Raw genomic sequence first — 48920 nt, forward strand, 5'->3', positions numbered from 1 at the left:
AGAATGCCGCCAAGAACATCTTGCTCCTGACAAACGAATAGAAGCTTCCAGGTAAACAAGAACTGCGGGAACCGCAGGGATCGCTTGCTCAACTTCACTTCGGATGAGGTGATTACGCAAGAATCTCCCACTTCAACGCAAATGCGTAAGTGGGGGAGTGTTCAAAGCATAAACCTTCTACTTCCTTAAGGAGCCTGTATCCGTATGATCCCTAACGCGCAGTTGTCCCGCATCCGCCTGTCGTTCCCCTGCTTCTCTTCCGTTCCCGACGACAAATGGCAGCGCTCGGAGCTCGTCTCGATCACGCCCGCAACGCCGCACTCCGTTCGGGAAGGCAGACTGCTGGAGCATGCCCTGTTTATCGTCAGCGGCGGGGTTCGCATCTATAAGCTGTGCCCTTCTACGGGGCGGGAGGTGACGCTTTACCGCGTGTTCGGCGGCGAGTGCTGCCCACTGATGATGGCCAGCGTGGTCGGGGAGACGGAATACGAAGCTTCCGCGTCGATCGAAGTGCCGACGGAGGTCGTCGCCGTGCCGGCCAAGGAGTTCGTCTCCTGGATCGACGAATGGAAGCCGGTTCGGCAGTTCGTCTACAAGCAGCTTGTCGGCCGGATTACCGACGTCGCCTCGCTGCTCGGCAGAATCGCGTTCCACCCGATCCCGGTCCGGCTGGCCGATTTTCTGCTCGCGCAATCGCTTGTCCAGCATGCCGACGCTCCTTTGCGCCTGACGCACGATCGCATCGCGGCCGAGCTCGGCACCGCCCGGGAAGTCGTCTCCCGCACGCTAAAAGCGTTCCAAAGCCAAGGAGCGATCCATCTGGGCCGAGGACAGATTGTCCTGCTCGATCCCGCAAGACTGCAGCGGATCGCCGAGTCGCGGGCGTGACTTAGTCACGGTAATCCGCGCTTCCCATGCGTTACGATCAGTGCGAGCTCGTTAAGCCAAGGGAGGATTCATCCATGGACGCTTATTACAAACCATCTAATCTGGGACGCATTCCGGAGCTAATCGGGCTTGTCCCGCAGGCCGCGGGTTCGTTCCTGAAATTCGAGCACGACGTCTACCGCGCTTCGGACGCCGTACCGTTAAAAACGAAGGAGTTGATCGCCGTCGCCGTTGCCCATGTGACCGGATGTCCGTACTGTATCGACAACCACGTCAAAAAATACCGAAGCCTGGGCGGCACGCGCGAAGAGATCGTCGAAGCCGTGCTCGTCGCCGCTTCCACGCGTGCCGGCGCGGTGCTTAGCCACGCCACGCAGGCTTTAATCGCCTTCGAACGGAATGACCCGATGCCCGATAACGCGCCCGCTTCCCCGAAGGACGGAACTTCGGCGGCGCAATCGGACGGACCCGAATGTCTCTGCTAGGGCGTGTATGCATACACGCCCCAGGGCCGGTCAATCTCCGGAGTTTATTTCAGCATCTCCTTAATCCATCTTAAGGGAAGCCCCGTATGCTTTACGACATCCATGAGCGTTACGCCAGGGTTGTTCTTGACATAATCTTTGACGAGATGAGACTCCGCGATATAGACTTGCTGGCATTCCTTGCAGAGCGTGTCCGGCTTCTGCACCTGCAGCTTGCCGCATCTGCCGCAATTGATTAGTTCCATCGTAGCCCACCCTGATGTTAATCGAAACCAAACCGTGACTTTCAGTTCATGGCTTACTAGTATCATCGGTTGAAGAAAGGCACATCATTAGGCGAAAAGAACGGAAGCCGCCCCCGGGTCTCAAGACCCAGATAGGACGGCTTCCTTCTTCATATCGCGTATTTCCTTCAGTCGATTAGACCGGAACGCTGCAGCAGCCGGCTGACGATAACCGCCGTTTCCGCCCGTGTGATGGCGTTCTTAGGCAGCAGCGCGGCTTGATTGCCTTGCAGCAGGCGCTCGCTGACTCCGATCGCCAGCGCCTGGCGGGCCCATGCGCTGACGTCCCCCGCATCCCGGAATCCGTTCAGCTTCTCGGACACGAACGTTTCGGACGCCATGGCCCCGTCGTTCAGCCCCGTCAGCTTCATGGCCCGGGCCAGCATGACGGCCGCTTCCTCCCGCGTAATCGCCGCCGAAGGCCGGAATCGGCCCTGTCCGTCTCCTTCGACGAGACCGTATTTCCGGGCTTGCGCCGCAGCCCCGGCATACCAAGCGTTCGGCGCTACGTCCGCGTAGCCGGACTCCCCGCCTCGCTCGGGCAGCCCGAGCGCTCTCGTCAAGATCGCCGCGAACTCCGCTCTCGTCACCGACGCCCCCGGAAGGAACGCGCCGTTATCGTTGCCGCGTACAACCAAACGCGACGCGAGACCGTTGATCTCGCTTTTTGCCCAATGGTTCTCAACGTCCGGGAAAGCCGCCGGATGCGCGACAAGCGCATAGACGCTGTTCGTCAAGCTGCTCGCCACCGCCGAGCGCTGGCCCCCGATCGTCTCTATGCGGGTCGGCACGTGCCGGACCGATCCGTCCGGCTCCAGTACGACGACGGTCGTTACTCCGCTCGTTCCCGCCGGAATCGGCAGTACCCGCTCCACGAATCCCGCGAACTCATCTATCTCCGCATGAGCTTCCTTGTAATCCGCGGAAACGGAAAATTCGATCGGATGGCCGACAAGATTCGGAATGCCGGTGTTCGCCGCATCCGCCCGAGCAATCGAAATCCTCACAAGCACTTCGCTCAAGGCGGAACTCCCCCCGACTTTCCCGGCCAACGTCCCGATATCCAGAAGAGCCGCCGGAAGACGATAGCTTCCGTACGACGTCCGCACTTCCAGCATCGCGGAACGGTTCTCCATCGCTTGAACGACGCTGCCCGTCAGCTCCAGCAGCACGTTCGTATCCGCCCGAACGGCCTCGATCGCCACCGTAGGCTTGTCTCCTCCCGCGGCCAGCCGCTCAAGGAAAGCTTCGGCGCGCAAGGAAACCGTTAAGCCGTTCGGCGTTTCCCGTTCCGAAGCAATCTCCGCCAGCGTTTGTCCGTTCATAGTCGCTTTGACCCCAGCCGCGGGCGGCGTTGGCGCATCGCCTGCTCCGCCACCCCCGGAGCCTCCGCCTCCACCTCCGCCGTTTCCACCGTCCCCACCGGAGCCTCCTGATGAAGGGGCCGGGCGGAACACGACGATGTCGTAGCCGAGCGAAGATCCGTCTTCTGCCGTTACGTTCAGTCCGATCCGGTTAATTCCCGTCCGCAGCGGGAGCTGCTGGCTGGGAACGCCGCTCGTCAGCAAGATCGGCCCCACGGTCGCAAGTCCGTCGCTGCGGTATACGCTTGCGGTCACGCTGGACCTCGAATCGTAAGTCGCCGCCGTAACCGATACCGACGACACGGCGTCAGCCACGCTGGCCGAATACAGCCTATTCGATCGGGCGAACGCCGGACTGAGCGGAACTGCGGCTCCTCCGAGCCCGGTCAAGCTCAGCGATGCCAACGTGGCATCGTCGCTCTGCGGCGCCGTCGGCTCGCCCTCGGTCGTAAACTTCCACGTCGCGTCGTCCGCGATGCCCGCGTAAGGGTTGCCCGCGGCATCCGCGAAAGCGCCCGGATCGATCCGCACGGCGTATTCCGCCGAACGTTCCAGTTCGACGGAAGGGCGGATCGTCACTCTGGCGCCAGCCACCGTCACCTTGGCGGTATCCGTCACCGCGTAAGTTTCCTCCCAGCTGCCGTCGGTTCTCGACAACGTAATCGTTTTGCCCGCAACCGCCGTGACAAGCTCGTTAAAGCTGATCGCCAAGGGGTTGCTTACAGATGCGCCAACGGCATTCGGAGCCGGGTCGTAAGCCGCTGCCAGAGGAGGCGTCGTATCAGGGCCCGCAATCCAGCGCGCGAACAGCGTCACATTGGCGGCGGGCATCACGAGTATATCCCCGGGAGCGTAAGCGACTCCGTTGCCGTTCGGCAGCGTATTCCAGCCTCCGAAGGTGAACTCCGTCTTCTCCAAGTTGCCCAGATTGTCCAGCACTTCGGCATACTCGTCCACCCAGTACTCGAACGGATCGAGAGGCGGCTCGCCTCCCGTATTGCCGTTGCCCTCGTATGTCACGATGTAGGTCGGCTCGGGCAGCGTCTTGACGGCCTTTTTGGCGTAGACGCTCTTTTTGCCGGCTTTATCTTTGACCACAACCGCATAATGATAGGTCTGGCCTCCGTACATGCCGCTAATCTGCTTAGACGAAATATCCGCTTCGTAAGAACCCAGCGGCGTTCCCAACTCAACGGCGGCGACCGTGTCCGCGCTATTTCCCCCTATTCTGTAAACCCGGTACTCCAGTTCGGAGGACGGGGTCATATTGTCCGACGCTTTCGTCCAAGCGAGCGTCACGTCGGAGTGGGTGATGCCGCTTGCCGTAATCTCCCGGTCGGCAATCGCCGGCGGGGTGGCATCCGTGACCGCTCTAGTGACGACTGGGCTGCGACGCTCCAAAGTCGTGCCGTCTCCCAGCTCCCCGCTCGAATTGAGCCCCCAGCCCAACATCGATCCGTCCGACCTCATCGCCGAACCGGAGAACCCCCCGGCCGTGACCGCCACAACGTCCGACACCCCGATCTCTACCGGGATATAACGCCACTCCCACGTCCCGTCCCCGATTTGCCCCTGATAGTTAAGGCCCCAGGACCATACTCTGCCGTCATTCGTTACGGCATGACTATGATGACCGCCTCCTACGACGGCCTTGACGTTGTCGACCAGGCTGACCTGAACCGGTTCGTGGCGATCGTAGCCCGAGCTGTCTCCGAGCATTCCCCACGTATTTCTTCCCCAGCTCCATACCGTTCCGTCTCTCTTGAGCGCCAGGGTATGGAAATTCCCAGCGGAGATCGCCATCACATCGCTGATATTAACCTGAACCGGATCGGCGCGATTCGACGTCGTTCCGTCACCGAGCTGTCCGTAGTCGTTGCTTCCCCAAGTCCAGACAGTCCCGTCGGCTTTGAGCGCGATGCTGTGCCAGCCTCCCGCGGCAACGGCGACGACATTGTCCAGCCCCGGCACCGCCTGCACGGGAGAAGTCCGATCCTCCGTCGTTCCGTCTCCGAGCTCGCCGGCGTCGTTGTTTCCCCATGCCCATACTTTGCCATCGTCCGTTAACGCGAGCATGTGGTAGCTAATACCGGACGACAGAGCGGTAATATTGCCGTCGATGCCCATGATCCGCACCGGCAGCGTACGGTTGATCTTCGTGCCGTCGCCCAATTGGCCGTCTTCATTTTGTCCCCAAGCCCACAGCGTCCCGTCTTCCGTAACGGCATAACTGCTTCGAATACTGGTTGCGATCAATTTTACCCGCTCCAGATCGGCAACTTTGACGGGAACCATTCTTCCAGTCGTCGACCCGATCCCCAGCTGCCCGTGCGTGTTCTGGCCCCAGCCCCATACCGTCCCGTCCGAAACGAGCGCCAAGCCATGATAATACCCCTGAGCGATTTGCGGGGCAACGACATAACGCTCCGCTGCCTGGGCGTCCTTGCCGGGCAGGAACGGAATGACCCCCAGCAGAACCAACAGACTCATTCCTATTTTAGCGATTCGCGACAATTTCCTCTTCATCCTTCCTCTTCGTTTCTTGGGTCGACCCATACCTCCATTTATTTTACGAAGAGAAAAAACATAATTCGATTGACGAAAGTTAACTCCGCTAACAAAAAAGGACGTCCTCTCGACAGAGAAAAGACGCCCGCCGATCGTCCGGCAAGCGTCCTTCTTATCCGTCTACCTATGCAGTTCCATAATCCGGTGCCCGTACAGCATGAACACGGACAGCACCCCGGCCAGCGCCAGATAGGCGGCCAGCACCTTCCACTTCACGGATGCCGGAGCCTCGTAGTATGTCCGGTAGCGATGCAGCTCCTCGTCGATTCCCGCGATCGCCTCGTCCGCTCTCCGCACGTCTTCCGTGAGCAGATGGGACGGAATCGGCTTGTCGGGATCGCCGTCCTCGTACTGAACCGGCTCGTACTCCCACTCCTGGAGCCGCGTGAGCATCCGCTCGGCGTACTCCCGATCCAATCGCACCTGCTCCCGGGCCAGCTTCTCTTCGTCCTGAAGGAACGGAATCAGCCTTCTGCCGCCGCCTTCCTCCTGCGCCCGTTTGGCCGTCTCAATCTGGGCCATTAAAGCTTGCTTAAGCTCCCAAGTGCTCAATAGATTCGGCCAACGCAGCAGCTCTTTGCGGAATTCGGTCAGCTTCCCTTTCTCGTAAGCGAGCAAGCCTCCCCGGTAGCCTTCCCTCGCCCGGTTCCACCATGTGACGACGCCGAATATCAAAATAATAACCATGAGCGGGCTGCCCGCCATGAAGGCATAGATACCCAGCAGAATCAAGCCGATCAGCCAGATTTTCGTCGACAGCACGGAAACGATGCGGCCTCCGTCGAGCGGAGACACCGGAATCAAGTTAAACAGATTGATCAACGCTCCCAGGAAAACGACCAGCGCCCAGAACGGATCGCCTGTCCACTCGTACAGCGCGACGGCGGGAAGAAACGAGATCAGTCCCGCCAGCGGCCCGCCATAAGCCAAATACGCTTCGGTAGCCGCATCCCGGGGCATCTGCTTCATGGAGATGAAAGCTCCCATGAACGGAATGAAGAACGCCGGAGATGTCGCAATCCCCTTGCGCTTCGCCGCGACGACATGTCCCATCTCGTGAACGAAAATGAGATAGATGACCGCCACTCCGAATTTCCATCCGTATATGGCGGCGTATGCTCCCAGGCTCACCATCATCGTGATTAGCGTGCCGCCGAATTTGGTCCACTTGAGCATGGCCAGCACCCATTTGAACTTCGCCAACAAGAATACGCCGACTCCCATCAGCAACGATCTGGTTTTGGTTTTATCCACGTCGGACTCCCTTCGTTACGCTCGATAACTATATAGCTGCTTTTATTATCACCTATAATACGTCCTGGGACAAAAGCAAGTTTCGTCCCGGACATTTTCTTCCCTTTACTTGCCTTCGTTATCTATGCTACACTTACTCGTACTTACAGGAAATGGAGGGGTTACGTGTGAACGACTACATCCGAGTTAGATCCTTGCGTCGCTAATTGAATAGCGCTTAAGGCTCTGCCTGCGTGCAGAGGACTCGGAGTAAGTCTGTCCTATAACCCCTTTATATCGGCGAACGAACGGATATGCGCGGAACGGATGATGGGTGGCGAGATGCGAATCGCCATCCGTTTTTCGGGCATGTTCTTTTCGTTTAGCCGCAGGTGTAGGCTCGGCTATTCGGAACCCTCTATCGTCATACGACCGCACAGGCAGAGAGATGTCTGTGTTTTTTATTGCCTTTTTTACGAATGGAGGAATTTCAATATGGAACGAATTAGAGATAAAGCAATAACGGTCGGCGTGCAGTTGAACCAGAGGCCGGGTTTCCCCGCCTCGATGGAGGAGCTGCGCAACCTGGCCGACGCATGCGAACTGGAAGTCGTCGGAGAAGTGACGCAGAAGGCGGAGAAAATCATTACCGGAACCTATATGGGCAGCGGCAAAATCAAGGAACTGAAGGAAGCGATGGCGGCAAGCGAAGCCGGCGTCGCCATCTTCAACGACGAGCTGTCCCCATCGCAGATTCGCAATCTCGAGGCCGAGCTGGATTGCCGGGTCATCGACCGTACGCTGCTTATCCTTGATATTTTCGCAAGTCGGGCGCAGACCAGGGAAGCCAAGCTTCAAGTCGAAGTCGCACGGCTTCAGTATATGCTGCCGCGCCTGATCGGGCTTCGCGAATCGCTCGGTCGTCAGGGCGGCGGCGCGGGCTTGAAGAACCGGGGCTCGGGCGAAACGAAGCTGGAGCTCGACCGCAGACGGATCGAAGACCGAATCGCGGCGCTGCAGGACGATCTGGAGAAGCTCGTAGCGAGACGTCAAGTGCAGAGAAACCAGCGGCGCAAAAACGAAATCCCCCTCGTTTGCCTGGTCGGCTACACGAACGCGGGCAAGTCCAGCCTGATGAACGCCGTCATCCGCAAAGTCGATCCCGACTCGGACAAGGAAGTGCTGGAGAAGGATATGCTGTTCGCCACGCTGGAGACGTCGGTCCGCAGCATCGCGCTGCCGAACCGCCGCTCGTTCCTGCTCGCGGACACGGTCGGCTTTGTCAGCCAGCTGCCCCATCATCTGGTCAAAGCGTTCCGTTCGACGCTCGAGGAAGTGACGGACGCCGACCTGCTGCTCCACGTCGTCGACTGCTCCGACCCGGAGAGCGCCAAGCGGATCGAAGTGACGAACGAGACGCTGCGCGAGCTCGGAGCCGGCAACATTCCGTCCTTGTACGTCTACAACAAGGCGGACTTGGCGGAAGGTCGGAGCTATCCCGAGGAAGCCGACGGCGGCATCTACTTGTCCGCGCGGAAGGGCGCCGGAATCGACGAGCTGGTCGGGCTGATCGGGGAACGGATTTTCACGGACGACAAAACCTGCGAGGTGCTGATCCCGTACGATCAGGGAAGACTCGTCTCTTATTTCAAAGAGAATGCCGTCATCCATGCGATGAGTCACGAGGAGAACGGCACCAAGCTGTCTATGACTTGCCGGGAAGCGGATTACAAGAAATACCGGGATCTGTTCTCTCCCGCGAACGAAGATTAACCGGGTGGACGCTTTCCGGCGCGGCGAGCGGCAAGCCGGCTTCGGTTCAGCAGAAGAACCTCTGCGGGATTTCCAATTTGCGACCTGATTTTGGACAAATATGTGAACGTTTCCCCAACCGAACATATGTGCGAAAACGAAGCGCACAACACCTCCGAACGTGTTATACTTAAGAGATAGCTTACTGATTTCGACGATTCGGGAGACTTTAAAAGATGATACCGACCTACGAATTGGACGACGATCAATGGGATCGGCTCGTCCGCGACGTCGCCAAGCACTTCGGCGAAGTGACGATCAACAGAGGCTTCAATTATTTCAAGCGGGGCAAAGTGGTAAAGCTCACCCTCCCCTCCGAACGCATCGTGAAAGCCGTCGTGGAAGGCGGGGATCTGTACCACGTCTCGGTGAACCTGGACTCCTTCTCGTCAAGCCGCTGCGACTGCCCCGTCGGCTATTACTGCAAGCATATGTTCGCTTCGATTCTCCGGTATGCCGACATGCACAATCGCTCGGTCCATACGCTGATTAACGCCAAGTCCGTCACGGGGTCTGCGGCGCCCAAAGCCCGAGCCGCCTCCTACAACGAAGCGCGGCAGCTTGCGGCGAAGAAAGCGGCGGAAGATCTTGCCTTCCTGCAGCAACAAGCGAAGCGGATCGCGGAGCTGAGCGTGAAGGAATGGCACGAATGGTTTGCGCTGGCGACCGCTTCGCTCATGCAGAGCTCGAGAAACACGCAGTTCGTTAACGACGCGCTTGCCGCGATCTATCGCCATAAACCCTCTCTTCCCGCGGACGTCGACGCTTTTTTCCTCCTGCACGCGCATCTCTTCGTGCTCGGGAAGCTGACCAAGCAGCCGCAGGATTTGTCCGGCTATATGTATTCTTATTTAGCTTTTCACACGCATCACGCGGCATCCGATCTGCAGGGCAAAGTCGCCCAGCGCATCGCCCAGATGGCCGGCGCGGCCATTCGGCCGGATAACGAGGCGAGAACGCGGCAGACGTTGTTCTACTTGCGAAGCGAAATGCTGGCCGAGACGAACGAGAATCACTACTATCTGCGTCACTACCTGCAAGCTTGGAAGGAATGGTTGATCGGCCAAGCGGACGGCTCCTTCGCAAGCGAGGAGGAATTCGTCCGCTTAACCGAGACCGAAACCGCCAATTCGCCCTCTTCCCTTGCCCTTAACGTGGCCCGGGCCGCCCTGCGCACGTTTCAAGGAAACGACGAAGAAGCTTGGAAGCAGCTGCGGGCGATCGACGAACGGACGAACATCCCCGAGGAGTTTTTACTCGGCTTCCTCGACTATCTCGCTCAAGTCGAAAGCTGGCCCAGGCTCGCCGACTGGCTGGTGGAAGTCACCCCGCTGCTCAATCTCCGCAAGGCAAGCGGCGTGCGCGCCTATTCCGAATACTGGGATCTGGCCGTTCGCCGTCTTCCGGAAGCCGGGCCGCGAATGTGGGACAGTCTCGTCTCTCTGCTGCCCCATACCCGAGAGCTGTACGAGGAGAAGCTGCTCGAAACCGGTCAATGGCGGCGATGGATGGACTTCCAGCTCAGCATGAACAGCGATCCGCTGGAGTTCCGGGTGACCGACCTCGCGCCGATCGAGAAGAACGATCCGGAAGCGCTGCTGCCTTTTTACCACCAAGCGGTCGAACGCTACGTCCTGCTCAAAAACAGGGACGGCTACAAAACGGCCGTCAAGCTGCTCAAAAGATTGGCGAAGCTGTATAAGCGGCTGAAACGGGAATCGCTCTGGGAGGCCTTTATCGATGCGTTCGCCGACAGGCACAGCCGCCTGCGCGCGCTTCAGGAGGAGCTTAGGAAAGGAAAGCTGCTGACATGATGCAAAATCGGATCGAGAGAAAAATAAACGTTCGCGCGCTGCTCGGAGGTTACGGGGACGCTCTGCTCCACGGCTACTACGAAGGCGGCTACGGCTCCGTTTCCGGTCTCAACCTGAAGCATGCCTTGTTCGCCTGGCACGAGCCTTCTTTTTACGGAACGGAGCTGTTCGTCCATCGGCTCGAGGACATCGAAGCCGTCGTGCTGCCGTCCGAGATGGTTCTTCCTTTCTTCGCCGAGCTGAATCTGCTTCGCCATATCGAGTGGGCCTGGGACGACCTTGCCTCGCGACTGCTCGAACTCGCCCCTCTGATGGTCAAGCGGATCGAGGAGAAAAAATATCACCCGAGCTACGAAGCCTTTTTGGCGGACAAGCTGGAGTGGACATGGGACGAAGATTCGCTGGCTTCGGAAGAGCTGGCGTTGTTGGAGGAGGCCGCATCGGACGAGGATTTCATGACAGGGCTTCGGGCGGCGTTCTCCGCGGCGGTCTACACCATTCAGTACGGCTTGCCGACATCGGCGGGCGATCTGCGCAGAGAATACCCGCTGCTCTTCTCGTCCAAAGACAAGCTCGTTCAAGCCGGGTTGACGGAGAACGACTGGCTCGTCTCGATCGGGTGGAGAGCCGACAACGCTCCTTTCCGTCCCGCGCTGCAATTGCTGGAGCCGGGCGAGCAGGAGGACGATTGGCGCCTGCGGCTCGTTCTTCAAGACAAGAAGGACGAGTCGGCCGTCTTCCCCGCGCGGCTCGCCGCGACCGGAGAGCTGCTCGGCACATGGCCCCGCGAGTGGTCTCCCTATGTCGCGCAGCGATCGCCGCAATGGTTGGAGCGATTGCTTGCCTTGCTGCCGGACGACCGGTTCAACGGCTCTCCCCGCGACGTATTCGCGGAGCCTCTGGACGACGAAGCCGCCTGGCGCTTCCTGACGGCGGACAGCCAGCGGCTGCTGGCTGCCGGCTGGCAGGTGCTGCTGCCCGCCTGGTGGGAGACGGCCAGCCGGAAGAAGCCGAGGCTCCGGGCCAAAGTCGGCTCCGGCGAAGGAGGCCGCGCCGGAGGGTCGCTGTTCGGACTCGACTCGCTGGTCGACTTCGACTGGAGGATCGCCATCGGCGACGTCGATCTGTCGGAGGCGGAGTTCGCCGAACTCGTCGCCCGGGGCGCCAGACTCGTCCGTTTCCGCGGCCAATGGATTCAACTCGACCCTGCGCTGCTGGCGCAAATCCGCAAGGCGATGTCCTCCGTGGACAGACGGCAAGGTCTGTCCTTCCAGCAGGTGCTTCAACTGCATCTGCTCGGAGGAGAAGGCGATTGGAACGCCGAGCGGGAAGAAAACGAACAGTCGGATGCCGACCGGGAGCATCGCCTCCGGCTGGAGATCGAGCTGAACGAGCATCTGACGAGGCTGATCGGTCAACTGACGCAGCAGTCGGAGCAGCCGAAGCTCCCCGTGCCCGCCGGACTGCGCGCCGAGCTCCGCTCCTATCAGCAGGAAGGCTACGCATGGCTGAGCTTCCTGCGCAGATTCGGGCTCGGCGCATGCCTTGCGGACGATATGGGCCTCGGCAAGACAGTGCAGCTTATCGCTTATCTGCTGCACATTCAAGAGAGCGCGGCCGGAGGCGAACGGCCGATGCCGTCGCTGATCGTCTGCCCGACGTCCGTACTCGGCAACTGGCAGAAGGAGATCAGCCGCTTCGCCCCTTCGCTGAAGGTGATGCTGCATTACGGAAGCAAGCGGCTGAGCGGGGAAGACTTCGTCGAGGAAGCCAAGCAGGCCGACGTCGTGCTGACATCGTACGCGACCTGCTCCCTCGATCAGGAAACGCTCCAGGGACTGACCTGGACCTCGATCAGCCTGGACGAAGCGCAAAACATCAAAAACGCGCAAACCAAGCAATCGGCCGTCGTGCGCAGCCTGCCGGCCAGGCATCGCATCGCGCTGACCGGAACGCCGATCGAGAATCGGCTGTCCGAGCTGTGGTCGCTGTACGATTTTATCAATCCCGGCTATCTGGGAAGCTCGCGGGAATTCAACAACCGGTTCGCCGCGGCGATCGAGCGGGAGAGGAACGAGCAGAGCACGGCCGAGCTGCAGAAGCTGATCAAGCCGTTCATGCTGCGGCGCAAGAAGAAGGACCCGGCCATCCAGCTCGACCTGCCGGACAAGAACGAAATGAAAACGTACGTCCATCTGACCGCCGAGCAAGGCGCGCTGTACGAGCAGACGGTGAACGAGCTAATGGAGAAAATGCAGAAGCTGGAGGGTATCGAGCGCAAAGGGGCGATTCTGGCCGCGTTAACCCGGCTCAAACAGCTGTGCGACCATCCGCTGCTGCTGACCAAGGAAGCCGTGCCCGAAGCCGTGTCGGAGGAAAATCCGATCGTGGACGTCGAAGCGCTCGCCGGCCGCTCTTCCAAGCTGGAACGTCTGCTGGCGATGGTCAAGGAGCTTCGCGAGGAAGGCGATCGCTGCTTGATCTTCACGCAATACGTCGACATGGGAAACATGCTGAAAAGGATTCTCGGGCAGGAATTGCAGGAGCCCGTCTTCTACCTCAACGGAAGCACGCCGAAAGCGACAAGAGACCGCATGATCGAACAGTTCCAATCGGCCGCGGAGCCTGCAGATGGGGAGGATGGGCGTCCCGGCGTGTTCGTCCTTTCGCTGAAGGCCGGGGGCGTAGGGCTGAATCTGACCGCGGCGAACCACGTCTTCCACTTCGACCGGTGGTGGAATCCGGCTGTCGAGAACCAGGCGACGGACCGGGCCTACCGGATGGGACAGACGCGGGACGTGCAGGTGCACAAGTTTATCGCGCTCGGCACGCTGGAGGAGAAGATCGACGAGATGCTGGAGAGCAAACAGCAGCTCAGCGACAACGTCGTCTCCTCCTCCGAAGGGTGGATCACCGAGCTGTCGACGGAAGAATTGAAGGATCTGTTTACGTTGCGGCGCGATCTCGTCGGATAACGGGAGGGCGCTGATGGGAACCCGCCGGGGACTGAACCTGAACCGGCGGGTTCTTTGCTTCGCGCGCTTCCTCTTCCTTAAAGTAATCGGCAAGGAAGTCGCGGAACCGGACGGCCGCCTTGGACAGGTACTTGTTCTCGTTCCAGACGACCTGGAAATCTCGCCGGCAAACCGGATGCTCGATCGGAATTCGGCGATAATCGGCGGACTGAGGCCCGCAGCTGCCCACCATCGCCACGCCTAACCCGGTTTTCACCAGGCTGACGATGGACGAAGGCTCGTCGGCTCTGCAAATGAAGTTCGGAGCTATGCCGGCTTCGCGAAGAAAGCGCTCGTTCATCCGCTGGAACGGAAACCCTTCCTTGTAACCGATGAACGGCTCGCCCGCCGCCTCCTCCAGACGGATGCTCTTCCGGGAAGCGAGGCGGTGCCCGTTAGCAACGCCCAAATAAAGGCTTTCCCTTAGCACGGTCATTCCGTTAATGCCCGCGCGCCCCTCCAGCGGCATCGGCGTGAAGCCGATGTCCGCCGCTCCGGCCTCGACCATCTGCTCGATTTCGTCCGCGGCCTGCGTAATCCGGAAGCGGACTTCGGGATATTGCGCGACGAACTTGCCGATCGGCTCCGACAGACGCTCCAGCGTCCAGGTAGCGAGATGGATGCTGCCCTGCTCCATTCCCGCCAGCTCGGCCACCTCCTGCTTCCCCTCCTCCAACAGCGCCAGCGCCATATCGACTTTCTTCAGAAACGCCCTGCCGAACTCGTTCAGTCGAATCTGCTTGCCGTGGCGGTCGAACAGCGGCACTCCGAGGTCCGCCTCAAGCCGTGAGATCGTCTTGCTCAGCGCGGGCTGGGCGACAAGCAGCTCCGCTGCCGCCTTCGTCATATGCTCCATTCGGGCCACCGTACGAAAATACCGCAATTGCAGAAGCTCCATCACGCCACCTCCTTATAACCTCAAGTATATAAGCATTATGGTTTAAGAAGTATTTTTGTTATTTTCATGCTCAGTATAAAATACTTCTTGCAGGAGAACAACAGGCAACTGGCTCCGCAGAAAGAAGGTTATCGCATGGACGCTGAATTTCAATCCCGCGCCGGACAGAAGCTGATCCGCATTCTCGCATTCACCCTCGTCATCACGGTCATGAGCGCGACCATGTTCAACATCGTGCTGCCCCGGATCGCCGACGACTTCGGTTTGACGATCTCGCAAGTCAGCTGGGTGTCGTCGTCTTTCCTGCTCGTCTACGCGATCGGAACGATGCTCTACGGCAAACTCGCGGACAGCTACAAGCTGAAAAGCCTGCTCACCTTCGGTCTCGTCTTTTTCGCCTTCGGCTCCTTGATCGGGCTCGCTGCCCAGAACTACTGGATGGTGCTGCTCGGCCGGGTGCTGCAGGGAATCGGGGCGGCCGTCGTTCCCGCCACCGCCGGCATTATCCCCGCCCGCTTCTTCCCGCCGGAAACCCGTGGCCGCGCGCTCGGCATCGCCATGACGGGGCTGGCTATCGGCAGCGCGATCGGACCGGCCATAGCCGCGCTCGTCGTAAGCGCCGTACATTGGCGCTGGCTGTTCTGCATGCCGCTGTTCGGGCTGCTGGCTCTGCCGTTTTATCGCAAATATTTGAACGAGGAGCCTGCCAAAGAGGGTTCCTCGATCGATTGGCTCGGCGGCGGATTGCTGGCCGGCGCGATCGCGGCGCTGCTGCTGGCGATCACGAACGCCGCCTGGCCGTACGCGGCGGGATGCGCTGTACTGCTGATCGTCTTCTACGCCAGAATCCGCTCGGCAAAGTCGCCGTTCATTCGCCTGGAGCTGCTGCGCAACAAAAGCTACTCCGTCGGCATCGCGACCGCGTTCGCCGCGACCGGCGTCGCCTACTCGCTGCCGTTTCTCAGCCCGCAATTGCTGACTCACGTCAACGGTCTCTCGCCCGCCTGGGTCGGTCTGACGATGGTTCCGGCCGCTGCCGTAACGGCCTTGCTCGGACGCTCGGCGGGAAAACTCGCCGATGCCCGCGGCAACCCGTTCCTGTTCTACGCGTCGACGGGATTGCTCGGCTTTTGCCTGTTGCTGTTATCGGTTTTCGCGGGCATAGCGCCGGCGTGGATCGCCGTGTTTCTCATTTTCGGAACTGTGGGCCATTCGTTCATGTACATCGCCTTGTCCAACGGAATTTCCCGCACGCTGCCGCAAGATCAGGTCGGAATCGGAATGGGGTTGTTATCGATGCTTAACTTCATCGCGGGCGCCGTGTCGGCCAGTCTGTTCGGCGGGGTGGTCGATCGGGGAGCAAGCAGCGGCTGGAATCCGCTTAATGCTCATCCAAGCGCGTTCGCGTACAGCAACCTCTACCTGGTATTAGCGGGATTGCTGGCCGTGTTTATCGCCGTCTATTTCTTGCAGTTCGGAGGATCTCTGCGTTCCGGCGCGGACACGCGGAAGACGACTTCTATTACCTGAAAGGATGATTAAGATGTTGAACTCTCGGAAAACGATGAAAGCCGCAGCCTTCTCCGCCTTCGGTCCTCCCGAAGTTTTGCGGACCGTCACGACCGCAATGCCCGAAGCCGGCCCCGGAGAAGTTCGCGTGCGCGTCAAAGCGGCGGGCGTTCAGCCCGCCGATCTGTCCGTTCGCATGGGGTGGACTCCGCCCGGAGCGGAAGTCCGGCTGCCGCAAATTCCCGGCAACGAGTTCTCCGGCATCGTCGACCAAGTCGGGGAAGGCGTCGCGAAATGGGCCGAAGGCGACGATGTGCTCGGCTACCGGCTGCTGAACTGCTACGCCGAATACGTCGTCGTACCGGCCGAACAGATTGCCGCCAAGCCTGCCGACATGTCGTGGGAGGCGGCGGGTTCCTTATCCGCCTCCGGACAGACGGCGCATACCGCGCTGCGCGAGCTGAAGGTCGGCGCCGGCGATACGCTGCTCGTCCATGCGGCCGCGGGAGGCGTCGGCACGATTGCCGTGCAGCTTGCCCGCGCTTGGGGCGCCACGGTCATCGGCACTGGGAGCGAGCGCAATCACGATTATTTGCGCACATTGGGCGCCATTCCCGTGACCTACGGAGACGGCTTGGCCGATCGAATCCGCACCCTTGCCCCGCAAGGCGTCGATGCCGCCCTGGACGCCGCCGGCGAAGAAGCGCTGCGCGCATCCGCCGAGCTGGTCGCCGACAAAGCCCGCATCGGCACGATCGTCTCCTTCTCGCTTGGCGCGTCGCTGGGCGTGCGAGTCATTCGCAGCCAGCGTTCCGCCGAGCGGCTGGAAGAGCTCGTCGAGCTCTACCGCCAAGGGTTGCTGAGCCTTCATGTGCGGCGAACCTTCCCGCTGGAACAAGCCGCGGACGCCCACCGCGAGATCGAGCGGGGACACGGCCGCGGCAAAGTCGTCTTGACGATCGATTAGAAACCGTCGGCGACGCTTCGCCTTCGTCGGCAGGCCGTTTCTATTCTACAGATGGCGCTGGAGATCCGCTTTCCGGAGAAGTCTGCGCGCGGCGACGCTGCCCGCGATCATGACCAAGGAGCAGCCGAGAAGGCCGACGGCTACCACCGTCCCTTCGTCCGCTCCGAGGCTCGCCGTCACGGACCCGGCGGTTACGCCGAGCGCGATTCCAAGCGCGACGGACAGTATCCCCAGCGCCTTGCCCTCCGGAGAGCGGGAGCCGATTCCGAACACCATCAGGCAAGCGATGGAAACCAATCCGGCAGCGAATAACAGCAAGATCATGCGATCACCCCGTCTAGTATATGAATTCATTACTAGAATGGTCATGAATCGCGCTTGCTAACCCTCCCCGGCCGCTCTACGGCCGGTTATTCATCGTCCATTTGGACTCCTCGCAACGTTTTCAGGTAAGTCATGATTTGCTTCTGGGCTTTGCCCGACACGGGAGCGATCACCTCTCCGTTCCTCGTGCGCAGCTTGACGATATTCAGAATCCCGTCGAACGTCTCCACGCGCTTCGGGTGAATGAGCGTTCCCCGGTCGGTCCGAACGAATCCCGATTCCTGCAGCAGATCGGACAAATCTTTGACCGTGGATATCATTTTGTACTCGTCGTCGTAAGAATAGATCGTCATCCTCCCGGCGCCGTCCGTTTGAAGGTACACGATTTCTTTCACGTCGAGCAATCGATGCTCTCCTCTTGAGTTCAGCAGCGGCAGCAGCATCCGTCTCCCCCTCCTTGATGGTCAATAGCGCATAAGTTATTTCGGCTCGGAGATGATACATATAGATCGCAGTTACAGCAGTAACAGGAACTCAATGTCTTGATTATAGCTTTAAATGCGATTTATGGATACTATTTCTGAATTAGACTGTATCTTTCTACCGCTTCTTTCCCTCTCGCTACTTTTCTACACTGAGAAGGAACGAATGAGAGGTGTGAACGATTGGCGAACGATATTCTGAAGCTCGTCGGCCAACGCATACGAAGCTTGCGCAAGGAACGGGGACTGTCGCAGGAGCAGCTCGGGGAGAAAGGCGGCTTCCACTACTCCTACATCGGACAAGTGGAACGCGGCGAGAAGAACGTATCCCTGCTGAACTTGGCGAAAATCTCCGAGGCGCTGGAAGTCAGCTTGTCGCAGTTGTTCGCCTACGTAGACGGAGAAGAGAGGCGCACCGATTCGGAAAACGATCTTCGCGAAATCTTGGCGGCGCTGCGCGATCAGAAACCCGACCAGGTTCGAATGGTTCGCAATGTCGTGCGGGAAATTCTGGGCGACGGCGATCAATACTCGACGAACAAGCGGAGTTGAACCGCATCCCTATAAGCGCGCAAAAAAAAGACCTCGCCCTCCGCCTTCGCGGTGGGATTCGAGGCCCTTGCTTTTGTCTTACTTGTCCCGCAGCAGCCGGATTTGCTCCTCGCTCATCCCGCTGATTTCGGCGATCAATTCGATCTCCATTCCTTTGGCCAGCATCTTTAGCGCCATTTCGATTTTGCCTTCTGTTATTCCTTCGGATTTTCCTTCAGCCCTGCCTTCAGCTTTTCCTTCAGCTTTTCCTGCAGCTTTTCCTGCGGCTATGCCCTCTGCTCGGCCATCGACAAGAGCTTTTTTACGGGCCTCTTCCGCAGCCTTTTCCACAGCCTTTTCCACAGCCTTTTCCACAGCCTTTTCCACAAGTTTTTCAGCAGCTTTTTTCGCAGTTACGTCCACCGAATATACCCAATCCCGCAAATACCTCTCCTTGTCATCGAGAAACTCCTTAAAGCGTTCGTCCAAGCTCAGCTCTTCCAGCTTCTCTTCCGTTTTGGCAATGATCGGATCCATGTCCATCAGCTCCTTCAATTGTTCTTCAGGCAGCTTCTCGTCCATGAACATCAGCCACCTGTGCAAGGCGATGCTTGTATCTTTCTCCATTCGCTCGAACTTGGGAAACTCGATGAAGTGAACTTCGAGCGCGTCGGTCAGCAGCGCGCGTTCCTCGTGGTCCTCGTAGAAGTGGTACGTACTATGAAATCTATCGTATGGGAAAAGGTTGAAGTTAAGGAGGTTAATCGTGATCGTCTTCCTCAGACTTTCGTAAGGATTGCCTGCAGTGAGCGCGGAGGCGAACAGCTTCGACAAGTAAAACAAGGTGCGCTTCACCATATTGCCGCGATCAATCATTTGCATTTCGATGTTGATCAATTCTCCGCCGGACAGCTCGGCCAGAATATCGAGGCGACCGTTTTTGCCTGCCAGCGTATCGCTGCCCAGCTCCAGGTTCCCCGCGATTTTGAGCGACGCGATCGGATCCGTCCCGTCCGGCCGAAGAATCGCGTTAAGCAGCGCCTTCAAGCTTTCCTCAGACGCTTGCTTTCCGAACAGATGGCGGAATATAAAATCGTTTTTCGGTTTCAAACGAACGACAGCCAATACATCCACTCTCCCGTATGGTTAGTCGGCACAAAATGCCACGCTCCATCGGTGCTTCCGCATCGGCGTATAAGGATATTATATCATGTTCCAAGCGTTCCATCATCCCGCTCCACGTTTCACTTCGCGTAACGCAAAATCGCGGCAGCGGCGCGCTCCCGCCTGTCCGGGTCGTCGCTGCGAAGCGCCAGCTTCAGCACCGCCAGCGCCTCGGCGATCGTCTCGTCGTCGACCTTTGACCGATCGGCGGCAGACGGCTGAACGCCCTGCGGAGAGAGCCAGCGGTCCAATTGCGCCAGTTGAAAAGGGTAAGGAAAAGATTGGATCGCGCCCGGAGCGTCCAGCATGTCCTGCACGAGACCGTTCAGCTCCGAACGCGCGATCCGGTGCAGCCAAGTGACGCCGCGGCGGTGACAAGCTCCGTCCTCTGGAACGTCCGACGACTCCACGTAAAAATAATCCCCGACATCGCCCAGCATGACCGTATCCCCGTCCGCGAACAGAATGAAATCGCCGTCCTGCACTCCGTTCGCGAACAGATGGACTTCCTCGGAAGCCGTCCGAAGCCCGTGCCCGACATACCTGCCCAGACCGATCAATCTATCCTCGATCTCGTCCTTGCCCGCTCCCTCCAAGTCCCCGAGACCCGTGTAACCGATACTGATGTAGTTGTCTTCCAGAAATCGCTCGAAGCGGCCCTCGAACGCGGGATTCAGCCGCATGCCGTACAGCTTCATTTTCGCCGACGCGCCTCCTTTATCCGAACCATTGGCTAATATAAAGCATGATCAACAATCCCAGGATAAAAGAATAAGTAGAGGACCGTTCGTATCCGTGCCCGTGGCTTTCCGGTATGAGCTCCTTATAGGAGATGAACAGCATCGCCCCCGCGGCGAAAGCCAGTCCGTAGCCGATCATGCCGGCGATTCCGCTTGCCGTGAAGTAGCCGACGACCGCCGAGGCGGCTTCCATTAGCCCGGTCAAGAAAACGATGGCGAACGACCGCAGCCTGCTCACCTTCGAGTTGATCAGGAAAACGGCGAGAATAAGCCCTTCCGGCATATTCTGGGCCCCGATCGAGATCGCCACCATCGGTCCCAGCCCTTGATTCTGGCTCGCATAGCTGAAGCCGGTGCTCAGACCCTCGGGAATATTGTGAATGAACAGCGCGATAATGACGAGCAGCGACTTCGAATCGAACGAACTGACCCGGCTGTCATTCTCCACGTCGATATGAGGAATGTTCTTCTCGATCAGATCGAGCGCGACGACTCCGACCAGCAGACCGAGCGTCAAGCCCAGTATCCCCGATTCCTTGATCGCCTGCGGCATCAGGCCGAACGTCGAGGCCGACACCATGATGCCCGCCGTGAAGGCGACCAGCACGTCCTTCCACTTTTCGGACAGCCTGCGGATAAAAAAGATGGGCGCGGCTCCGAGCACGGTGGCCATAGCCGAAATAAAACTTCCGAGTAAAGCGGACTCCAAATCCGAGTGCTCCCTTCGTGCCGATAACGTGAGTGTCTGAGTTGATTCTAAATTGAATCGCCCGCCATTGCAATCGCGAACAATGCAGCTCTCTCGCCTCCTCCCCCCTTTCACACTTTCCCTTTCCGTCAGTCCGTCTGCTTCTTCCCGCTCCACTTTCCACGCCTTATGTCGCTATCCCCTTCCGTCAGTCCCCCCAACATCCCCCCATCTTTCATCCTTTTTACCGATATCCCCTTCATTCCATTTCTCGCTCTCTTACCGCCTTTTCGCACCTTTTTGCCGCTATCCCTTCCGGTCAGTTCAGGCCGCACCTGTCCTTTCGCTTTTCGCCCCTTTTGCCGCTATCCCTTTGAGTCAGTTGGGATCACGTCCAGTTGCTCGCGGATTGCATCCATTCTTCCACAACCACCTTTCCAGAACTCACGAAGTCTAGCATTCGTTCCCGGTCTGGCAGGCTAACTCGAGCCTCATCACGACCGCAAGCCCTTAAACTTGGATGATCTGCTCCTTTCCGAACAGAACCGATTTCTGAGCTGTCGGGATAAAAACAAATGGAGGATAGGCCATTGCCAATCTCGCAGGAGGTGTACGACCAACCTGATTGGACGGGATACCGGCAAAAGAGGCTGAGAACGAAAGAAATTTTCTGAAAGGGGGAGTGATTATAATCGGCGCGCGCAGGAAAGGGCCGCCCCTCCGAAGACCGGAAGGGACAGCCCTTGCTGTTGATGCGACCTATTCGGTTACGGCTACGCCCAGCGTGTAAATCTCGCACTTGCCGAGGCGGACCTTCAGCGGTTCGTCGCGATCGGAAGGCGTGACGTCTTCGCCGGCGCGTTCGAGCACATCGCTCTTGTAGAGGCGGGTGAAGTCGCTCGTCGCGTAAACGCTCAGCTCGCCTTCCGCCGGCTGCAGGTTGTACCAGCGCAGCATCAGATCGCCGCTGTCCTCCGCGAGCTTCATCGAGGAGAAGGCGATGCCTTCGCCCTCCCAGTGCAGCGGCGCGTCGATCGCGGCCAGCTTGCCGTCGTGCACGCCGGTCTGGGCGACCGTCCACGGTACCGGGAACTGGTACGCCAGCGCGAACGCTCCGGAAGCCGCTCCGTCTCCGGCATGCGGAATGATCATCAGCTCCACGCTATGCTCTCCCAGGCACTGCGCCTCCGGTGTCGGGAAAACGCCCCAGTCGCCGAGCTCGGACACCGAGCGCAGCAGCGTCACGGCGATCGTATTGCGGCCGTCGCGCAGCACCTCGTATTCGTTCAATCCGCGATTGGCGACCGTAAGCCCCCGAGAGCCGTCGCCGACATCGATGAACGCTTGCTGATGCTGGGCGTTGCTCGGATTTTCCCATTCGGCGGACGGCTCGTTGGCGCGCACCGCCGCTTCGAAGATCGCGTCCGCGCGGTGAGAGTCCGCGATCAGATCGGTCGGGAACAGCGCGCGAACGCGGTGGTCCTTGGCCTGATTATCGAACGTAGCGCGAATGCCGACGCCTCTGCCGTCCCGCTCCAGGCTAACCATGGTGCGGATCGTGAGGGGCACGGTATGCTCCACCCGCTGAGCCTTGCGCTCGGGGTAGTACACCGCCTCCCGCTTCTCCTTCTCGAACAGCTCGTCCGCCGAAGCCGGCACCGCCCAGTAATGGACGATCTCGATCGAAGCCCGGTACGGCGTATTCTCCAGCACCGTAATTTCCGCTTCCAGCCCCTTGGTTGTCAACGGCTGCTCTCCGTCCGGCTGCTTGTACATATACTCATTGCCGATGTCGCCCGTATCCTCGTAGACGAGCAGGTCGCGATAGACGCCCCCGGACGCCTTGTCCGTCACCGAGAGCGAGCCGTCGTCCGCAATCTCGATGCGCAGATGCTCGTTCTCCAGCACGCGGTCTCCGGACACCAGCGAAGCTTCAGCCGAGACTCCGGAAGATCCGCCGACCTCAACACCTTCAGAGCCCTTCACCCAGGCATACGCCTTATGCCCCAGCGCAGGCACGCGGTCGGCTTGCAGCACAAGCTTCACCCGGCGCGCCCAGTAAGGCTGGCGGAACTTGTCGTTCGGCAGATCGTAGCCGAATTGCAGGCCGAGATCCTCCAGCGTATGCGCGGCGACACGACCTTCCGCGTCTACGACGACGCGTCCTGTCACGTCCACCTCATTCATCCGACGGATCATCTCGTCCATGGCGACGCCTTCGCGGAAGTAGATGCGCGCCGCATCCAGCTCCACTTCCACCGTGCCGGCGCGCTCCCAACCCGTCGTATTGAATACGACGAACGGCACCGCATCGTCTCCGTACTCGGCGAACGGCGAAGTATCGATCGCCTCCGCCAGCGCCTTCACGCTCGCGTCCACGATCGTCTCGGCGACGTGCCGGCTCTTGTCGAAGCGGGTCACCATCTCGCGGTGCACCTCATCCACGCTGCAGCCGCAAATGCTGTCGTGCGGGTGGTTCTGCATGAGCGTCTTCCAGGCGTACGTGAACAGATGATGCGGGTAAGCCAAGCCGGCCGCCGTGGAAGCGTAGGCCGCCAGCGGCTCCGCTACCTTCTCCAGCAGCGTCTGTCCGCGCTCGTTCATCTGCTTCAAATAAACTCTTGCCGAAGCCGTGTTAACCAGCGTGGACCAGCCGTCCGTGCGCTGGCTGCGCAGCTCGCCCCGGACGACCGACAGCTCCGACTTCAGCGCTCCCTCGACCGATGCCAAGTAATCAGCGAAATTGGAATGCACGAAATCCGTGTCCGGATGCAGCTCGCGCGCGACGCGAATCGCCTCCGGCAAGTCGGTCTGGATCGGCTGGTGGTCGCAGCCGTTCATGAACAGCAGTTCCCCGGTGGACGCATACTTGCCCGCGTCCGCCAGCTTGCGCTCCCAGTAAGCCCGCGCCTCCTCCGGATCGGCCGGCACCTCGTTGCCGTTGCTGTACCAGTTGGCGAACAGGATGCCAAGCACGCGCGAACCGTCCGGCCCTTCCCAGATCAGCTCGGAGAAGGACGATTCGTAGTCGGAATCGGCGACCGTATTGTTGAACCCGGTCGGCTTGACGCCCCGGCCGAACACGGCGTTGCCGATGTCCGCCTGCCGCATCAATTGCGGAGCCTGCCCAATGTTGCCGAACGTATCCGGGAAATAGCCGACCTTGGAGATCGTCCCATAACGTCCGGCGTCTTGATGGCCGATCTGCAGATTGCGAACGTTGGCTTCGCCGCTCGTCAGGAACGCGTCCTGAAGAATGTACCACGGCCCGATATGGATGCGGCCTTCATGAATCAGCTTCTCCAGCCGCTCCCTGCGGTCAGGCCGCACTTGCAAGTAATCTTCCAGAATGATCGTCTGCCCGTCGAGGAAAAAGCTGCGATACTCCGGCTCGCGCTCCAGCGTGTCCATCAGCGTATCCATCAGCTCGATCAACCGGACGTGATGCTTCTCGTAAGGCAAGTACCACTCGCGATCCCAGTGGGTATGCGAGATGATATGAGCCGTTCGTCTATTCGCCTTGTCTGTCATGCCGCAAGCTCCTCACCGTTTATGCATTTGCGGTTATCCGCACTTCCTCCGGCCGGTAGACGGATACGATGCGTCCTTCCCCGTCCGTCGCGAACAGCACCGCTCTTTCCCGTTCCAGCTCGAAGCCGTAAGTCGTACCCTTCAGCGGGTCCTTTACCCGAACGGACGTGTCGAAGGCATACTCCGACACGAACACGTACAGCGAGCCGTCCCGGAACTTCAACTGCCGCCCGTACACGCCGGGCAGATCGCCTTCCAGCCACTCCAGCTCCGCTTCGTACCCGGACGCCTTCAGCGCATGGGCATACAGCGCCGAGATCGGTTCGACCCGGTCGTTCAGCTCCACCGGCAGCGGACACCAGATGACGCGCCCTTGGCCGTAAGCCGCTTCGACGACTGCATCGCCCGCCGAACCCGAGCCGCTGCCCTCAACGGCAATCTCCTTGAATACTTGGGCGATCCTCCGATTGCCGTAAGACACCGGATAGGACGCGCCGCCGATAACCAGCCGCTCCTCGCGAACGACGTTGCTCAGCTTCCGCTGTCCGAACGCGTCGGCCAGCCTTTCCGCCGAGCGCCAGTACGCGTCGATTCCCAACGGTCCCGTGAACAGCAAAGTCGCCCCCGTGCGTCCAACGTAATCGAGCAGTTCCGCGAACGCCTTGTCGTCGATGTTATGCGCGGACGGCACGATGACCAATTTGGCCGGGGCCGCCTCCAGCTCGTGCAGATGGTATTCCGACACGCCTCGGAACGGCACGTTCAGCTCGTAGCCGAGCACCCGCGTCAGCCGCGTCGTGGCGTCGAAGGCCAGCTTGCGGTTCGAGAAGTCGTTGGAATACGGGAACACGACGGCGACGTCTTCCAGTTCGCGGTCCCGGAACAGGCCCTTAATCTCTTCCATAAAGCTGCCGAAACGATACGACACGTCCGCCTCCGGCTTCTCCGTGCCGTCGGCGCGCAATGCGCCGATGTGAGATTCGTTGGCGTTGTCCATATAGAAGTTGGTGTTCCAAATCCATTGGATCGCGCCCGCTCCGCCCGTCGAGAACGCGTAGGCGTACTTGCGCTCCAGCATGGCGCGCAGTTCCTCCTCGCTCCGCTTGGCGAAGCCTTCCGGCGTCTCCACATACATGATGCCCGTTTCTTGGACCACATTCGGCTTATCAGCCGTCTTGGCAAAAATGCCGTCCCACAGCAGATGGTCGTTCAGCCACCAGCTATGCACCGTCGTGTAGTCCGCCGCTTCCTGATAGAAGAACGGAGAAGGCCGCTGAGCCCCAAGCGCTTCGTCCTGACCGACCGTGACGAGCTGGTCCGGGCAGACGTCCTTGATCGCGCCGTACAGCTCCTTGGCCCAACGATTGTGCATTTCCATCGAAAACAGAACGTAATCCAGCCAGCGCGTCCCTCTTTTTCCCGAATGCATATCCTGAACGTCGAAGTTGATGTCGCGCGCTTCGGGAACGGCTGCCGAGGCAAAGTCGGACAGCTCGCCAGGGGTCATGCCCCAGCGCTCGCGCAGCGCCTCGACCGTGCCGTGCCGCTCGGCCAGCCACTCCGCGTAAGCCTGCCGCTCGAACTCGTCCCGGCAAGACCGGGGTCCGTCAGAGAAAATCCGCTCGGGATCGAACATCGACGGCTCGTTGATCAAATCCCAATCGACGTTCGTCGTCTCCCGATGGCGGCTGACGATCGAGCGAATGAAGCGCTTCTGCGCCTCCACGCTGCGAGGGTCGAGATACGGATTCTTGCCTTCCCACGTCTCCGGGGTGAACGAGAAAAACGTAAACGTCACCTGCAAGTCATGCTTCTTCGCCGTCTGGAAGAAGGCGTCGATGGAGCGCAGCACTTCCTCCGAAGCGTGGCCGTCCACCTGCATTACGTTGCGGTATGCGGTCCAGATGCCCGTGCGAATCCAGTTGATGCCGGCCTTGCGCATCTGCGCCATATCCTTGTCCCAGACCGCGACGTTCGGCAGGAACAGGAACTTGCGCGCGACGTCCGACGTCATGTACGTCATGCCGACGATCGGCAGCGGCTGTCCGTCCTTCTCGAAATAATCCCTGCCGACGCCGATCGGACTGCCCGACTTCAGCAGCTCTGCGTCGACGGCCCAGAAGCCTTGACGCAAGATGCGCTTCTCGCCGTCCGAAGCCTCGGCCTCGCACGCCACCGCGTAGTAGCCGCCTTCCAGATCGATCGGCGCCGGAATGCGCTCGAACCGAATCTCTTCTCCGACCTTGGCCGCAAGCCGATGCTCGAATACGGCGGCCCCGTCCTTCTCCTGGACGACCCGCAGCGAGAACGTCCACTCGCGAGCCGATGATCCGCCGCGTCCTAGCTTCTGCGCCTGAAGCGTCAGCAGCGGCCGCTCATGCGGCTCGTAGGAGGCGTAGCTCGGCTTGACCCACAGCTCGGTCACGCCCGCCGCGCAGAACGAAGCCCAGCGAGCCAGCGCCTCGAAGCCGCCGGACTCGGCGAACCCGCGCCCTAGCGGCTGGTTGACGAACAGCCAGCGCCCGCCGCCGAATTCGCCCCGCATGTTCTCCCACAGCACGACCGGAGCGGCAACCTCCCGCCCTTCGGACGAGATGCCCTTCACGAGGGCGTGAATAACCGCGTCCATCGGACCGGCGGAGCCCATCTGGTGCGGCAGGTCGCTCGACTTCGTCACGTGCGGCACGAGGTTCCACGTATCCGCGACGTCAAGCAGCGCCTCGCTGCCCCTGAACAACGGAAGATCGCCCGCCGCTTCCAGCTTCGCGACAGGCTTCGATTGGACCGGCAGCATCTCGTGAATGCGAAGCTGCCGATGATAGGCGGTTTGCTCGGGTTCGACATGCCATCGGCCTTCGACCGAACGCACCGGCCTGCGAAACGGCGCTCCGCCCGCGCTGACCAGTCCGCCTCCCCGTTTCAGGAAAGCCAGCGTCTGCTCCCAGGCGTCCGCCGGAAAATAAGGGGCGTGAAGCGTCACGAAGCTTCCCCCGTCCGCCTCCTTAAGCGCCGCTGCCAAACCGGCCGCGTCGGCTACCGTACCGATCGCCCGCAGCCTCTCCATCGCCTCGTTCCCGAGCGCCGCGGCGCCCGGAAACGAAGGATCGTAAAATAGGATCGTTTTAGCCATCCAGCAATCCCGCCTTCATCGACTTGTAGACCAACTGGGAGAACAAGCTGTTCGACCAAGCGAACCATTTTCTCGTGAACGTGCCCGGATCGTCCGCATGGAAGCCTTCGTGCATGAAGCCCGTGTCCGCGTCCGTCGCTTCCAGCAGGGCGATCATCTCCAGCTTCTCCTCGGCCGACTTCGCCGTCAGCCCCTGCATCGACAGCGCCATATGCCAGATGTAATCCGGCGGCGTGTGCGGGCTTCCGATGCCTTTGGCCACCTTGCCCTCGTAGTAGAACGGGTTTTCCTTGCTCAGGGCGAAACGCCGCGTATTTTCGTAGATCGGATCGTCCTCCGACACGTATCCCAGATAAGGAATCGAGATCAGCCCCGGCGTTCCGGCGTCGTCCATCAGACAGTAATTGCCGAAGCCGTCCGTCTCGTACGCGTAAATCGGGCCAAATTCAGGATGCCGGTAGACGCCGTACAGGCGGATGCCGTGATCGACCTCGCGCTCCAGCTTGGCCATCTCGTTCTCGAACGACAGGTCGCGGAACACGAATTCGGCGATCTCCCGCATTTGCCGCAGCGTCACGACGAGGAACATGTTGTCCGGTATGTTGTAATGGAAGTCGCACGCGTCGTCGCTCGGACGGAAGCCGGACCAGACCATGCCCGTATAGTTGACCGGCATGCCCAATCCGTCGTTCATGAGCGAGTCGGTGGCAATGCCGTTATTCCGCTCAAAGCGGTAAGGAGACTGCTCGAAATGCCGCTGCTCCCTTTTCCACAGATCGACCGCCGCCCGCATCGCCTTCTTGAACTCGGAGTCGAAGATGTCCGCCAGCCCCGTCTCCTTCCAGTAGGCGTAAGCAAGGCGCATCGAGAAGCAGATCGAGTCGAGCTCGAACTTGCGCTCCCATACCCACGGCGACATCTCCGTGACGTCGTCCGCGTTCCAATGCCAATCGTTGTCCATTTCATTAAAAGCGTTGGCGTAAGGATCGATCTGGATCAGCTTCATATGAAGCTTGACGAGTCCGGCGATCATCCGCTGCAGGTCGGCGTCGTCCTTGGCCAGCGGCACGTAATGGATCACTTGCTCGACCGAGTCGCGCAGCCACATGGCCGGGATGTCCCCGGTAATGACGAACGTCGTGCCGTCGTCCTGCAGCTTGGTCGTCGTCTCCAGCGTGTTCGGGAAGCAGTTCTTGAACAGCTTCAGCAGCTTGGGGCGATGAGCCAGCTTGCTCTCCGCCTCGGTCAGCGCGTCCTGTACCGATCGGGGCAGCTCCAGCTTGGGCATGGAAATTTTGGGCAATCTGAATTGTTCCATTGTATGAATCCCTCCATAGCGTTATCGTTTCTGCACGGAGCCCCGTTATTCCTTCACGGCGCCGACGGTTAAGCCTTGAATGAAGTAGCGCTGGAAGAAAGGATAAGCCAGCACGATCGGTCCGGTCGCCAACACGACCATCGCCATCCGCGACGTATCCTGCGGCATCGACTGCAGCACGCCCATGCCCAGGGACGGGTTGTTCGTATTCTGCAAAATGAACTGCATGCTGTTCTCGATCCGCATCAGCATCGACTGCAAAGGCACGATGCTCGGATCCTCGATGTAGAGCAAGGCGTTAAACCAGTCGTTCCAGTAGCCCAGCGTGCTGAACAGGGCAATCGTGGCCAGACCCGGCAGCGCCAGCGGGACGACCAGCCGGAAGAAGATGCCGAACTCGCCCGCGCCGTCGATTTTGCCGGATTCGATAATCGCGTCCGGAATCATCGTGGAGAAGAACGTCCGCATGATCATAATGTAGAAAGCGTTAACCGTCAGCGGCAGTATAAGCGCCCAGATGGAATTTTGCAAGCCGAGCATCTTGGTCGTCACGATATAGGTAGGGACGAGTCCCCCGTTGAACAGCATCGTGAAGAAGGCGAAGAAAGCGAAATAAGTCCGGTATTTGAAGCTTCTGCGCGAGATGGCGTAAGCGAACAGCGAGATGAAGATCAGGCTGAGCGCCGTGCCGACGACCGTAACGAAAATCGTCACCCCGTAGGAACGAAGCAGTTGATCGCCCGCCTTGAAAATATATTCGTACGCGGCCAGGCTCCATTTCTCCGGAAACAGGGAATAGCCGTTGCGCGCCAGCGTCTTCTCGTCGGTGAACGACAAGATCATGACGAACAGGAACGGGAATACGCAAGCCAGCGAGAACAAGCCCGCGATCAGATTAAACGTGACGTTCCAGACCGGGGAAAGCCGGTGAAAGTCGCGCGATTTCGCCAAAGAGGCCATGGGGGTTGCTCCTTTCTGCAGAGATTAGAAGAGCGCGTTGTCCTTGTTGAATCTGCGGACAATAGAGTTGGAAGTAATGACGAGCACGAAGCCTACGAACGATTGGTACAGTCCCGCCGCGGTGCTCATGCCGATCTCCCCGGTCGTCTTCAGGCCGCGGTACACGTAAGTGTCGATAACGTTCGTGACCGAATACAGCGTGCCGGAATCCCGGGTTACCTGATAGAACAAACCGAAGTCGGCGTAGAAAATGCGGCCGATCGCCAGCAGCGTCAGGATCGTCATCAGAGGGGTGAGCATCGGGAGCGTAATGTTGCGGATTTGCTGCCATTTGTTCGCCCCGTCGATCATCGCCGCCTCGTACAGCGACTTGTCGATGCCCATGATGGCGGCCAGATAGATAACGCTGTTATAGCCGAGCGATTTCCACAGGAAGACGAGCACGATAATCAGCGGCCAATATTTCGGCTCGGAATACCATTGCGTCGGATCCGCCCCCAGAGCGACGGCGATCTTGTTGATCATGCCGCGGTCGTAGCTGAGGAAGCTATATACGAAATAGCCGACGATGACCCACGACAGGAAGTACGGCATGAACATCCCCGTCTGGTACCATTTCGCCAGTCTTTTGTTTGCGATTTCGGACAGCACGATCGCCATCGCCACGGCCAGCACGAGGCCGATGAAGATGAAGACGGCGTTATAGAGAATCGTATTGCGCGTAATAATATAAGCGTCGTCGGTGCGGAACAGGAACTTGAAGTTGTCGAAGCCGACCCACTTGCTGTTGATGATGCTCGACAGGAAGCTGCCGCTAAAACGGTACTCCTTAAACGAAATGATCGTTCCGAGCATAGGCAAATAAGAAAAGCAGATGAACCATAGGCTGGCGGGAAGAACCATCAGCAGCATGGCCTTGTTGCGGTTAATATCTTTCAGATGGCGCCCTAAGGCTTTCATGAACAATCCCCCTTGCGCTGTAGAATGCAAGATATGCCTAATCGTGAAAAGCGGGCGAATGCCGATCATTCGCCCGCGCTATTGATTTTTACTTGTTGTTGGCGGCTTTCCAGGCGTCGAGCTGGCTTTGCGCTTCGGCCATGATCTTGTCCAGACCGGCCGCTTGCAGCTTCTCGATCGCTTTCGGCACGTACGATTCCGGATCGACCGTACCCGTCATCAGCGGAGCCCAGAACGCTTCCTTCGCGTTCTGCACGGCCGCGATCTCGGTCGACACCTTCGACGGATCGAAGTTAAAGCCGAGCAGGATGGCCGGTTGGCCCGCGTCGTTGTAGCTCTTGAACTCTTCCCACTTGTTGTCCGGGTCGCCCGGGTTCAGGTACGTCAGCATCACGTTGCCGAGAGAGAACGTCGGCATGTCATAGTTTTTCGACTCGGGCAGGTTTTCCATGTGCGTGTCGTCGACTTTCTTGTAGTGCGTGCCTTCGATGCCGGAGTCGACCATGTTGCGCAATACCGGATCGGTGTTCAGCAGGTTCAGGAACTCCATTGCCTTCTCCTTATGCTTGGAGTTGGCCGAGATCGCCTGCATCGAACCCATAACGGACAGGTTGTACACGAGCGCGTCGCTCTGCGGCGTGGAGATGATCGGATAGCCGTAGCTCGTCGACCAGACGTTGTCCGCGAACGGCTGCGTCGTCGCCTTGTCGGCGAACCAGAGGCCCGTCGCCTGCACGTCGCTCGAAGATTCCAGCGTCGCCGCTTCGGTCGGAACGAAGCCCGCTTTGTAGTATTTGTGCATCGTCGCGAGCGCCTGCTTCATCTCCGGCGTCTCGAATACGTTCACGACTTTGTATTCCGTGTCGTCCAGCTTGACGGCCAGCGGGAATTTCTCGATCAAGTAGTCGTAGGGCAAGTAAGGCATGAAGTTTTTGTCCACCTGGAACGGGATGACGTCCGGGTTGTTTTCCTTGACCGTCTTCAGCAGCGGCTCCAGGCTTTCCAGCGTACGGACGCCTTCGAAGCTCAGGTTGTTCTCGTCGAGGATGTTCTTGTTAAAGCGCCATACCTCTTGAGCCGGAAGCTCCTTGTTGGCCGGAACGCCGTAGTTTTTGCCGTCGACCTTGGAGCCTTCCAGGAACGCCGGGTCCAGCGTTTCCTTAATGCCCTTGCCGTATTGGTCCAGCAGCTCGTCGATCGGAGCGAATGCGCCCTTGCGCGCGTTCTGCACGTAATCGAAAGCCCACGAAGCGGTGAACATCATATCCATCGAAGCCCCGGAAGCGGTCAGAACCTGCATCTTCTGGTTGTAGTCGCCCCAGTCGATCATCGTCATTTTGACCGTCGCGCCGATCTTCTCTTTCGTGTACTTGCTGACTTCTTCCATGACCTTGTCGACGTCTTTCTGCGGCGTGCCGATCGTGTACCAGCTCAGCTCGACCGTCTCGCCTTTGTCACCGTTGCCGGAAGCGGCGGAGTCGTCGGAAGCTTTGTTGTTACCGCAAGCTCCGAGGACGAGCGAAGCGGCCAGAATCGACGTCAGACCGAACGTTAATTTCTTACGGGTGCTGCTCATGTTGTATGGCCTCCCTTATCTGTCTGCATAAGTATGTTGCAACTACATCTTGAATATTAAAGGATGAAACCATTTTCAAAAATACGAGAAACCAAAGATTCCATGGACAAACTAAATAAACGACGGGGCTGTCCTATAAGTCAGGCACAGAATAATATCGAGATAGAAATAGGGGTATGTATCTCCTGGAGAGCGAAGCGCCTGCCTCATACGGTCATGAAATTACCCTGTCACGGGTTAAACAATTCCTAATTTCATGACCGTGCTTCGGGGTCCCCGGAAAGTAATCGGAATAAGCTGCGAAGCTTCTCGTCACTTTCTGGGGTGCATTGTAGCGTAAGGAGATACATACCCCGTTCCTGTTCATCGATATTCTAATTGTTGCTCCTTGACTTCTTATGGAACAGTCCCGTCATTTGGTTCGAATTCATCTTATAGAAGTCCTTTGTACTCGCTGGGAACGATGCCGACGTGCTTCTTGAACTGCTTGTAGAAATAACCGATCTCCCAGTAGCCGACCTGGCGGGCGATCTCGTTCACCTTCAGCGGGCTTTCCAGCAGCAGCTCCTTCGCTTTGCCGATACGGTACTTGTTGATGTAATCCGCGAACGTCTCCCCCGTCTGCTTGTGGAACAGCTGACCAAGGTAGTTCGGATGGATATGGTACATCTGCCCGAGCGACTTAAGCGTCATCGGCTCGGCGTAATGCTCCTGAATGTGCCGCAGCACCTGCTTGACGACCGGGCTCATGTCCTCCCCGGCGAACGAATCGACGGAGTACGTCGCCGCGGCCGTCACCGCTTCCTCCAGCTCGCCCGGCGACTCCGCTCCGACGGCCAGATCGAGGGCGCTCCGGTACGCTTCGGCCGCGTCGGGCCGGTTCAGCTTGTCCGTCTCCAGCTTCATGCGGATGATCAGCTCGACGGCGGCTCCCTTGGCGCGCATCGGATCGGCGGTGGCGCGAATGACCGCGAAGTCGGCGCCGATCCGGCGCAGCAGCTCAGGCTTGTCCTTGGCGACGAAATCTCTGGCAAAGGCGTCCCATTCCAGCACGCCTTCGGGAAGCGAGATCGCGGAGGCCGAAGGCAGCGCGTCGCAATCGATGTACCGGCGGTCGGGCGCGATCAGGAACAGCTGCAGCGCGCGCCGGGCTTGCTCGTAGCTCTCTCCCGCCGCCGCGGTCGGCTTCGCCCCGCCGAGCGCGATGCGAATGCGTCCTTCCCCGGCTTCGGCGAGCGCGAGCAGCTTCTTCTCCGCCAGCTTCCTGCCCAGCTCGGGATCGTCCATGCCGAACGCGGCGATCGCGTCGTCACCTTCCGTATCCCGGAATAAGACGACGTCTTCCTCGCCGGCCAGCACTCTCGCCGTCTCCTCGTAGGCTTTTCCCTCGTCCCCGGAGAAACGGATGATCGCTGCCGCCGAATACGGCTTCATCGCCCCGATGCCGAGCAGCGCCAGCCTCTCCGCCAGCTCGGCGGGACCGATGCGCCCGGTCAGCCACCGCTTCATGACGTTGTCGCGCAAGATGCCGATCTCGTCTTCGCCGAAAGCCCGTTCCGGCCGCGCGGCGTTCAGCTTGTCGGCCGTCGCGCCCAAGGTCGAGCGCAGCTCTTCGAAGTTGACCGGTTTGAGCAAGTAATTTTCGATGCCGAGACGCATGCCTTCCTTTAAGTAATCGAATTCATTGTAGCCGCTCAGAATGATGACCTTCAGTGCGGGAATCCGTTCACGAGCCTGCCGGATCAGCGCGAGGCCGTCCATGACCGGCATCGAAATGTCGGTGATCAGAACGTCGACCGGCACTTGGCGCAGCAGCTCCAGCGCCCGCTTGCCGTTGTCCGCGCTGCCGACGACTTCCAGGCCGAACGCCGACCAATCGACCGCGTCGATCAGCCCTTCCGTAATAAACGGCTCGTCGTCGACGAGCAATACGTTATACATCGTCCGCTTCCTCCCCTTCCTTCTCCGCCGGCCAGACCGCCGTCACCGTCGTGCCCTCGCCCGGCTTGCTCTCGATGCTTATTCCGTAGGACGGCCCGTACGTCAGCTTTAGCCGGTCGTTGACGCTGCGCAAACCGAACGATTTTCCTTCCGGGGCCTCCGATGTACCCAACTCGCTTATAATGCGCTGCAAATGGTCCGGCTCGACTCCCTTGCCGTTGTCGCGCAGCCGCGCGACGATCAGCCCGCCGTCCCTGAACGCCCGAATGTCCAGCACGTTGTCCTTGCGTTCCGGGTCCAGCCCGTGCACGATATAGTTTTCCACGAGCGGCTGCAGCAGCAGCTTAAAGACGACGATGCCCGCCAGCTCCGGCTCGCATTCGATCGAATACGCGAACTTATCTTTATATCGGATGCGGAACAGCTCCAGGTAAAGGCGACACATTTCCAGTTCCTCGCGCAGCGTGCATTCCGGATTGGCGCTGACCGAATTGCGGAACAACGCGGCCAGGCTGTAGATCATCTCCGCGACGTCCTCGGCTCCCCTCGACACCGCCCGCATCCGGATAACCTCCAGCGTGTTGTACAGGAAGTGAGGCTTGATTCTCGCCTGCAGCGCGGACAGCTCCGTCTGCTTCAAGCGGATTTCCGCCTTGTACTCCCGATCGATTCGACGGTTCAGCTCGTCCAGCATCTCGTTAAAGCGGTGCGAGATTTGCCCGAGCTCGTCCTCGCGCGGGTCCTGGAGGCGCGCGGTCAGGTTGCCTCCCTCGACCTTCTTCATGAACAGGACGATCTGGTTCGTCCTTCTGGAGATGCTGACGATGACGAGCGACGGAATGACGACGGCGACGACGATGCAGATCGCGGCAATGAGAACGATCGTCCTTCTGAGTCCGGCGTAAGCCTCGGCGATTTCATCGACCGGCGCGATGCCGACGACGATGTAGCCCGCTTTGTTTTGCGTCAGCGAGGAAATATAAGACGGCTCGCCCAGCGTCTCAACGTCGTTCAAAGACTGGATTTGCTCCATGTAGGGGAAGGGAGCGCCATAGTAGCGGTTTGACGTATCCATCATCACCTGCCCGTCCGGCGTGAGGACGAGGATCGTGCCTTTGAGCGGGGCGCGATTCTCCTCCAGCGCTCTGCCGGCCATGCCCGCGTCGAAATAGACGAGCAGCTGTCCGATGCTTTCGAGAGAATTTTTGTCGTTCAGGCGCATTCTCATTCCGTACAGCTGCGGGTTCCATTGGTTGATCGTCTTGCGGATCCAGACGTTGGGCACGGATGCGGCCGGTCCTTCCGCAGCCATGATCTCCGGCACGTAGGATCGGGTCGCGTTCACGTCGTACAGCCGCTTCGTTCCTTTGGAATCGTAGACGTACATCGTCTGCTTTCGCGAGCTGTACAGGATGACGTTCTGGATATCCGAATCCGACTCGATCCGTCCGGCCAAGTAATTCAAGACGTCCGTCGAACCGCCGCCTTCGTAATTCTGATCCAGCATGTATTGCACGTAATCGTTGTAGGAATGCTTCAGAAAATAGGACGCATTGCTCGCCAGCACGCCGTTGCGGTACAGCTCCGACACCGTATCCTGCAGCCAATCGTATTTCTGCTCGATATATCGGTTGACCCGGTCCATCGCCTGCTTCTGGTTGTTCAGCTCGCCCTCGACGACCGATGCGGACATAAGCCGGTACAGCAAATAAGAAAAGGTGATGATCGTGGCGTTGACGATCAGCGCGAACACGAGGATCACCTTAACGAACAGATTGTTGCGGAAATAGTTGCGGTACAGCTTCCCGAGTTTCATCCTAGTTCTTCCCTCGCGCATGGTCGATATGCGATTCATGATAACAGAAACGGCGCAATAAACCCAACCTCCCCGCGAGGTTGACGCGGCTGAGAAAGCTGCGAGAGGCTGAGGCTGGGTGAACGCCACATAAGGCTGAGGTCGAGGAAAGGCCCAAACAGTTGTGACCGAGCGAAAGTATCGGGTATGCTTGAGCGATAGAAGCCTGCGGGAGAGTGGACCGAATGAGTGAAAACGAATATGCGTGGACGAACGGAATGAGGATTCTGGACCGGACGGGGGAGCTTGCGCACGGACAGGACATCGCGTATTCCTTCGCGATCGACGAGCTGCTCGGCAGAGAGGTCGGGAGCGGCAGGGGGCCGGTCTGCCATCTCTGGCGGCATCCGCGCGCTTTCGTGATCGGGGCGAGAGACGGCCGGCTGCCCGGCGCGTCCGATGCGGCCCGCCGGCTTCGGAGCGCGGGTTACTCCGTGCTCGTCCGCCATTCCGGGGGAGCGGCGGTTCCGCTCGACGCCGGCGTTGCGAACGTCTCGCTCGTGCTGCCGATAGACGGAAGCCGAACGCAGAATTATGCGGCCGACTTCGAGAAAATGTTTCTGACGATCGGCAGAGTGCTGTCCTTCTATGGTATTTCTATCGCCAAAGGCGAGATCGCAGGCTCTTATTGCCCCGGAGACTACGATCTGAGCGTGGACGGGCTGAAGTTTTGCGGCATCGCGCAGCGCAGGCAGCTGAAGGCGATGATCATTCAAGCCTTCGTCCTCGTCGAAGGCTCGGGGGCCGAGCGAGCGGAGCTCGTCAAGGCGTTCTACGACGAAGCTGCGGTCGGCGCCAAGCCGGACGCGTACCCTGAGGTTCGCCCGGACACGATGGCCAGCTTGACCGAGCGGGCGCCGTCCGGCCCCGCCTCTGCGGAAGAGTTCTCCGCGGCGATCGTCCGCGCGCTGGAGGAGCTGGCTCAGCCAGCCGCCCCGGCCCCGCTTCAGCGCTTCCCCTTGCAGCAACTCGACGCTGAAGCCATCGCGGGCATGAGCCGAAAACTGCGTGAGAGATACCCGTTGCTGGGCTAACTTTGGCGAGGATCGCTCCTCCTTCGGCAAAGAAGCCGTCTCTCCAGATCTTGAACAGACCTTTCGAGACGGCTCCCTTTCTCTATCTACCCGGGATTAGTAAACGTCTTTCCATTCCGCGATGTTGGATGCGTCGAATTTGAACGGGTCGCCCAGCATCACTTGCGTACCTTCGCCGTCCGCGATCACTTCCTTCTCGCCGAGCTTGCCGGCCGTAAACTTGTCGCCTACGGCGCCGGTGATCGTGCCGCTCACGAGAGCGTCCGCGGCATAGCCGGACAGATAACCTACGTCAAGCGGATTCCACAGGTACATCCATTGGCAGACGCCGCTTTCGATATATTCGGCCATCTCGCTCGGCAAGCCGAGACCGGTCAATTGCACTTTGCCTTTGAGGCCTTTGTCGGTCAACACTTTGCCCGCGGCTGCGATGCCGACCGTTGTCGGAGAAATGATGCCTTTCAGATTCGGATACGATTTCAGCAGCGCTTCCGTCTCGGATACGCTCTTGTCGCGCAGGTCGTCGCCGTAAGCGACTTTGACCAATTTCACGTCGGCGTATTTCGGGTCCTCCAGCTCTTCTTTCATCCATTCGATCCACAGGTTTTGGTTCGTCGCTTGGGAAGTCGCGCTCAGAATGGCGATTTCGCCGGAGCCGCCGATCATCTCGACGACGCCTTGCACGAGCGTGCGGCCGATACGCTCCGGATCCGCTTGGTTGATGTGCAGCATACGGCTTTGCGCGTTAACCGCGGAGTCGAGCGACAGTACCTTGATGCCGGCGTTCATCGCCTTTTCCAGCGCCGGCTGCAGTGCGTCCGGGTCGTTGCCCACGATAGCGAGAGCGTTCACCTTTTGCGAGATCAGCTCGTCGATCATCGTGATTTGCGCCTCGGCGGTCGGTTGGTCCGGAGCTTTCAGAATGACTTCGTAGCCCAGTTCCTCGATCGCGTTTTTGTACCCTTCCATCTCTTTCTCGCCGTAAGGGTTGCCCGCGTTTTTGAATACGATCGCGAACTTCTTCTTGGCGCCCGTATCGCCGCTCGCCGCCGGACTTCCGGAAGCTTGGCCGCCCGAGTTGCCGTCATTTTTGCCGCCGCACGCGGACAGTACCGCCACCAGCATTACCGCAGTAAGGAAAATGCCTAAAAACTTTTTCAATTTCTTTTCCTCCCTTTTCTTTTCATTTGATTCGCCCGTTTATTTCCTGCGGGCGTAAGCGAAGCGCTGCTTCAGCTGCGGAATCGCCACGGAGACGATCAGCAGCACGCCCATGATGATCAGCAGCATCTGCGCGGAGACGTTGACGAGGCCGAGACCGTACCGCAGGAATCCGATCAGGAACACGGCCAGAATCGCGCCGATCATGCGGCCTTTGCCGCCCGCGGTGCTTACGCCGCCGAGAACGACCATCGCAATAACCTCCAGCTCGTACCCCATCGCGATGTTCGGACGGGTGCTGCCCATCCGCGAAGTCAGGAATAGCGCGGCGATCGCCGACATCAGGCCGGCCAGCGTGAAGACGATGACTTTGATCTTGTCGACTTGAATGCCGGAAAATCTGGCGGCCGTCGCGTTGTTGCCCATCGCGTAAACCATTCTTCCAAACGTCGTCTTATGCAGCAGAATCCAGAACACGACCGCGAAGAAAACGAAAGCGATCAAGATAAAAGGAATGCCTCCGACGTAGCCCCAGCCGAGAAACTTGAACCAGCTCGGGAACTTGCCCGACGCCTGATCCTCGAGCAGAATATAAGCAATCCCGCGATAGATGATCATCGTCGCCAGCGTGACGATAACGGCGGACAGCTCCTTGTACTTGACGATCAGCAGCCCGTTAACCCAGCCGCAGATCGTGCCGACGGCCAGACAGATGACGACGGCCAATTCCATCGGTATGCCGTGATTGTACAGATCCGCCATAATGACGGACGACAGGGCGACAATCGAGGCGACGGAAATATCGATGTCCCCGAGCAGGATGATGAACACCATCGGGAGCACGATGAACGCCTTGTCCAGGAATCCCATCGTCGCGTCTCTCAGATTGGCGGAGTCCAGAAAGTACTCCGACAAATTCGAGTTCATGACGAACACGCCGATGAGGAGGAGAACGAGCAGCCACTCCCATTGGAGGAAGAAGCCCTTAAGCGTAAATTCTTTCTTGTTGGCGATCAGACGTTGTTCCATGGCTTATATCTTCCTCCTCATCAAGTTATTGCGGTCGATTCCCCGCTTGACTAGAGCGTTGACCAGCACGGCAATGAGGATGATCGAGCCTTGAATGAAGTTCTGCCAGAACGGAGAAACGTTGATCATCGGCAGCGCGTTGTTCAAAATGCCGAGCAGCACGGCGCCCAGAATGACCCCGGACAGCTTGCCGACGCCTCCGGCGATGCTGACCCCGCCGAGCACGCAAGCGGCGATGACGCTCAGCTCGTAGCCCGACGCCGTATCCCCTTGCGCCGAGGCGAACTTGGATACCCAGAGCACGCCCGCCAACCCGGACAGGCCGCCCATGATCGAATAGACCAGCCATAAAATCCGTTCCGTCCGGATGCCGCTGATTTCCGCGGACTCCGGATTGCTGCCGATGGCGTATACCCTTCTTCCGGTACGGGTATGGCTAACGAAATAATAAGCGACGATATAGATGGCGATCGCGATCAGAATCAGATTGTTGATTCCGAATACCGATCCTGTCGCGATGGCCTTGAAGCTTTCCGGCATCTGGTGGGCGCTGACCCACTTGCCCCCGCTCGTCTCGAACGTCAACCCGCGGAAGACATTCATCATGCCGAGCGTGGCGATGATCGGAAGAATGTGGATCCACGACACCAGGAAGCCGATGACGACTCCGCATACGAGCCCTACTCCGACGCCGACGCCTACCGCGAGCAGCGGATGCAGGTCCGGATACTGGCTTACCGTAAGCGCCGACACCATCCCCGAGAGCGCCAGCGTCGCGCCTATGGACAGGTCGATTCCCCGCGTAAGGATGACGAGCATCATCCCGACCGCCAGAATGCTCAGAATCGCCGTGTTGGTGGCGATGTCGCTAATATTTTCCCAAGTGAGGAAGCTCGGGTTGCGCAGCTGCACGCCGACGGACAGGATCACGATGAAGAGCAGCAGTCCCAGCTCCCGGAACTTCGCGATGTTCGCGCTTAGCGATCCGTTCTTGTCGTGTCCCGCTCCTTGCAGAGCCGCGGAATTCGTTGCCGCCTGTTTCATGCTCCAGCCCCCCTTTTGCCGTCTGTCGCGGGCGCCGAGTCATCCATCGAAGCGGCCAGAATGGCCTCTTGCGTTAAGCCCTCGCGATCGAGAATCGCCGTAATCCGCCCTTCGCGCATGACCGCGACCCTGTCGCACATGCCGATGATCTCCGGCATTTCCGACGACACCAGGATGATGCCGTACCCGGCGTTCGCCAGATCGCTGATCATCTCGTAGATCGCCGACTTCGCACCGACGTCCACCCCTTTGGTCGGTTCGTCGAGAATGAGCACGTCCAAGTCACCGGTGAGCAGCTTGGCGAACACGACCTTCTGCTGATTGCCTCCCGAGAGGGCGCTGGCCAGCGTGAATACGCTCTTCGCCTTGACGCCGACCTTCTCCGCCAGCTGCTTGGCCAGATCCAGCTCCTTGCGGTTGTTCAGCATTCCTTTATTCGAAAATCTCTTCAACGCGGGAAGCGTAATGTTGCGGCCGATGCCCCACTGCAGCACGAGTCCCTGCTTCTGCCGATCCTCCGGCAAATAGCCGATGCCGACCTTCATCGCTTCCTTAGGACTTTTGACTTTAAGCTCCTTGCCCTTGAACACGATTGTTCCCTTGTCGTGCTTCGATACGCCGAACAGCGTCTCGCACACTTCTGTGCGGCCCGCGCCGACGAGACCCGTGAGTCCGAGAATTTCCCCTATTCTCAAGGAGAAGGAGACGTCCGCGAAATAGCCCGTTTTGCCCAGCCCTTCGAGACGAAGGAGCTCTTCGCCGATCTTCGCCTCCGCCTTGGGATACAGTTGTGAAATTTCCCGGCCGACCATGGCCACGATCAGATCGGGGTTGGAAATTTCGTCGACGTCCCACGTGCCGATATACTTCGAATCGCGGAACACCGTCACTTTGCTGGCCAGGCGGTACATGTCCTCGAACCGGTGGGAAATAAAAATGATCGACGCGCCGTTATCCCGCAGACGTTCCGTAATGCGATACAGCTCTTCGCTCTCGTTTTTCGTCAACGCCGCCGTCGGCTCGTCCATAATGATGATTTTGGCGTTGACGGAGAGCGCTTTCGCGATTTCCACGATTTGCTGTTCGGCTACGCTCAGCGCGCCCATCAGCGTTTTCGGGCTGAAGCCCGCGCCCAGCTTCTTCAGCAGACGCCCCGCTTCCTCGTGCATTTCCTTCCAGCGAATGCGCCGCGTGCCTTTCTGTATTTTCTCGTGACCCATGAAAATGTTCTCGGTCACGCTCAAGTCGGGATAGTTCGTTACGTGTTGGTAGATCGCCGCGATGCCGGCTTTCTGCGCGTCCGTCGGATGCTTGAACGACACCTTCCGTCCGTTCAGGAACATATCGCCTTCCTCGGGGGCGTGAACTCCGGTAATCACTTTGATGAAGGTGGATTTGCCCGCTCCGTTCTCGCCCATCAAGGCGTGAATCTCGCCGGGCTTCAGCTTGAAGTAGACGTCGTCCAGCGCTTTGACACCGGGAAAAATCTTCGTGATGCCTCGCAGCTCCAGGACGTATTCCGCCTCTGCCATCTCCCTTCCCCTCCTTCTCTCTCTTGGTGCTCAACGTGTAGTTTAAGGATACAGGGGTCGGGAGGGCTTCCATAGGGGACATTATTCAGGTAAGGGGGTTATCTTTCGGGTCATGAAAACAGTCAGGTCCAGGCGAATTTATTGCTATTGACCATTCGGTTCTCCTCCTCCATGTTGCTGCAGCAAATGTTCCCGGTATTTCGAAGGCGTCATTCCCGTCCGCTGTTTGAACAGCTTGCTGAAATATTTCACGTCCTGATAACCGATCAGGCCGCAGATGTCTTGAATCTTCAGCTTCTGGTCGTCCAGCAGCGTCTTGGCGCGTTCGATCCGCAGCCCGGTCAAATAGTCCAGCATCGTCTCGCCCGTCTGCTGCTTGAAATACTCGCTGAAATAGGTCGGATTCATGTACACCTGGTCCGCGATTTTCTTGATCGTGATCTCCTGGTCCAGATGCTCGGCCATCCAGGCTTTCGCCTGTTCGATCGGCTTGCGGCTGCCACTCTCGCGAGCCTGTCCGATGTCTTCCAGAATGCGCTCCAGCAAATCGTTCACGACCCTCTTCAACTCTTGCAGATTGGCCGCGCGTTCCGCCTTATGCAGCTCTTCCTCGATCGACAGGGAGATCGCGTAGGCGCTGAGATTTTCCAGGCCGGCGGAATGGATGAGGAGCATCGCGTTCCTGGCCGTCTTCTGCAGCCGTTCGGGGGAATCCATCCGATCCAGCAGCTCGAACAGCCGCTTGGAGCATTCGCGGGCTTCCTCCGCCTGGCCCTGCTCGACGCCGAGCTTAAGCTTACGAAGCGCTGCGGCTAGCTCTTTGTCCGGCGCTCCGGTCTGGACGGCATCCCCCTCCGCTTCGGAGCGCTCCTGGCGAAAGATGCGATTGCCTCCGTGAAGAAGCCGGTAATTCATGAGACCTACCGCTTGTCGCTTCGCTTCCGGCAGCAGGTACAAGTCCTCGATCGGATCCCCATAGGCGACGGACACCGAGAACGGCGTGTACGTCTGGATCGAGGAGCGGAGCTTGGACGCCAGCTCGTAGGTCGCCTCCTCCCACTCCAGCTCGGAATCGGGACTGTAGAGCAGCATCCAGAATTCCGCCTCTCCGCCCCTCCAGCACCAGCCTTGCCGATCCGAACTTCCGAAGTGGTTGTCCAGCACTTCGCCCATTATATTTTCCAGCGCATAGAAGTAGGCTTTCCAATCCCCGGGCTTGTAGCTTCTCGTCTTGACGGGCATCGTATCCATGCGCACCGCCAGCAGAACGTACTGCCCCTTCGGAAAATCGTCGACCCAATATCCGAGCGAAGCCATATCGATGTCCATCGAGGTAATGTAGCTCAGCGTCTGAATTTGCCGCGCCTTGCGGTGCTTCTCCGCGTCCCGCTCCATCTCGCCGCGCTTCTGCCGCTGATACCGCCCTTCGGAGACGATTGTCCGAATCTCCGCCATCCGGCTGCGGAACTGCTCGCGGTCGACCGGCTTGAGCAAATAATCAAGCGCGCCTTCCCGGAGCGCCGTCTGAAGATATTGAAAATCGTCGTAGCCGCTGACGAGCAGAGGGTAGAAGGAGAAGCTCTTCTTCGCTTCATGAATCAAGGTCAGTCCGTCCATCTCGGGCATCTTCACGTCCGTAATGAGCAGGTCGACCGCGCCGTTCGTCTCGTGAAAATAATCGAGCGCCTCCCTGCCGTCGCTGGCCGTCTTCACGACGTCCCAGCCTTCTCCGCACGAGAGGACAAGCCGTTCGATTCCTCTGCGGATTCTGGCTTCGTCGTCCACGATCAGCGTTCTAATCGTCTGCATTTGCGATCGTCTCCCCTCTGGTCATCGGAATCCGGATGATGACTTCCGTGCCTTTGCCCACAATGCTGTGAAGCTGCAGCCCGTAATCCGCGCCGTGCATCATCACGATTCTGGCGTTGACGTTAATAAGTCCGAAGTGCGCGTTCCTTCCTTCGAAGCTGATTTTCTTAAGCGACTGCTCCAGCTCTTCCATCCGCTCCCCGCTTATGCCCGGACCGTTGTCCCGCACCCGGAACACGATGTCCCGCTTGCCCGAACGGGCTCCGAACTCCTGACTGACCGAGAGGTAGATTTCGAGCGCTTTGCGCGTCTCCAGTCCGTATTTGATCGAATTTTCCACAATCGGCTGCAGGATGAACTTCGGAGTATAGAGCTTATGATAATCCTCGTCGTCCATCATCTGAACGATCTCGAAATGCACCCTGTCTTCGAAGCGGAATTTCTGGATCGTCAAATAATCTTTCACGTGCTGAACTTCCTCCGCGATCGCGACGGACTTAGATTGATTGGACACGGAAAACCGCAGCATCCTCCCGAGCAGCGTGACCATATCGACCACCTGCTCCGTCTCTCCCTCTTCGACCGCCATGCCGATCGTCTCGAGCGTGTTGTACATGAAATGCGGGTTGATCTGAGACTGCAGCGCGTACAGCTCCGCCTCCTTCTGGCGAATCTCGATCTGATAATTCTGCTGAATTAATTCCCGGATCGTCGAGATCATCGAATTGAAGCTTCGCGCCAGCGTCCCGACCTCGTCGCCGCTTCGAACTTGAAGATCGACCTGGAAATCCCCTCTCTCGACGGATTTCATCAGGCTGCTCAGTTTCTTGAGCGGCCGTGTCATACTATAGGACAAGAGGATGGCGATAAAAGAAGTGACGAGAATGATGCCGATAATGACGACAACGGTCACGTTGCGAACGAGATCCGTCCTTTCGGTCAAATCCTTGAGAGGAATGCTGTGCACGAGAAGCCAGCCCCTCTCGGGAGACTGGTTGACGCTGACCAGCTTGGCGGGGTCGGACGCGCTCGTCCGGAAGCTGCCGTTCAACGTCGGATACCGGATTTTTTCCTCGTCGATCGTGCCGATTTTATGGCGGTTCGTATGGTAGATTATCTTGCCCGTCGAAGCCATAACCCATAGCTCTGCCCGCTCGTTCTTCTCGAAGTTGCGCACGATGTCGTCGATAAAGCTCAGGTCGACGGCGATCATCATCGTTCCCAGATTTCTGCGGTTGTCGTTGTCGCTAATGGGCTTATGAATAAATACGTAAGGAACATCCGTATCCAGACTTACGTCGATCTCGTCCGGAAGCACGACGCGCGCTTGGCTGCCCGTCGTCTTCGCTCCCCCGATGTAATCGCCGAGCTTGGCGTTCCAATCGTCTTCCTTAAACCCGGCCTTCGCGCTGTAGAACAAACGCCCGTTCGACAAGACGAACACGCCCATGACGTCGGCGTTCCTGCCGCTCGTATATGTGCGCGCCAAATAGCTGTTCATCGCGTATTGATCCCGGTTTAACGCGGATCTCCGGTCGTAGGTCTCGCGCCGCAGAATCGTCAGCACGTCTTCCGAATTGAAGAGCATGTCCGGCAGCCTCGTCAACTCGTCGATATGCTTCTCGATATCCGCGTTCGCTTGATACAGGAACCGGGGCATATATTCGCCGATCTGCTCTTCGACCGACCTGGCGTATTGCGTATAGGACACGTAGACGAGCAGCAGCAACGGGATTACCGTCAATAAAACGTAGGTGACGGTCAGCTTGTACGCGATCGGATAATCCCGCAGCTTCCATCCGAGCCGGCGCTTAAAAATCATATTGACCTACGTTTTCCGCCGTAAAATCGAGCGGCTCTCCCATAATGACCATATCCCCGTTCACGCGTATATTTCCGACGCCGTCGATTTCCCGGCCATCGATCGGCAGCTTCCCGTTCAGCAGATCGTTGGCGAGCTGAATCGTCAAATAGCCGAGCTTCTTCGGACTCCACAGCGTCGACATCTGCGCGGAGCCGTCCAGCAGATGCTCCTTCATCAGATTCGGGTTGGACAGCCCGACCACTTTCACCCGCCCGAGCTTCCCGGCTTCCTTGACCGCCATCGCCGCTGCCGGCGGCGCGACGGAAGAGTTTCCGATAATGCCGTCCAGCTCCGGATAGTCGGCCAACAGCTGTTTGGCCGCTTCGTAAGCTCTCTCCGTCACGTCGTCCGTCGTAACCGTCGTCACGAGCTCCAAGTCAGGATAGTATTGCTGCTGCTGGACTTTGATCCATTTCAGCCACTCGTTGTTGTTAGCGGCGGAAAACGAGCTGGTCATAATGGCGAACTTGCCCTCTTCCCCCATCGTTAAGGCGAGCGTGTCCAACAGATGACGCCCCAGCACTTCGGGATCGACCATATTGACGAAAAACCTTCTGCCTTCCGCCCGGGTGTCTCCGTCCCACGTAACGACTTCGATTCCTTCGTCCATCGCCCTTCGCAGGATCGGAACCAGCTTGTCCGGATCGTTGGCCGACAAGGCGATCAGATCGACCTGTCGCTCGATCAGCTCTTGGACGATCTCGATCTGAAGCTCGGCGTCGGCGCTTGCAGGCTCCCGGTAGAGCAAGTCGATGCCCAAATCTTCGGCCGCTTCTCTGGCCCCTTCCGCCGCGTACATGAAATAGTCGTTCCCGACTTTCGGAACGAAGGCCACTTGGTATCGGGCGGGAGGACCGCTTGTCTCCGCAGGAGGCTTCGCCTCGGCTGAGCTTTCCGGCTCCATCGAGTAAATCAGCTCGTATCCTTTGGACGTACCGGAGTCGCACGCTGTCATCAGCAGCGCTGCGGCCAGAAAAATCGCAAATATACGGAACACAAGACTCCTCCCGCTCTCTTTATAGAGTGACTTGTTCGAGTTTCATTAATTCTCCTGCTTTAGAGAACAATCCTGCGTTATGTCCGATGGACATGGCGCAATGGTGCGTCGGCGCTTCCGCGAACCAGCGAGTCAAATAGTCATCCGGCTGCATCCGAAACTTGACCGGAGTCTGGGTGTTGCCGATTCGCATGATCGGTCCGTCCGTCGATTCGGCCTCGCTGACGATCAGCTTCAGCTTGCCGTCTCCCCTCTGGGTCACGTTCAACGTCGTGATCGGTCCGGTCTTGACCTTCGCTTCCACGGACACTCCGGTACCCTGCTTCCCGTGATAAAGCCCCATTCCGCGAAGCACAGGCTGGCCTTCCGAGATGGCGATATGGAACGGACCGTCGTGCCCGAGCAGGATCGTTCCGTCCTTGTAATCGACGACGACGATCTCCGAGAAGCTGCCTCCCGTGCCGAGAAGATCGCAGATCTTCATCGCAAGAGCCGTCTTGAGATCGCCTTCCCCTGCGCACGGAATGCCTCGGGCCGTCAGCAGCGAATGGCCGACGATAAATCCTCCCTGAAGCTTCTCGTAGTCTCCTCCGGGCGCGCCATGGTAATAATAACATAACGCGTCAAGATCGAATTTCCGAACGAGTTTCTCCTGGGCGGCGGCGACCCGGCACGACCAGTCGAGCTGCTCGTCGCTTGGCTTCCTGGCGATCGGATCGGACGGAGAATCGCCGCTGATCCGGAACATCTGGCGAACCTCTTCGAGCTTTTCCTTGACTTCGCGTTCGGTGACCTCCTTCAGCAGACGGTCGAGATCGCACATTTCCAGCACTTCCACATGAAGTCCCGTCTGAGCCTGCACCATCGTAAAATCGCTGTACATGTCGAGCATTCCGCTGTAGGTATTGCCCAAGAACCCGAACCGGCTATGCTTGAGGTTGCGGGGAATCGATGCGGCGCGAACCCACTCCTCGATCTCCCTCCAGGCGCGCATCGCCTCCGGCATCTGCCGCGTATTCTCGTTCGTCAGGGAGATCTCCGGCGTCTTCTCCAATCCGAGCAAGCCGTTGACGACCCGGAAAGGAATGCCCGCGCGATTAAAGGCGTTGGCGAACTCCGGTACGGGACACGCGCCGCAATGGGCGAGCCACTCCCCCGTCGTCGTCTGCTCGTAGTTGATCCGATCGGTAGGCTGAAGGTTCAAGAATACGACCGGCGCCCCGCAGATTTGGTGGACGGGCAACACCGTGGAGCTCGTCGAATACGTGGCCGCATGACAGAATACCAGGTCGACGTTGTTGGCGTTCAGCCACTCGCCCGCTTTGCGCCCCTCGTATTCGGTATCGACCAGCCCGTAATTGTAGATTTCTCCCCATTGGGACATCCGTTCTTCGATTGCTTTGCCGTATTCGACGAGACGCTCCCGCAGCCCCGGAAACTGCTCCCAATACGCCCGAAGGCCGACGCTGTACAATCCGATTCGCGCTTTGCGCGGCGGTTTTATCGCTTGCTTGAAAGACACGTTTACCACCCCGTTATCTTATGAAATAATGAGTATAACTTGATTGTAAATGCTTTCAGCAGCTCTGACATCCTACGATCTTGGTCAAAAATAACACTATCTTGGAGTTGATTCAATATGCCCGGCTACCGGGAAGACGCCTCCCACGACTGGACGGGCGATTCGATCCGCACGATCGCCACACCCTCCGCATTTGCCAAAGCGTCTCTGTATTATGTACAAGAATCCGGAAAGTTCCGTACGATGCCCGCTTACTATACCGAACGCGAAAACCTGGACTCCTATTTGGTTCTCTACACGACGAACGGAAGAGCCAGCTTGACCTACGACGGCAAAAACTACGTGCTCTCGCCAGGACAGCTCTTCTATGTCGACTGCCGCAAATACCAGCATTACCAAACCGATCCCGACGAGCTGTGGGAAATGGTATGGGTTCATTTTAACGGCGGCTCTTCTCCGGCCTATTACGAGCGATTCTCCGCTGCCGGCAGCCCCGTTCTCCGTTTGTCCGACGATTCGAGAATTCCAGCCATTATGGGAGACATCGTCTCCCTCGGCCAACGAAGAACGTTTCATTCGGAGCTGACGGGCTCCCGGCTGATCGTCGACCTGCTGACCGAGCTGCTGCTGGCCGTACAGAACCGCGACGCGTCAGCCGCGCCGGGAATTCCCGCGCTCGTGCGGGACGTCATGAAGCATTACGACCGGCACTACGGCGAGCCATCGAGGCTGGACGGCGTAGCCGCGGCGTTCTCCGTCGACAAGTATCACCTGTCCAAGGAATTCAAATGCTACACCGGCTTCTCCCCGAACGAATACTTGATCCATACGAGGATCACCCGAGCCAAGGAGCTGCTTCGCTTCACCGACATGCCCGTGGCGGAGATCGCTT

35 protein-coding genes are annotated in these 48920 nt (G+C 58.9%); 10 read left to right on the top strand and 25 right to left on the bottom strand.

Translation table 11 applies throughout. The features are described 5' to 3' along the window. Window positions 1-204 precede the first annotated feature (204 nt). Window positions 205-888 (top strand): Crp/Fnr family transcriptional regulator, encoded by a 684-nt coding sequence (locus tag ACESLM_RS16425; protein ID WP_372632665.1) that lies wholly within the window; start codon window positions 205-207, stop codon window positions 886-888. A 74-nt stretch (window positions 889-962) separates the two neighbouring features. Then, the gene (locus ACESLM_RS16430; RefSeq protein WP_372632666.1) at window positions 963-1373 is read left to right on the top strand and encodes a carboxymuconolactone decarboxylase family protein; all 411 of its coding nucleotides are present in this window, start codon (window positions 963-965) and stop codon (window positions 1371-1373) included. A 44-nt stretch (window positions 1374-1417) separates the two neighbouring features. Here the strand turns inward: ACESLM_RS16430 and ACESLM_RS16435 are convergent, their stop codons facing one another. The 3 genes from ACESLM_RS16435 to ACESLM_RS16445 all read right to left on the bottom strand — a co-directional run bounded on the left by ACESLM_RS16435 (window position 1418) and on the right by ACESLM_RS16445 (window position 6813). After that, window positions 1418-1618 (bottom strand): hypothetical protein, encoded by a 201-nt coding sequence (locus ACESLM_RS16435; protein ID WP_372632667.1) that lies wholly within the window; start codon window positions 1616-1618, stop codon window positions 1418-1420. Window positions 1619-1785: 167 nt separating this feature from the next. Next, window positions 1786-5547, bottom strand: coding sequence for an RCC1 domain-containing protein (locus ACESLM_RS16440; RefSeq protein WP_372632668.1), 3762 nt, complete (start codon window positions 5545-5547; stop codon window positions 1786-1788). A 162-nt stretch (window positions 5548-5709) separates the two neighbouring features. Next, window positions 5710-6813 carry a site-2 protease family protein gene (locus ACESLM_RS16445; RefSeq protein ID WP_372632698.1) on the bottom strand — a complete coding sequence of 368 codons (1104 nt, stop codon included), beginning with the start codon at window positions 6811-6813 and terminating at the stop codon, window positions 5710-5712. Between the two features lie 504 nt (window positions 6814-7317). Between ACESLM_RS16445 and hflX the strand changes: the two genes are divergently transcribed. From hflX to ACESLM_RS16460, 3 genes are all read left to right on the top strand, one after another. Next, on the top strand, window positions 7318-8595 hold the full coding sequence (hflX, locus tag ACESLM_RS16450; protein WP_372632669.1) for a GTPase HflX: 1278 nt from the start codon (window positions 7318-7320) through the stop codon (window positions 8593-8595). A gap of 215 nt (window positions 8596-8810) precedes the next feature. Further along, a complete protein-coding gene (locus ACESLM_RS16455) occupies window positions 8811-10448 on the top strand; it encodes an SWIM zinc finger family protein (RefSeq protein WP_372632670.1) in 1638 nt (545 codons plus the stop codon). Further along, a complete protein-coding gene (locus tag ACESLM_RS16460; protein WP_372632671.1) occupies window positions 10445-13423 on the top strand; it encodes a DEAD/DEAH box helicase in 2979 nt (992 codons plus the stop codon). The genes ACESLM_RS16455 and ACESLM_RS16460 overlap by 4 nt, the downstream gene beginning before the upstream one ends. Here the strand turns inward: ACESLM_RS16460 and ACESLM_RS16465 are convergent. Beyond that, a complete protein-coding gene (locus tag ACESLM_RS16465) occupies window positions 13395-14360 on the bottom strand; it encodes a LysR family transcriptional regulator (protein WP_372632672.1) in 966 nt (321 codons plus the stop codon). The genes ACESLM_RS16460 and ACESLM_RS16465 overlap by 29 nt on opposite strands. Before the next feature lie 135 nt (window positions 14361-14495). Here ACESLM_RS16465 and ACESLM_RS16470 point away from each other — a divergent pair, with 135 nt between their 5' ends. Together ACESLM_RS16470 and ACESLM_RS16475 are read left to right on the top strand one after the other, a co-directional pair. Beyond that, window positions 14496-15890, top strand: coding sequence for an MFS transporter (locus ACESLM_RS16470; protein WP_372632673.1), 1395 nt, complete (start codon window positions 14496-14498; stop codon window positions 15888-15890). 34 nt (window positions 15891-15924) lie between these two features. Beyond that, window positions 15925-16836, top strand: coding sequence for an NADP-dependent oxidoreductase (locus ACESLM_RS16475; protein WP_372632699.1), 912 nt, complete (start codon window positions 15925-15927; stop codon window positions 16834-16836). A 45-nt stretch (window positions 16837-16881) separates the two neighbouring features. Here ACESLM_RS16475 and ACESLM_RS16480 read toward each other — a convergent pair whose 3' ends face one another. Both ACESLM_RS16480 and ACESLM_RS16485 read right to left on the bottom strand, forming a co-directional pair. Further along, window positions 16882-17160, bottom strand: a complete 279-nt coding sequence (locus ACESLM_RS16480; protein ID WP_372632674.1) for a hypothetical protein — start codon at window positions 17158-17160, stop codon at window positions 16882-16884. A gap of 86 nt (window positions 17161-17246) precedes the next feature. Continuing rightward, a complete protein-coding gene (locus tag ACESLM_RS16485; RefSeq protein WP_372632675.1) occupies window positions 17247-17603 on the bottom strand; it encodes a LytTR family transcriptional regulator DNA-binding domain-containing protein in 357 nt (118 codons plus the stop codon). 222 nt (window positions 17604-17825) lie between these two features. Here ACESLM_RS16485 and ACESLM_RS16490 point away from each other — a divergent pair, with 222 nt between their 5' ends. After that, entirely contained in the window at window positions 17826-18194 is a 369-nt protein-coding gene (locus ACESLM_RS16490; RefSeq protein WP_372632676.1) for a helix-turn-helix domain-containing protein, read from the top strand. A 78-nt stretch (window positions 18195-18272) separates the two neighbouring features. On the opposite strand, the gene ACESLM_RS16495 is transcribed toward ACESLM_RS16490, so the two are convergent. The 11 genes from ACESLM_RS16495 to ACESLM_RS16545 all read right to left on the bottom strand — a co-directional run bounded on the left by ACESLM_RS16495 (window position 18273) and on the right by ACESLM_RS16545 (window position 35997). Then, window positions 18273-19298, bottom strand: a complete 1026-nt coding sequence (locus ACESLM_RS16495; protein WP_372632677.1) for an Rpn family recombination-promoting nuclease/putative transposase — start codon at window positions 19296-19298, stop codon at window positions 18273-18275. 119 nt (window positions 19299-19417) lie between these two features. Beyond that, window positions 19418-20035 (bottom strand): hypothetical protein, encoded by a 618-nt coding sequence (locus ACESLM_RS16500; protein ID WP_372632678.1) that lies wholly within the window; start codon window positions 20033-20035, stop codon window positions 19418-19420. Between the two features lie 19 nt (window positions 20036-20054). Next, a complete protein-coding gene (locus ACESLM_RS16505) occupies window positions 20055-20786 on the bottom strand; it encodes a ZIP family metal transporter (RefSeq protein ID WP_372632679.1) in 732 nt (243 codons plus the stop codon). 738 nt (window positions 20787-21524) lie between these two features. After that, window positions 21525-24296: an alpha-mannosidase gene (locus ACESLM_RS16510; RefSeq protein WP_372632680.1), complete on the bottom strand. Its 2772-nt coding sequence runs from the start codon at window positions 24294-24296 to the stop codon at window positions 21525-21527. Window positions 24297-24315: 19 nt separating this feature from the next. Further along, the gene (locus ACESLM_RS16515; RefSeq protein WP_372632681.1) at window positions 24316-27426 is read right to left on the bottom strand and encodes a beta-galactosidase; all 3111 of its coding nucleotides are present in this window, start codon (window positions 27424-27426) and stop codon (window positions 24316-24318) included. Then, entirely contained in the window at window positions 27419-28744 is a 1326-nt protein-coding gene (locus ACESLM_RS16520; protein WP_372632682.1) for a glycoside hydrolase family 125 protein, read from the bottom strand. Before ACESLM_RS16520 ends, ACESLM_RS16515 begins: the two co-directional genes overlap by 8 nt. A gap of 45 nt (window positions 28745-28789) precedes the next feature. Beyond that, a complete protein-coding gene (locus ACESLM_RS16525) occupies window positions 28790-29704 on the bottom strand; it encodes a carbohydrate ABC transporter permease (RefSeq protein ID WP_372632683.1) in 915 nt (304 codons plus the stop codon). 24 nt (window positions 29705-29728) lie between these two features. Then, the gene (locus ACESLM_RS16530) at window positions 29729-30664 is read right to left on the bottom strand and encodes an ABC transporter permease (protein WP_372632684.1); all 936 of its coding nucleotides are present in this window, start codon (window positions 30662-30664) and stop codon (window positions 29729-29731) included. Window positions 30665-30752: 88 nt separating this feature from the next. Next, the gene (locus tag ACESLM_RS16535; RefSeq protein WP_372632685.1) at window positions 30753-32240 is read right to left on the bottom strand and encodes an ABC transporter substrate-binding protein; all 1488 of its coding nucleotides are present in this window, start codon (window positions 32238-32240) and stop codon (window positions 30753-30755) included. Window positions 32241-32672: 432 nt separating this feature from the next. After that, window positions 32673-34181, bottom strand: coding sequence for a response regulator (locus ACESLM_RS16540; RefSeq protein ID WP_372632686.1), 1509 nt, complete (start codon window positions 34179-34181; stop codon window positions 32673-32675). Further along, entirely contained in the window at window positions 34174-35997 is a 1824-nt protein-coding gene (locus tag ACESLM_RS16545; protein WP_372632687.1) for a sensor histidine kinase, read from the bottom strand. Before ACESLM_RS16545 ends, ACESLM_RS16540 begins: the two co-directional genes overlap by 8 nt. Window positions 35998-36221: 224 nt before the next feature. Here ACESLM_RS16545 and ACESLM_RS16550 point away from each other — a divergent pair, with 224 nt between their 5' ends. Then, a complete protein-coding gene (locus tag ACESLM_RS16550; protein ID WP_372632688.1) occupies window positions 36222-37070 on the top strand; it encodes a lipoate--protein ligase family protein in 849 nt (282 codons plus the stop codon). A gap of 96 nt (window positions 37071-37166) precedes the next feature. Here ACESLM_RS16550 and rhaS read toward each other — a convergent pair whose 3' ends face one another. The 8 genes from rhaS to ACESLM_RS16590 form a co-directional block, all read right to left on the bottom strand. Then, the gene (rhaS, locus tag ACESLM_RS16555) at window positions 37167-38231 is read right to left on the bottom strand and encodes a rhamnose ABC transporter substrate-binding protein (protein WP_372632689.1); all 1065 of its coding nucleotides are present in this window, start codon (window positions 38229-38231) and stop codon (window positions 37167-37169) included. 39 nt (window positions 38232-38270) lie between these two features. Beyond that, window positions 38271-39260, bottom strand: coding sequence for an ABC transporter permease (locus ACESLM_RS16560; protein WP_372632690.1), 990 nt, complete (start codon window positions 39258-39260; stop codon window positions 38271-38273). A 3-nt stretch (window positions 39261-39263) separates the two neighbouring features. After that, complete coding sequence (locus tag ACESLM_RS16565; RefSeq protein WP_372632691.1) at window positions 39264-40304, bottom strand: ABC transporter permease; 1041 nt, start codon at window positions 40302-40304, stop codon at window positions 39264-39266. Beyond that, window positions 40301-41836 (bottom strand): sugar ABC transporter ATP-binding protein, encoded by a 1536-nt coding sequence (locus ACESLM_RS16570; protein ID WP_372632692.1) that lies wholly within the window; start codon window positions 41834-41836, stop codon window positions 40301-40303. The genes ACESLM_RS16565 and ACESLM_RS16570 overlap by 4 nt, the downstream gene beginning before the upstream one ends. Before the next feature lie 144 nt (window positions 41837-41980). Beyond that, a complete protein-coding gene (locus tag ACESLM_RS16575; RefSeq protein ID WP_372632693.1) occupies window positions 41981-43645 on the bottom strand; it encodes a response regulator transcription factor in 1665 nt (554 codons plus the stop codon). Then, window positions 43632-45467, bottom strand: a complete 1836-nt coding sequence (locus tag ACESLM_RS16580; RefSeq protein WP_372632694.1) for a cache domain-containing sensor histidine kinase — start codon at window positions 45465-45467, stop codon at window positions 43632-43634. The genes ACESLM_RS16575 and ACESLM_RS16580 overlap by 14 nt, the downstream gene beginning before the upstream one ends. Further along, window positions 45457-46506 (bottom strand): autoinducer 2 ABC transporter substrate-binding protein, encoded by a 1050-nt coding sequence (locus tag ACESLM_RS16585; protein WP_372632695.1) that lies wholly within the window; start codon window positions 46504-46506, stop codon window positions 45457-45459. Before ACESLM_RS16585 ends, ACESLM_RS16580 begins: the two co-directional genes overlap by 11 nt. Before the next feature lie 19 nt (window positions 46507-46525). Next, window positions 46526-48028 carry an L-arabinose isomerase family protein gene (locus tag ACESLM_RS16590; protein WP_372632696.1) on the bottom strand — a complete coding sequence of 501 codons (1503 nt, stop codon included), beginning with the start codon at window positions 48026-48028 and terminating at the stop codon, window positions 46526-46528. A 117-nt stretch (window positions 48029-48145) separates the two neighbouring features. On the opposite strand from ACESLM_RS16590, the gene ACESLM_RS16595 reads away from it, so the two are divergent. Then, a partial coding sequence (locus ACESLM_RS16595; RefSeq protein ID WP_372632697.1) for a helix-turn-helix transcriptional regulator occupies window positions 48146-48920 on the top strand: 775 nt, incomplete at its 3' end.

Origin of the sequence: Cohnella sp., from assembly GCF_041641335.1 — a bacterium.
Lineage (GTDB): Bacteria > Bacillota > Bacilli > Paenibacillales > Paenibacillaceae > Cohnella.

Coding starts and splice junctions, on each gene's coding strand:
- ACESLM_RS16425 (WP_372632665.1), top strand. CDS start 205: ATGATCCCTAACGCGCAGTTGTCCCGCATCCGCCTGTCGTTCCCCTGC.
- ACESLM_RS16430 (WP_372632666.1), top strand. CDS start 963: ATGGACGCTTATTACAAACCATCTAATCTGGGACGCATTCCGGAGCTA.
- ACESLM_RS16435 (WP_372632667.1), bottom strand. CDS start 1,618: ATGGAACTAATCAATTGCGGCAGATGCGGCAAGCTGCAGGTGCAGAAG.
- ACESLM_RS16440 (WP_372632668.1), bottom strand. CDS start 5,547: ATGAAGAGGAAATTGTCGCGAATCGCTAAAATAGGAATGAGTCTGTTG.
- ACESLM_RS16445 (WP_372632698.1), bottom strand. CDS start 6,813: ATGGGAGTCGGCGTATTCTTGTTGGCGAAGTTCAAATGGGTGCTGGCC.
- hflX (WP_372632669.1), top strand. CDS start 7,318: ATGGAACGAATTAGAGATAAAGCAATAACGGTCGGCGTGCAGTTGAAC.
- ACESLM_RS16455 (WP_372632670.1), top strand. CDS start 8,811: ATGATACCGACCTACGAATTGGACGACGATCAATGGGATCGGCTCGTC.
- ACESLM_RS16460 (WP_372632671.1), top strand. CDS start 10,445: ATGATGCAAAATCGGATCGAGAGAAAAATAAACGTTCGCGCGCTGCTC.
- ACESLM_RS16465 (WP_372632672.1), bottom strand. CDS start 14,360: ATGGAGCTTCTGCAATTGCGGTATTTTCGTACGGTGGCCCGAATGGAG.
- ACESLM_RS16470 (WP_372632673.1), top strand. CDS start 14,496: ATGGACGCTGAATTTCAATCCCGCGCCGGACAGAAGCTGATCCGCATT.
- ACESLM_RS16475 (WP_372632699.1), top strand. CDS start 15,925: ATGAAAGCCGCAGCCTTCTCCGCCTTCGGTCCTCCCGAAGTTTTGCGG.
- ACESLM_RS16480 (WP_372632674.1), bottom strand. CDS start 17,160: ATGATCTTGCTGTTATTCGCTGCCGGATTGGTTTCCATCGCTTGCCTG.
- ACESLM_RS16485 (WP_372632675.1), bottom strand. CDS start 17,603: ATGCTGCTGCCGCTGCTGAACTCAAGAGGAGAGCATCGATTGCTCGAC.
- ACESLM_RS16500 (WP_372632678.1), bottom strand. CDS start 20,035: ATGAAGCTGTACGGCATGCGGCTGAATCCCGCGTTCGAGGGCCGCTTC.
- ACESLM_RS16510 (WP_372632680.1), bottom strand. CDS start 24,296: ATGACAGACAAGGCGAATAGACGAACGGCTCATATCATCTCGCATACC.
- ACESLM_RS16515 (WP_372632681.1), bottom strand. CDS start 27,426: ATGGCTAAAACGATCCTATTTTACGATCCTTCGTTTCCGGGCGCCGCG.
- ACESLM_RS16520 (WP_372632682.1), bottom strand. CDS start 28,744: ATGGAACAATTCAGATTGCCCAAAATTTCCATGCCCAAGCTGGAGCTG.
- ACESLM_RS16525 (WP_372632683.1), bottom strand. CDS start 29,704: ATGGCCTCTTTGGCGAAATCGCGCGACTTTCACCGGCTTTCCCCGGTC.
- ACESLM_RS16530 (WP_372632684.1), bottom strand. CDS start 30,664: ATGAAAGCCTTAGGGCGCCATCTGAAAGATATTAACCGCAACAAGGCC.
- ACESLM_RS16535 (WP_372632685.1), bottom strand. CDS start 32,240: ATGAGCAGCACCCGTAAGAAATTAACGTTCGGTCTGACGTCGATTCTG.
- ACESLM_RS16540 (WP_372632686.1), bottom strand. CDS start 34,181: ATGTATAACGTATTGCTCGTCGACGACGAGCCGTTTATTACGGAAGGG.
- ACESLM_RS16545 (WP_372632687.1), bottom strand. CDS start 35,997: ATGAAACTCGGGAAGCTGTACCGCAACTATTTCCGCAACAATCTGTTC.
- ACESLM_RS16550 (WP_372632688.1), top strand. CDS start 36,222: ATGAGTGAAAACGAATATGCGTGGACGAACGGAATGAGGATTCTGGAC.
- ACESLM_RS16560 (WP_372632690.1), bottom strand. CDS start 39,260: ATGGAACAACGTCTGATCGCCAACAAGAAAGAATTTACGCTTAAGGGC.
- ACESLM_RS16565 (WP_372632691.1), bottom strand. CDS start 40,304: ATGAAACAGGCGGCAACGAATTCCGCGGCTCTGCAAGGAGCGGGACAC.
- ACESLM_RS16570 (WP_372632692.1), bottom strand. CDS start 41,836: ATGGCAGAGGCGGAATACGTCCTGGAGCTGCGAGGCATCACGAAGATT.
- ACESLM_RS16575 (WP_372632693.1), bottom strand. CDS start 43,645: ATGCAGACGATTAGAACGCTGATCGTGGACGACGAAGCCAGAATCCGC.
- ACESLM_RS16580 (WP_372632694.1), bottom strand. CDS start 45,467: ATGATTTTTAAGCGCCGGCTCGGATGGAAGCTGCGGGATTATCCGATC.